Origin of the sequence: Pseudomonas sp. (assembly GCF_048269965.1) — a bacterium.
Lineage (GTDB): Bacteria > Pseudomonadota > Gammaproteobacteria > Pseudomonadales > Pseudomonadaceae > Aquipseudomonas.
The window spans coordinates 1-55,431 of record NZ_JBLWTV010000013.1; the positions used below are offsets into that span (position 1 = coordinate 1).

Below are 55,431 nucleotides of genomic sequence, written 5' to 3' on the forward strand. Positions count from 1 at the left end.
AGGCAACGGGCAACATGATCATCAACCTGTTACCCATGTCCCCCGACAGGTGTTTACCATGTCCCCCGGCTGAACACAGTGCGCAGCAGATCGCCGAGCTGGTGGAGCAGCTGCAGCGCAGTGGCGAGCAGGTACAACGCCTGGAAGCCGAAACCGCTGGTGTCGGCAAGGTGCTCGAAGTGATCACCGGCATCGCCGAGCAGACCAACCTGCTGGCGCTCAACGCAGCCATCGAGGCCGCGCGCGCCGGCGAGGCAGGCCGTGGCTTCGCTGTGGTCGCCGACGAGGTGCGCACCCTGGCCAGTCGTACCCAGCAGTCCACTGGCGAAATCCAGGCGATCATCCAGCGTTTACAGGGTGGTGCGCGCGATGCGGTCCTGGCGATGCAGCGCAGCGCGGCCCTGGCCGACGGCAACCTTCAGCATATCCGTCAGGCCAGCGAGGCACTGCAGACCATCGTCGGTGCGGTGGATGGCATCAATGCCCTGAACGCGCAGATCGCCACCGCCGCAGAACAGCAGAGTCAGGTGGCGCAGGAGATCGACCAGCGGGTAACGCACATCTCCAGCCTGGCCGAGCGCAGCCAGGGCGAGACCGAGAGTGTGGTGCAAGTCAGTGCGCAGATTCAGGGCGAGGTGCAACAGCTCAACAGCCAACTGGGGCGCTTCCGTACCTGAACCCTGGCTGACCAACGCATACAAACGACAGCTGTTGTGACAAGAGGTCGCTTGGCCCGATCGTGGCGAGCCGCGATACTGGCGCCCCCTTGTCGCCCGGAAGTCGTGTCGATGACCCTGAATAAATGCCTGCTGCTCACCTGCGCCTGCCTGACCCTGGCCGCTTGTGGTGGGGTCGATCCCGATTCGCCGTTGGGCAAGCGCCAGGCAGCGTTCAAGGAGATGCTCAAGGTCAGCGAAGACCTCGGTGGGATGCTGCGCGGTCGCATTCCCTACGACGAGTCTGCTTTCATCACTGGCGCCGGTGAGCTGGAGCGCCTGTCGCACGAGCCCTGGCAGCACTTTCCACGGGTACGTGACGACGAGCGCAGCAAGGCCAATCCCGAGGTCTGGCAGCGCCAGGAGCAGTTCCAGTCGATGGCGCGCGATCTGGAGCAGGCCACTGCCGCGCTGGTGCAGGCCGCGACCGCACCGCCGCTACGTCGCTCCGAGCTGGAGCCGGCGATGCAGGCCATCGAGGATAGCTGCGAGGCCTGCCACAAGGCGTTCCGCGCTTACTGATCGGCGCGCGCTTCGGCCTCGGCCTGTTGCAGTTCGGCGCGTGCCTCGGCCAGTTTGGCCTGACGCTTGGCGATCTTCTCCTGATCACCCTTGCCCATGGCTTCGCGCAGATCCATCTCGCGCTCCTGCACTTCCTCCCGGGCTTCCTTGACGCTGGCCAGGCGCTCCTTGTGCAGTGAAGCGTCATCGCAATGGGCATCGACATTGCCCAGTGCTCGTTGCAGTCCATCCAGTTCTCGCGAGTTGCCGCTCTTGTGCGCTGCGTCGATCTTCTCCTGGAGCACCTGGCGTTTGGCGGCGCAGCCGCTGTCGCCTTCGGCGGCCAGAATCGGTGTGGCGTTCAGGTTGGCGGCCAGCAGCAGGCCAAGCAAAGCGGTTTGACGAATCATGGTCTCTCCTCGTGAGGGTCTACTTCGAAGTGACCCTGGTTGTTGCGCGAGGTTCGGCCCGATTGAACCATTGACTGATCTGGGTCAGCCGCGCGGTGGATTTTCCTGTGGCTGGAACCCGACAGTGCCGGCTTGCTGCAGACGCTCGCCCAGGCGTTGAACCTCCGGGTGACTGAAGAACGCCAGCAGGCGCTCAGCACTCTTCGGGCTGACGCCGGGTTGCTGCATCCATTCGGCGTGGTTGCGAGCCAGTAGCGTGGCCCAGTCGTCCTCTGCGCCGAGCTTGAAACCAGGCGGTGCGCCAAGGGCCTGCAGCCATTGCTGCAGAGGGCGGCGTCGGGCCTGGGCGAAGGTCTGCTGCAGCTGTGAGGCGCGTCGTGGGCCGATACCTGGCAGCTGTTGCAGCTGTTCGCTGTCGAGGTCCAGCCAATCGAGCAGACCATCCAGCTTCTGTCCCGCCAATAGCGTGCTCCAGGTGCCGGGTCCTACGCCGGGCAGGTTCAGTCCCTGCTTGCCGGCAAGCCAGTTCAAGCGTGCCTGGAACTGTTGCTGGCATTCGTTGCTGAGTCGCCAGCAACTCAGGGCATGGTATCGATTGGCATCGGGTGCGTGCACTGCTGCGCGCTCCGGGCTGCGCCAGATCACCTGGTCGAGACGCGCAATGGTCAGGCCGGCCAGGCGTATCGCAACCTGATCACCAGGGCGGATGTCCAGTTTCTCCCAGATCTGCAGCGAGCCGAGAGCAATCCGGCTGATCCGCCGCTCGTCGAGATCGACCGGCTGCAGACGCAGGATCGGCGTGATGCGGCCACTGCGGCCGATATTGAACTCCACTGCCTGCACCACGGCCAGTGCCTGGCTGACCGGGTACTTCCAGGCGACCGCCCAGTGCGGCGCTTCTGCCCGCCAGCGCTCTGCGGGTGGCCGCATGCCCTGGCGCAGCACCACGCCGTCGCTGGCGAAGGGTAGCGGCTCATCGAACCAGTGCTGGCGCCAGCGGCGGGCATCCTCGGCGCTGCTGAGCGGCTGGGTGTAGCGCAGGCTGTCGCTGAAGCCCAACGCCTGCAGGGCTTGCAGGCGCTCGGGCATGTTTGCCGGGCCGTCCGGCCAATCCCAGACGAACAGGCCGATGGCATCGGCGTGCTGCTCATCGAGCGTCTGTCGCGCCATCAGTCCTGCTGCCTTGCCTCGGGCGCCTACACCTCCGTCGCGACCTTGCACGTGATTGTCCAGGCGCCAGTAAAGCTCGCCCTGCAGAACGGCATCGATTGGCTGCTGCAGGTGCGTGGCAATGGCCGGAAACTGCCGCACACGGGCTGTCCAGTCCTGGCCGCGGCTCCCGTCGCCACGGCTGATGGCTCGTTGCAGCACGCCGCCTCGGTAGACCAGGGTGACCGCGACGCCGTCGACCTTGGGCTGAACCCACAGATCGCTGCGCTTGTTGACCCATTCGAACACGGCAGCCTCGTTCAGTTTGCGCAGCCCGGTCTGCGGCACCGGATGCACGACTGTTCCGCTGCTACCAGCCAGTGGGTCTGGCAATGCCGTGTGCGCAGTCGCAAAGCACTGATGCCAGGAGTGCAGGCGCTCGCGTGCCTGGTCGTAGATTTCGTCGGCCACCGGCGAGCTGCCGTGATTATGGTAGGCGTCGTCCCACTCGGCGATCTGCTGATTGAGTGCAGCAAGTTCGGACTTGCCCCGACTGGCGGGCCAGTCGGGGCAGGGGGTGGCCTGGGCAAGCAGTGGAAGGAGCAGTAGCAGTAAGGCCGGTTTCATCGCGGAGCTTCCTTGCTCAAGGTATTCACCGAGCCTAGCAGGCTGTATGGGTATTCGCTCAGCCTTTGTAACTAAGTCACGGATATTGTTCGATTTTTTCTTGTTGCCTGGCTGTGTGGGTGATAGATTCGCGCGCCTTTTCTACCCCCAAACAAATGGACTTGCCCGGCGGGGGCGCATGGACAGCCGGGCCTCAACTCTCAGAGGTCTTCACCGATGCGTATTGTTTCCGTTGCCTGTTTCGCCGCTCTGGCTTTCGCCGCTCTGCCTGCTCATGCTGCCGAGGTCGCCGCGATCCAGGCTAAATGTCAGGAGCAGATGGCTGCCAATCAGGACGGTCTGGCTCAGATCAAGCAGTTGGCGGCACTGTCTGGCAACGACAAGGCCAGCGAAACCCTGGCTTCGCTTGATGATGGCTGTGAGCGTCTCAGCGCTGAATCCGACGCTTCCACTGAGGCTGCTGCACCTGATCAGCTGAATGCCACCAAGGATGCACTCAAGGGTCTGAGTTCGATGTTCGGCAAATAAGCCCTCAGGCACGAAAAAGCCCCGCCAGATCGCTCTGGCGGGGCTTTTTCATTTTCAGGGGCTTACAGGCCGGCAGCGGCGCGCAGGTCGGCAGCCTTGTCGGTGCGTTCCCAGGTGAAGGTGGTGAAGCTGTCGTCGCCGACGGTCTTGGACTGCGGCGTGCGGCCGAAGTGGCCGTAAGCTGCGGTTTCCTGATACATCGGGTGCAGCAGGTCGAGCATCTTGGTGATGGCGTAGGGGCGCAGGTCGAACACTTCACGCACCAGTTTGATGATCTTCTCTTCGGCGATCTTGTGGGTGCCGAAGGTGTTGATCGAGATGGAGGTCGGCTGGGCCACGCCGATGGCGTAGGACACCTGGATCTCGCAGCGCTCGGCCAGGCCGGCAGCGACGATGTTCTTGGCCACGTAGCGGCCTGCATAGGCAGCGCTGCGGTCGACCTTGGACGGGTCCTTGCCGGAGAAGGCGCCGCCGCCGTGGCGGGCCATGCCGCCGTAGCTGTCGACGATGATCTTGCGCCCGGTCAGGCCGCAGTCACCCACCGGGCCGCCGATGATGAACTGGCCGGTCGGGTTGATGTGGAACTGGGTGTCCTTGTGCAGCAGCTCGGCCGGCAGCACGTGCTTGACGATCAGCTCCATCACACCTTCGCGCAGGTCGTCGTATTTCACTTCCGGGTTGTGCTGGGTGGACAGCACCACTGCGTCGATGGCAACGACTTTGCCGTTCTCGTAACGGCAGGTGACCTGGGATTTGGCATCCGGGCGCAGCCACGGCAGCAGGCCGGACTTGCGCGCTTCGGCCTGGCGCTCGACCAGGCGATGCGAGAAGCAGATCGGCGCCGGCATCAGTACGTCGGTTTCGTTGCTGGCGTAGCCGAACATCAGGCCCTGGTCGCCAGCGCCCTGATCTTCCGGCTTGGCGCGGTCGACGCCCTGGTTGATGTCCGGAGACTGCTTGCCAATGATGTTGAGCACGCCACAGGTGGCGCCGTCGAAGCCAACATCGCTGCTGGTGTAGCCGATGTCGCAGATGACGTCGCGAACGATCTGTTCCAGATCGACCCAGGCGCTGGTGGTGACTTCACCGGCGACGATGGCCACACCGGTCTTGACCAGGGTTTCCACGGCCACGCGGGCGTGCTTGTCCTGGGCGATGATGGCATCGAGCACCGCATCGGAGATCTGGTCGGCGATCTTGTCCGGATGCCCTTCGGACACGGACTCGGAGGTAAACAGGGAATATTCGCTCATCTATCGGTTCCTTTCTTGCCGGAGGCTGAAGGCGCTGTGCGCATCGGGTTTGGCAAAGTGCCGTAACTGAATCTGAAAGCCGTTTTTCAGGCCTATGTAAAGGCTTTCGCCGGGTGTCAGGCCGGCGGCCGTCGCCCAGCGCGCCAGGTCTTCCTGTTCGAAGCCGAGCCACAGGTCGCCGCAGGCTTCGCGTGCCCAGCTCTGGTCGTGGCTGCACAGCTCGCTGAGCAGCAGGCTGCCGCCGGGCGCGACCAGGCCGGCCAGCTTGCGAAAAGCCTCGGCCGGGGTGGCGAGATGGTGCAGCACCATGTTCAGCACCACGCAGTCGGCGGGCTGCTGTTGATCCTGCAGCGCATCGGCCAGTTTCAGCTCGACGTTGTCCAGGCCCTCGGCGGTGCAGCGCTGGCTGGCCAGTTCGAGCATAGCCGGGCTGTTGTCCAGTGCCGTGACCCGCGCGAAGCGACGCGCCAGATCGGGCAGGAAGGCGCCATCGCCAGGACCGATTTCCAGTGCCGTGGCATCGTCGCTGAAATGCAGGGCATCGAGCAGGGACAGCAGGCTGTCGCGGTACTGCGGCAAGCCGGCGATCAGATCCTGCTGGGCCTGGAAGCTGGTGGCCATGCGCGCGAAGAAGTCGCGGCTGACGGTAGCGCGCTGCTGATGCACGGTGGCGATGCGCGCCTGCACATCGCCGGGCAGCGGCAGTTCGTCGATGTCCTCCAGCAGTGCGGCGTGCAGGCGGCCACTGGGCAGGGCGCGGCGGTAGAAGATCGCATTGCCTTCGCGGCGCGTGGCCACCAGCCCTGCCTGGGCCAGGACCTTGAGGTGGTGGCTCATGCCTGACTGACCAATGGCGAAGATCTGCGCCAGTTCCAGCACGCCAAAGGAATCGTTGCTCAGGGTGCGCAGTACATTCAGGCGCAGCGGATCACCGCCGGCCTTGCACAGGGCGGCGAGCTCATCGCAGGGGTCGAATTCCAACTGGGGTGCGCGCAGGGTCATGGTGGCGCAGTCTAGTCGGTCATTTTTCATACAGCAATACCAATATCAAAAAGTTTTGATATTGGGTCCTGGCTAGCCTGGTGCCTGACTCAATTGCAGAAAAGCTGCCGGGGCCGGGCTCAGGCTGGTGCCAAGTCGCCACAGCACATGCAGTTCGCGCTCGATCTGCATGTCCTGCACCTTCAGGCGCTGCAGCTCGCCGCTGGCCAGTTCGCGTTCGACCACCCGTTGCGACAGCCAGGCGATGCCCTTGCCGTCGGCGAGCAGGCGCTTGAGCGCCTCGGTACTGCCAATGGCCATGCCGGCCTGTGGCTCCAGTCCGTGCTCGCGATAGGCCTGCTCGATGCTGGCGCGAGCACCTGAGCCGGGTTCGCGCATGTACAGCGGGTATGCCTGCAGGTCGCGGGCCTCAAGGTGCTCGGCCCTGGTCAGCGGGTGCCGCGGCGATACCACCGGAAGCAGGGCATCGCGCGCCAGCAGGCGATGCGCGTAGTCGGCCTGTGCAAACGGGCCTTCGACGAAGCCCAGGCTGATGCGGCCTTCGTCCAGTTGCCGGGTCACGACGTCGGTGTTGCTCACGTCCAGGCTGACGAATATCTGTGGATGCAGGGCGCGGAAGCGGGTGAGCAGCGGCGGCAGCAGGTAGGCGCCGAGCGTGGCGCTGGCGCCCAGGTGCAGTTCGCCCTGCTCCAGTTGGGCAAAGTCGCGCAGGTCGCGTTCGGCGGCGCGTTCCAGAGCAAAGATGCGCCGCGCGTAGTCATGCAGGCGCAGGCCGCCTTCGGTCAGTTGCACGCCGCGTGGCTGGCGATCGAACAGGCGCAGGTCGAGGTTGGCTTCGAGGTCGCGAATTTCCCGCGTTACGGCAGGCTGACTGATGTGCAGACGCTCGGCGCCGGCGCTGATGCTGCCGGCTTCTGCAACGGCCAGAAAGACCTTCAGGTGGTGGAGGTTCATGGTCTATGCATAAGTTAAAGGTATGGTTTGGATGCTGAATATGTATTTTTCATATGGCAAGCCAATTCTTACCCTTGCGCCATCATTCATGTCACGGGACCACCCGACTCATGCCGCGCCCCTTCAGTCGTCTACCCGAGCCCCTGGCTTTCATTCGTCATTTCACCCCCAGCTGGTTCGCCGTGACCATGGGCACCGGCGTGCTGGCGTTGGTGATGGCTCGTCTGCCCTGGCAGCTGCCGGGATTGCCGATGCTCGCCGAGGGGCTGTGGTTTGTCGCGGTCGCTCTGTTCGCCCTGTTCAGCGGGCTGTTTCTGCTGCGCCTGGCGCTGTTTCGCGACACCCTCTGGCCGATGTTGCTGCACCCGGTGCAGTCGATGTTCCTTGGCGCCATTCCCATGGGCCTGGCGGTGTTGATCAAAGGGTTGCTGCTGTTCGGCGTGCCGCGCTGGGGTGAGGGCGTCTACGCGCTGGCCCATGCGCTGTGGTGGCTGGACGCGGCGCTGGCGCTGCTCGGCGCCTTGCTGGTGCCCTACCTGATGTTCACCCGTCAGCATCATGCGCTGGAGAAGCTCACGGCGGTCTGGTTGCTACCTATCGTCGCACCCGAGGTCGCCGCCAGCACGGCAGGGGCGCTGGCGCCGCATCTGGCGGCCGAGGCGGCACAGCAGTTGCTGGTGGCCGGTTTCGTGCTCTGGGGGCTGTCGCTGTCGCTGGCATTCTCGCTGATCACCCTGGTGCTGCTGCGCCTGGCCCTGCACAAATTGCCGGATACCGATTTCGCCGCCACCAGTTGGCTGCCGCTGGGGCCGCTGGCCACCGGCTGTCTCGGCCTGCTGAGCATGGGCCAGGCGGCGCCGCTGGCTTTTGCCGGTACGCCGCTGGTCAGCGCCGCCGAGCTGGCGCGGGATCTCGGTCTGATCGGTGGTCTGGCACTGTGGGGGGCGGGGCTGTGGTGGCTGGTGATCGCTACCTTGTTCACCCGTCACTACATTCGCGACAACATGTCGTTCAACCTCGGTTGGTGGGGATTCACCTTTCCGCTGGGCGTATTCGCCCTGGCCACCTTCGAGCTGCAGGCCGTGACCGGTCTGAGCCTGTTCGCCTTCATCGGTTTGCTGCTGGCGGTGCAACTGGCGGCGGTCTGGACCCTGGTGTTCAGTCGCACGCTCGCCGGCGTCTGGCATGGCGAGTTGTTTCAGGCGCCCTGCCTGGGCGGGCCGGGCAGCCCGGCGGTGAGCGTTCTGAGCGAGCAGGCGGGCTGATTTGGTCTCTACGACCATCTGTCATTGCCCCGCGAGGGCTGGCTGGGCGAAAATGGCCACCTTTTTTCGCCCCTTCATTCAGAAGCAGCCCCCGTAGGAGATTCAGCGATGCCCAGCCGTCGTGAGCGAGCCAATGCCATTCGTGCCCTCAGCATGGATGCCGTGCAGAAAGCCAACAGCGGCCACCCCGGTGCCCCCATGGGCATGGCGGACATCGCCGAAGTGCTGTGGCGCGACTACCTCAAGCACAACCCGAGCAACCCGAACTTCGCCGATCGTGACCGCTTCGTGCTGTCCAACGGCCATGGTTCGATGCTGATCTATTCGCTGCTGCACCTGACCGGCTACGACCTCGGCATCGAAGACCTCAAGCAGTTCCGCCAACTGCACAGCCGTACTCCGGGCCACCCGGAATACGGTTACACCCCGGGCGTCGAGACCACCACCGGCCCGCTTGGCCAGGGCATTGCCAACGCCGTCGGCTTCGCCATCGCCGAGAAGGTGCTGGGCGCGCAGTTCAACCGTGAAGGCCACGACATCGTCGACCACAACACCTACGTGTTCCTCGGCGACGGCTGCATGATGGAAGGCATTTCCCACGAAGTCTGCTCGCTGGCCGGCACCCTGGGCCTGGGCAAGCTGATCGCCTTCTACGACGACAACGGCATCTCCATCGACGGTGAAGTCGAGGGCTGGTTCACCGACGACACGCCGAAGCGCTTCGAAGCCTACGGCTGGCAGGTGATTCGCAATGTCGACGGCCACGACGCCGAAGAGATCAAGATGGCCATCGAGACCGCGCGCAAGAGCGTGGACCAGCCGACCCTGATCTGCTGCAAGACCACCATCGGCTTCGGTTCGCCGAACAAGCAGGGCAAGGAAGAGTGCCACGGTGCCCCGCTGGGCAACGACGAAATCGCCCTGACCCGCGCCGCGCTGGGCTGGAACCATGGCCCGTTCGAAATCCCGGCCGAGATCTACGCCGAGTGGGACGCCAAGGAAGCCGGTGCTGCCGCCGAAGCCGCCTGGAACGACAAGTTTGCCGCCTACGCCGCTGCCCACCCCGAGCTGGCCGCCGAGTTCAAGCGCCGCATTGCCGGTGAGCTGCCGGCCGACTTCGCCGAGAAGGCCGCTGCCTACATCAAGGATGTCGCCGAGAAGGGTGAAACCATCGCCAGCCGCAAGGCCAGTCAGAACGCGCTGAATGCCTTCGGCCCTTTGCTGCCGGAGTTCCTCGGCGGCTCGGCCGACCTGGCCGGCTCCAACCTGACCCTGTGGAAGGGCTGCAAGGGCGTATCTGCCGAAGACGCGTCCGGCAACTACATGTTCTACGGCGTGCGCGAGTTCGGCATGAGCGCGATCATGAACGGCGTCGCCCTGCACGGTGGCTTCGTGCCTTACGGTGCGACCTTCCTGATCTTCATGGAATACGCGCGCAATGCCGTGCGCATGTCCGCGCTGATGAAGAAGCGTGTGCTGTACGTGTTCACCCACGACTCCATCGGCCTTGGCGAAGATGGCCCGACCCACCAGCCGATCGAGCAACTGGCCAGCCTGCGTGGCACGCCGAACCTCGATACCTGGCGCCCGGCCGATGCCGTGGAGTCCGCCGTGGCCTGGAAGTACGCCATCGAGCGCGCCGACGGCCCGAGCGCCCTGGTGTTCAGCCGCCAGAATCTGCCGCACCAAGCACGCGACGCCCAGCAACTGGCCGATGTCGCCCGCGGTGGCTACGTACTGAAAGACAGCGGCGGCGAGCCGGAGCTGATCCTGATCGCCACCGGTTCGGAAGTCGGTCTGGCCGTGGCGGCCCATGACAAGCTGACCGCAGCCGGCCGCAAGGTGCGCGTGGTGTCGATGCCGTCCACCAGCGTGTTCGACGCTCAGGACGCCGGCTACAAGCAGGACGTGCTGCCGCTGCAGGTAAGTGCGCGCATCGCCATCGAGGCCTCGCACGCCGACTACTGGTACAAGTACGTGGGCCTGGAAGGTCGCATCATTGGCATGACCAGCTTCGGCGAGTCGGCCCCGGCTCCTGTACTGTTCGAGCACTTCGGTTTCACCGTCGACAACATCGTCGCCACTGCCGAAGAACTGCTGGACGCCTGAGTGAGAACGACGCGGTAAGGTGGGTGACGCTCTTTTCACCCACCGTTACACCGACGGTGGATCGATAAAGCGCGATCCACCCTACGTTCATCCGAGATTTCCTATGTCCAATCGTCCCTATCGTGTCGCCCTCAACGGTTATGGCCGCATCGGCCGTTGCGTGCTGCGCGCGCTGCATGAGCGTGGCAATTCGGCGAGCCTGGAAATCGTCGCGCTGAACGACCTGGCCGATCAGGCCAGCATCGAGTACCTGACGCGCTTCGACTCCACCCACGGGCGTTTTCCCGGCGAGGTGAAGGTCGATGGCGACTGCCTGCACATCAATGGCGATTGCGTGAAGGTGCTGCGCCAGAGCGAGCCCGAGGCCATCGACTGGGCCGCGCTGGGCATCGATCTGCTGCTGGAGTGCTCCGGTCAGTACGTCACCCGTGACCAGGCGCAACGCTTCATCGACGCCGGCGCGCCGCGCGTGCTGCTGTCGCAGCCGATGGCCAGCGAGGCGGATATCGATGCCACCGTGGTCTACGGAGTCAATCAGCAGTGCCTGAGCGGCGCCGAGCGACTGGTATCGAACGCCTCCTGCACCACCAACTGCGGTGTGCCGTTGCTGAAACTTCTCGATGAGGTGGTGGGTCTGGAGTACGTCTCCATTACCACCATCCACTCGGCGATGAACGACCAACCGGTGATCGATGCCTACCACCACGAAGACCTGCGCCGCACGCGCTCGGCCTTTCAGTCGGTGATCCCGGTGTCCACCGGCCTGGCGCGTGGTATCGAGCGTTTGCTGCCGGAGCTGGCCGGGCGTATCCAGGCCAAGGCCATCCGTGTGCCGACGGTCAACGTCTCCTGCCTGGACATTACCCTGCAGACCGCGCGCGATACCTCTGCAGAAGAGATCAACCGCGTGCTGCGTCAGGCGGCACAGAGCGGCCCGCTCAAGGGGCTGCTGGCCTACACCGAACTGCCGCACGCCAGTTGCGACTTCAACCACGACCCGCACTCGGCCATCGTCGACGGCAGCCAGACCCGCGTGTCCGGCCCGCGCCTGGTCAACCTGCTGGCCTGGTTCGACAACGAGTGGGGGTTTGCCAACCGTATGCTCGATGTCGCCGAACATTTTCTCGCTGTATCCACTTCCTCTGTACAACCAGCCTTTGTGAAGGACTGATCCATGACCGTTCTGAAGATGACCGACCTCGACCTCGCTGGTAAGCGTGTGCTGATCCGCGAAGACCTCAACGTCCCGGTGAAAGATGGCGTGGTCAAGAGCGACGCGCGCATCCTCGCCTCCTTGCCGACCATCAAGCTGGCGCTGGAGAAGGGCGCTGCCGTGCTGGTCTGCTCGCACCTGGGCCGCCCGGAAGAGGGCATCTACAGCGAGGAAGACAGCCTGGCACCGGTCGCGGCCTACCTGAGCAAGGCGCTCGGCCGCGACGTGCCGCTGGTCAAGGACTACCTCGGCGGTGTCGAGGTCAAGGCCGGTGAGCTGGTGTTGCTGGAGAACGTACGCTTCAACAAGGGCGAGAAGAAGAACAGCGACGAGCTGGCCCGGCAGTACGCCGCCCTGTGCGACGTGTTCGTGATGGACGCCTTCGGTACCGCTCACCGCGCCCAGGGTTCGACCCATGGCGTGGCCAAGTTCGCCAAGGTCGCCTGCGCCGGCCCGTTGCTGGCTGCCGAGCTGGACGCCCTGGGCAAGGCCCTGGACAAGCCGTCCCGGCCGATGCTGGCCATCGTCGCCGGCTCCAAGGTGTCGACCAAGCTGGACGTGCTCAACTCCCTGGCCGACATCTGCGACTCGCTGATCGTCGGTGGCGGCATCGCCAACACCTTCCTCGCTGCTGCCGGCCTGCCGGTGGGCAAGTCGCTGTACGAGGCCGATCTGGTCGAAACGGCCAAGGCCATTGCGGCCAAGGTCAGCGTCCCACTGCCGGTCGACGTGGTGGTCGCCAAGGCCTTCGCCGAAGACGCCGAAGCCACCATCAAGGCGGTCAAGGACGTCAGCGATGACGACATGATCCTCGACATCGGCCCGCAGACTGCGGCGATGTTCGCCGAAATGCTCAAGGCCTCGCAGACCATTCTGTGGAACGGTCCGGTCGGTGTGTTCGAGTTCGATCAGTTCGGCAACGGCACCAAGGCCCTGGCCCTGGCCATCGCCGAAAGCCCGGCGTTCTCCATCGCTGGCGGTGGCGACACCCTGGCCGCCATCGACAAATACGGCGTGGCGGACAAGATCTCCTACATTTCCACTGGCGGCGGCGCCTTCCTCGAGTTCGTCGAAGGCAAGGTGCTGCCAGCTGTGGAAGTGCTGGAGCAACGCGCACAGTAAACACCGGTCAGGGCGAAGGCGCGTCCTTCACCCGCGACGGATTAAACCCTGACGTGAACGGATGGTCTGTAGAAAACCGGATCATCGAACAAGGAGTCATGTCATGGGCAAGTTAGCCGTCTTGAGTGTCATGGGTATGTTGCTGGCGGGTTGCGCCGGCGGTGGTCGAGAAGCGGCCTGCGAGGTGTTCAGCCCGGCGCAGATCGAAACCCCGACCACTCAGGATGATCAGCGTGTCGAGCAAAGCAGTGGCCAGCCCGCGGGTTCGACACCGGAACAGCGTTGCTGACGAGGAGAGGCAATGAGCGGAATCAGACTGGCGGGGCTTGCTGCCGGCGCCTTGTTGCTGGCGGCCTGCAGCAGCCAGCCGGAAGCACCGGATCAATGGAATCGCTGGGTATGCGACAGCCAGACCGAAGTGCTGTGGCGCTTCGCCAACGGCAGCGTCGAGCAGGTGGATGTACGCCTGGGCGGTGGCGACATCGTCTATCGTCTGACTCAGGAGCCGGCAGGATCTGGCGCGCTGTACAGTGACGGGCGTCTGTCCTTCCACACCAAGGGTGAGGAGGGCCTGGTCTACTGGACCGCGACCGATGACCTGATAGGCCGTGGCTGCAAGGCCCCATAACACCTTCGGCGACGCCGAGACAAGAGCTGCGGGCATGCCCCAGCTTCAGGAAACTTGAACAACGCCTGCCCCTGCGGCAGGCTTGCACGATTAACGACCTCCAAACCGGGAGACAGAAACACCATGGCACTTATCAGCATGCGCCAGATGCTCGACCACGCCGCCGAATTCGGCTACGGCGTGCCGGCCTTCAACGTCAACAACCTCGAGCAGATGCGCGCCATCATGGAAGCCGCCGACAAGACCGATTCGCCGGTCATCGTCCAGGCCTCCGCTGGTGCCCGCAAGTACGCAGGCGCGCCCTTCCTGCGCCACCTGATCCTGGCTGCCATCGAGGAATTCCCGCACATTCCGGTGTGCATGCACCAGGATCACGGCACCAGCCCTGACGTCTGCCAGCGCTCGATCCAGCTGGGTTTTTCCTCGGTGATGATGGACGGCTCGCTGAAGGAAGACGGCAAGACCCCGGCCGACTACGACTACAACGTGCGCGTGACCCAGCAGACCGTGGCGTTCGCCCACGCCTGTGGCGTTTCCGTAGAAGGCGAGTTGGGTTGCCTGGGTAGCCTGGAAACCGGCATGGCCGGTGAAGAAGACGGCGTCGGCGCCGAGGGCGTGCTGGATCACAGTCAACTGCTGACCGACCCTGAAGAAGCCGCTGCCTTCGTCAAGGCCACCCAGGTCGATGCCCTGGCCATCGCCATCGGCACCAGTCACGGCGCCTACAAGTTCACCAAGCCGCCAACCGGCGACGTGCTTTCCATCGAACGCATCAAGGAAATCCACAAGCGCATCCCCAACACCCACTTGGTGATGCACGGTTCCTCGTCCGTTCCGCAGGAATGGCTGAAGGTGATCAACGAGTTCGGCGGCGACATCAAGGAAACCTACGGCGTGCCGGTCGAGGAAATCGTCGAAGGCATCAAGCACGGCGTGCGCAAGGTCAACATCGACACCGACCTGCGTCTGGCTTCCACCGGAGCGATGCGCCGCATGATGGCCGAGCACCCGAGCGAGTTCGACCCGCGCAAGTTCTTCGCCAAGACCATCGTCGCCATGCGCGACATCTGCATCGCCCGCTACGAAGCCTTCGGCACCGCCGGCAACGCCTCCAAGATCAAGCCGATCTCCCTGGAAGGCATGTACCAGCGCTACGCCAGCGGCGAGCTGAACGCCAAGGTCAACTGAGCCGCTGCGGGCTCAATGCCCGCGTGGCTCGGCCGAAAGCCGCGACTGCGCAAGCGTCGCGGCTTTTTCATGCCTGGCGTTCGGGCCTCAGGGTGCTGCGCTGAGCAGGGCGCGGTGCTCGATAAGCAGCTTGTCGAAGCGGGCTGCTCCCGCCTCGGTCTCGTAGCCGGTGTTGTCCTGGGTGTAAACACCGGCCTTGAAATACAGCGGCTTGCGAGCCCAGCTCGAGTCAAGTCGGGTGCTCCATTTGCTGGCATTGAGATTGATCACCAGCGTGCCTTTGGGTGTCAGGTGAACCACATAGGTGAAGCGCTGGTTCAGGGCAATGCCAGTAGCCAGGGTAACGATCTGAATCTCGGCTTCTGGGCTCAGGCGTACCTTGGCGACGAGATTGCCGCTTTGCGCATAGGCCTTGTACTGATACTCCAGCTTGAGCAACGGCATCGAGCTCTTGTAGGCGTGGATCTGGCCGATGACGATCTTGCCCGTGGAGGGAACCTGGCTGACCTGCAGTCCGGCGTGCAGGAAATGGTCTGCCTCCGGGTAGGTCCAGTTGCGCAGGCTGCCGTCGGCATAGGTCTCGCGCAGCTCGCTGCGTGGGTATTTGGCGCTTTCGGTGGTCGTGCCGTTGACCGGCGACCAGAAGAAGATGGCGCCATCTCTGGACTGGAAATAGTGATCCTGATAACCGCCGGCCAGCACAGGGGTTTCAATGGTGGTAGCGGGAACGCCGACTGGAATGCTGAGGTTCCACATAGCGAGTTCGATCATGTTCAAAGTTCCTGAAAGACGGAAACTTCAGTCGGTGCACATCTCGTCCAGGAGTCAGTAACGGCTTACTTGGCGTTCCAGCGGGTGACGCGAGCTAGAAGGTGGCAGAGCTGCCTGCCTCGAGTGCAGGTGCAGCTCAGGGCACGCTCTATAGCGGCATGATGCGGCAATGCCTGAGCACCATTCGTCGTGTTGTTGGCGTCAATAAATGAGCGCTCTTTGCTCCAGATGACCTCGCCCGCTTTGGGCGCGCAGTGGCGATTGCCTGGGCGGTTCGCTGCGCAGGTAAAACCCTGTAAAACTCCCGGAGCAAAGTCATAGGCGGGGTACGCCATAATTCGTGCACTGTCTCCGGGAACCTGCCGCCCATGTCCAGCAAGCCACGTCTGTTGCTCGCTTTCCTTCTTGCCGTGTTGCTGGCTTCGCTGCTCGCCTCGATCTTCCAGACCCAGAGCAATCTCGCCGCGCTGCAGGCGCTCGGCGCACCGATGCCGCTGGATGTGCGCGTCGGCACCACCTGCCTCGATCTGCTCGGCTTCGCCCCGACCTTCGCTCTGCTCAGTGCCCTGGGTTTTCTCATCGCCCTGCCGCTCGCGGCCTGGCTGGCGCGGCGCATGCCGCCGCTGCGTTGGCTGATTTTCGTGCTGGCCGGCGCTGCAGCCATCTGGACGGCACTGGCACTGGCCAATGCGCTGGCGCCGATGCCGACCCTGATCGCTGCCGACCGCAGCCCGTTCGGCACGCTCGGACTGATGGCCTGCGGCAGTGTCGGTGCGCTGCTGTTCGGCCAGCTCGGCCGACGCGTGCGCTACCGGACGCAGCCGACTTCCTCCGACTCTCTGTGACAAGGCGTTGCCCATGTTGAGAAGCACCCGCGCGCTGATGCTCGGCGCCCTGTTCGTCAGCACGCCGCTGCTGGCCCAGGACTACCGTGTCGAAATCTTCAGCGAAGGCCTGGAGAACCCCTGGGCCGTGGCTTTCCTGCCGGACGGGCGCATGCTGGTTACCGAACGTGCCGGACGGCTGCGCATCATCGAAGTCGACGGCAGTGTCGATCCCGAGCCGGTGGCGGGCCTGCCCGAGGCCTTCATCGCTGCCCAGGCCGGGTTGATGGAAGTGGCGCTGGACCCCGACTACAGCGACAACCGCTGGCTGTACCTGACCTATGCCCACGGCTCGCTGGAGGCCAACAACACGCGTCTGGCCCGTGCCCGCCTGGTGGATGACGAGCTGCACGACTTCGAAGTGCTGTTCACCGCCCAGCCGCTCAAGGCTGGCGCCGCGCATTACGGCGGGCGTATCGCCTTTCTCGCCGACAAGACCCTGGTGCTGACCCTGGGCGATGGCTTCGACTGGCGCGAGCAGGCGCAGAACCCGGCCAACCACCTGGGCAAGATCGTGCGCCTGAACCGCGACGGCAGCGTGCCGCAGGACAACCCGCTGGTGGGGCAGGAAGGCGCTGCGCCGGAGATCTACAGCCTCGGTCACCGTAACGTCCAGGGCATCTTCCACGACGCCGAGCACAACCGCCTGTATAGCCACGAGCACGGCCCGCGCGGGGGCGACGAGCTCAACCTGATCGAGGCCGGCAACAACTACGGCTGGCCGCTGGCTACCTTCGGCATCGATTACACCGGTGCGCGCGTGAGCCCCTACACCGAGCTGCCGGGGTTGACCTCGCCATTGCTGCACTGGACGCCCTCGGTGGCGCCGTCGAGCCTGACCCTGTATCGCGGCGAACTGTTCCCCGACTGGCAGGGCGACCTGTTCGCCGCCACCCTGGCCGAGCGCAGCGTACGACGCATTCGCGTGCGCGACGGCATGCTGGCCGGTGAGGAAATCCTCTTCGAGGAGCTGGGCGAGCGCATTCGTGATGTGCGCAGCGGGCCGGATGGCGCGCTTTATCTGCTCACCGACAACCCACAGGGGCGCCTGCTGCGTGTGGTGCCCAGCGAATAGCGCGGCATCCGTTACACTGGCGGTCCTGATGAAAATGGGATCGTAGCGTTGAAGTATCTACAGGGTTATCCGGTTGCCTTGCAGCAGCAGGTTCGCCAACTGATCGCCGATGACCGCCTGGGCGACTACCTGGCGCAGCGTTATCCGGGCCGGCATGAGGTGCAGAGCGACAAGGCGCTGTACGGCTACGTGATGGCGCTCAAGCAGGAGCACCTGAAGAACGCACCGGCCATCGACAAGGTGCTCTACGACAATCGTCTTGACCTCACCCACCGCGCCCTCGGCCTGCACACGGCGATCTCGCGGGTGCAGGGTGGCAAGCTCAAGGCGAAGAAGGAGATTCGCGTCGCCTCGCTGTTTCGCGACGCGGCGCCGGCCTTCTTGCAGATGATCGTGGTGCATGAGCTCGCGCACCTGAAGGAGGCCGATCACAACAAGGCCTTCTACAAGCTGTGCGATCACATGTTGCCGGGCTATGCGCAGATCGAATTCGACCTGCGCATGTACCTGACCTGGCGCGAAATGACCGGCACCGGCTGAGTCGTAGGGTGCGCCATGCGCACCGGTGGAAGACTCCGGTGTATCAGCTGTGCAGGCGCAGGTTGAGCTGATCGACTACCTCGGCCCAGTCGGCGTCTTCGAGAATTTCCTCGCGCAGCAAGGCTGCCTGCGCCGGGCTCCAGAACGGCGCATCGGCCAGCGAGCAAGTGGCTGGCAGCGGCGAATGGGTACTGATGAAGGCGCTGATGCTGGCGGCATCGTCAGGTAGGCCGAGCTGCTTGAACAGGGCTGGCAGGCTGTGGGTCGGGTTTTCCATGGTATGGGCTCTCGCAAGGCGTGGTGTTCATCGCTCATTACCAACCCTAGCCCAGATAGTTCCGTTTACGCGGCTGTCAGCACCTCGAAAACCTGTTGGCGGCTCCCTACTGGCAGGCTTATCTCGTCGCCGGGCTTCTTGCCGAGCAGCAACCGCCCGAGCGGTGCGGTATGGCCGAGCACCTGAATGCTCTGGCCGGCCAGTTGCAGTTTCATGCTGGCGCCCGGTGGGCCAAGGAACAGCCATTGTTCGTGGCCATCCTCGGTCGCAAGCTGTACCAGCGCGCCGAGCTGGATGCCCTGCTCGACATCGAAGGGGCGCGGGCGCAACTGGCGCCAGGTGATCAGGGTCTGGCGCAGTTCTTCGACGCGACGCGCCTGACCGCTGGCCAGGTAGGCGGCCTCCAGGCCCAGGGTGTCGTACTTGTTCTCGGCGACATTCTCTTCGTGGGTGGCCGCTTCGTGGGCGCTGAGGGCGGCGAGGCTGGCCTGCTCGAGGTCGGTCTGCAGATGGCTGAGCACGTCTTGCAGCAGCAGATTCTTGTCCATGGTGCGTTTTCGGATTCGGGTTGGTGAAAGGGACGGCGGCCCCTCTTCAAAGCTATTGGGTGGCCAGTTGCACGCGGTTGCGACCTTCAGCCTTGGCGCGGTACATGGCGGCATCGGCCAGGCGGATCAGCTGGGTGGCATCATCGGCGCCGCAGCTCAGGGCGATGCCGATGCTGGCGCCGACGCGTACGGCACGATCTTCCAGGTACATCGGCGTGTCCAGCCCTTCCAGCAGGCGCTGGGCCAGTTCGTGCGCATGTTCGGCTGATTGCACGCTCTCGCAGATCACCACGAACTCGTCACCGCCGAGGCGGGCAGGCAGATCGCTATCGCGCACGTACTGCCGCAGGCGCTGCGCGACTTCGGCCAGTACCAGGTCGCCATAGCCATGGCCGTGCTGATCGTTGATCGGCTTGAAACCGTCCAGGTCGATCAGCATCACGGCGAGCAGTTCGTTGCGCCGCAGGCTGCGCGCCAGTGCCTGTTCCAGGTGTTGCTGCAGGGCGGTGCGGTTGGCCAGGCCGGTCAGCGGGTCCTGCAGGGCCAGCTCACTGAGGCGCTGATTGGCCTGTTCCAGGGCCTGGGTGCGTTCGGTGACGCGCTTGGCGAGGATCTGTTCGTTGAGCTGCAGCGCGGCCTCGCGCTGGCGCTTGAGTTCGTTGAAGCGTGCGGCCAGGGCAAAGGACAACAGGATCATCTCCAGCCCCGAGCCGATCTGCATGGCGTACAGGGTAAGGAAGTTCGACGGGATCAGGGCGAAGTTGCGCAACGCCAGCAGCACCGCGCCGGTCAGCAGCATCAGCCAGGCCAGGGCGAACAGGCGAGCGCCGGGCACCCGGTAGCCAACGCAGACGAAGCTGGTGAGCAGTAGTGTCAGGGTGGCGATCAGGCCGGTCAGCGACATCAGCTGCAGCGCGCGCTGCAGCGGCAGCAGCACACTGGCCAAGACGGCCACGCCGATGGCGATGGACAGCATCAGCAGGCCCTTGTCCCAGCGCGGCAGCCACTGGCGGGTATCGAGAAAGCTGCGCGCAAACACCACCGACAGCAGCGCCGCCGACGTCAGGCTGACCGGCAGCATGCGGTTGCTCCAGGGCGCAGCTTCGGACCACAGATACTGCGCGCCAAGACCATTGAGCGACAGCACGCTGAGGGCGAAGGCGAACATGAACAGCACGTAGTTGAGGAAAGGCCGTTCGCGCAGGGCGAGAAACAGCAGCAGGTTGTACAGCCCCAGTGCGATCAGCACGCCGAAGTAGATGGCATGCACCAGATAACCATTCTGACTGTGCTGCTCGAAATCGCGCGCAGGCATCAGGGTGCCGCTGAGGGTCATGCTACCGCGCGAGTCGACGCGCAGGTACAGCGTGCGTTGCTCGCCGGGCTGCAGGGCGATCTCGAATACCGGGTTGCGATGGCCGACGCTGCGCTGCGCGTAGGGCACGGTGTCGCCGCTGCGCGACTCGCGCACGCCATCGGCGCCGGTGTCGTACAGGCGTACCTCGTCCAGTGAGGCGTAATTCAGCTCCAGGCGCCAGACGCGCCTTTGCTGGGCATCCGATTGCAGCGCCAGGCGCAGCCAGATCACCCCCGGCACGTAGCCGAAGCTGAGGTCACGGCGGTTCAAGGAGGGCTGGAAAGGGGCGTCGACAGCGCGAACGTCGTCCAGGCTCAGCGCGCTCTGGGGATCGGCGAGAAAGTCGACCCGTCCATAGAGATCCTGTGCTGCGCTGCTGTCGTCCAGGCGCGTGCTGGCGAGAGTGACCTGGCACGCCAACAGCAGGCTGCACACCAGCAGCAGACCCGGCAGCGAGGCCAGGTAGGTGAGGGTGGTGTGTCGGTTGGCTGGCATGGGCAAGGCCTGGGAACTAGGCGTCGTCAGATAGTGGCAGAAAGCCCCGTGAGCCTGCTAGTGGCGATCCTTCTGCAGATGCGCGGCCAGCGTGCGCAGGGGCGCGAGTTGGCGGCAGATCAGCGCCAGTTGCGTCTGCACCAGGCGTTGGCGCTCGTCGACGTCGTCGGCGATCTGCTCCAGGCTCTGCGCCAGTGCCTGTTCCTCGTCGCTGTGAATGGCCAACGGTTGCTCGCCGCGCAGGCCGGTGGCGATGTCATCGAGGCTGCTCGCCAGCGCTTCGGCCTGTTCCAGCAATTGTGCCTGGGCCGTCTGCGGCAACTGCTCGCCACGATGGGCGCCGAGCCCGGAGAGGTAGCTGAGCAGGGTGTGCGACAGCACCAGAAAGCGAAAACCAAGGTCGGCGTCCTTACGGAAATGCCCTGGTTCCATCAGCATGTTGCCGAGTGTGGTGGACAGCGCTGCATCGGCGTTGTGCGCGTTGCGTCGAGCCAGGCGGTAGCCGAGGTCGTCACGCTTGCCGTGTGCGTACTGGGCGATGATCTGTCGCAGGTAGGCGCTGTTGCAGCTCAGCGTGCTCGCCAACATGCGCCCCAAGCGCCGGCCCTGCCAGTCCGGCAGGATCAGGAACACCGCCAGCCCGGCCAGCATGCCGCCGAGCAAGGTGTCGACCAGGCGCGGCAGGAACAGGCCGTAGCCATCGCCGATCTGGTTGAAGCAGAACAGCACCAGCAGGGTGATCGCCGCCGTGGCCAGGGTGTAGCGCGTGCTGCGTGTGGCGAAGAAGGCGACGCCGGCGACCACGGCGAACAGGGCCTGGATGCGTGGGTCGGGGAACAGATCGATCAATGCCCAGCCTAACCCCAGGCCAATCAGGGTGCCGACGATTCGCTGCACCAGCTTTAGACGCGTGGCGCCGTAGTTCGGCTGGCAGACGAACAGGGTGGTCAGCAGAATCCAGTAGCCCTGGGTCGGATGAATCAGGTGCAGCAGGCCATAGCCGGCAGCCAGAGCAATGGACAGGCGCAGCGCGTGGCGAAACAGCAGCGAGGTGGGTGTCAGTTGCTGGCCGATACGTTCGATGACCTCGCGCAACGAATGCGGTTCGCGATCCAGCAGGCTGCTGTCCTGCTCATCGGCCAGGGCGTCGGGGTTGCTGGCATTGCCGAGCAGCAGGTCGAGACTGGCGAGGTTGCCGGCCAGTGCGCCGAGCGAGCGCAGCAGGCGGCGCCAGGCCGGGTTGCTCTGCAGGTGCAGGTGGTCGAGGGAGGCATGCAGGTCTTCCAGCGCCTGGCTGCACAGCTCGCGGTATTCGAACGGCTGGCGCAACTCGATGGCACTGCCCAGGCGCTGGCAGGCTTCGCCATGCAGACGCAGCAGGCGCTGGCAGCGAAACAGCACATCGCTGTGGAAGAAGGCTTCGGCCAGTTCGTTGTAAGGGTAGTGCGACGAACTGGCGCGCTCGTGGATGTCCTGGGCAAGGAAGTACAGCTTCAGATAACGATTGACCTTGGGGCCTGGGCGACCGCCTCCGACCCGGTGCAGGATAATCTCCTTGGCCGCGTTGAGTGCGGAGACTACGCGGCCATTCTGCTGGGCCAACTCCAGACGGCGTTGCTCCACATCCAGCTGGCGCACGGGTTCGAACAGCGCTGCCTTGAGCTTGAGGTACTTGCCCAGTTCGCGAAACAGTCGGGCCAGGGCGAGCTGCACCGGCTGATGGGCGAACAGGCCATGCCAGATCACCGACAGCAGGCCGTACCAGGCGGCACCAGCCACCAGCAGCAGCGGCTCCAGCCACAGGCCGGCGACGCCGCCGCGCTGCTCGACGCCGATCATGCTGTACACCGCGAGGATCAGCGTGCCGGAACCCAGGGTGGCGAAGCGTTCACCGAGTGCGCCGAGCATGGTCAGACAAAAGGCGGAAAAGGCCAGGGCGATGACGAACAACCAGGGATAGGGAAAGAGGAATTCCACCGCATAGGCCGCCGCGCTGAAGCAGGCCAGGGTGACCAGCACTGCGCCGAGGCGGCCTTGCCAGCTGTCGTCGGTCTCGGTCAGGGCGCTGGCGATGATGCCGAGAAACAGTGGGATCAGCCCATGCATCCAGCCCTGCCACCCGCATAGCGCCAGGGCTCCGGCCAGGGCGATGAATACCCGCAGGCTGGCGCTGAACTTGTCCAGTGCCCAGAGGCGGCGCAGTGATTGACGAAGGCGAGGGCGGGGCATAGGGAGTCTGGTCGGAAACGATCTGAGCAGCCTACCGGAACTGGTTGGCCGTTGGGTATCTGTCTGCCGGCGATCTGTTCGGCGTGACCCCTTTCGTGAGTTCTTCGCGCTTATCGCGGATAAATCCGCTCCTACAGGTAGCAACTGCTGGCGCAACCGTACATCCCCTGTAGCACATCCGCCGGTCCTGTCGCGGGAGCCGCTGGAGGCGTGAACTATGCTCAACAGAGGCCCTCCGCCACCTGTTCGTATCAACGCGGGGCCTGGGAGTCGAACGTGTTACCTGGCTGCTTGCGTCTGTGTCTGTGTGCCCTGATCCTCTGCGCTTCGGTGGCGGCGAGTGCGGCGCCGGGCGCGGTGGTGCAGCTGCAGGTGGATGGGGTGATCGGCCCGGCCAGTGCCGACTACCTGGTGCGCGGCTTGGCCAAGGCGGTGGACGAGGGTGCGCAACTGGTTGTGATCGAAATCGACACGCCGGGCGGCCTGGATACCTCCATGCGCGCCATCATCAAGGCGATTCTCGCCAGCCCGATTCCGGTGGCCAGCTATGTCGCCCCCGGTGGCGCGCGGGCGGCCAGCGCCGGCACCTATATCCTCTACGCCAGTCATGTCGCCGCCATGGCGCCGGGCACCAATCTCGGCGCCGCTACGCCGGTGGCCATTGGCATGCCGGGGGCGCCGAGCAAACCGGCGGGCGAGGACAAGGAGGGCGCGCAGAATAAGGGTGAAGCCGACAAGATGCCGGCCGATGCCATGACCGCCAAGCAGGTCAACGATGCGGCCGCCTACATTCGCGGTCTGGCGAATATGCGCGGACGCAATGCCGAGTGGGCCGAGCAGGCGGTGCGCGAAGCCGTCAGTCTGTCCGCCGAGGAGGCGCTGGAGCAGAAGGTGATCGACTATCTGGCCAGGGACCTGAGCGACCTGCTGCGCCAGCTGGACGGCAAGTCCCTGCAAGCCGCAGGCGTCGAAGTCACCCTGGCCACCGCCGGTGCGCCGCTGATCAGCCATGCGCCGGACTGGCGCACCCGGCTGCTGGCGGTGATCACCAACCCCAGCGTGGCGCTGATCCTGATGATGATCGGTGTCTACGGCCTGTTCTTCGAGTTTTCCAATCCCGGCAGCGGCGTCGGCGGTGTGCTCGGCGGCATCAGCCTGGTGCTCGCGCTCTACGCCCTGCAGCTGTTGCCGGTGAACTACGCCGGGGTCGCGTTGATCCTGCTCGGTATTGCCTTCATCAGCGCCGAGGCCTTCTTGCCCAGCTTCGGCGTGCTCGGCATCGGCGGGGTGGTGGCGTTCGTCTTCGGCGGGCTGATCCTGATCGACACCGACGTGCCGGGCTTCGGCATCCCGCTGGCGCTGATCTTCACCCTCGCGCTGGTCAGTGCCGCGCTGATCCTGGCCATAGTCGGTATGGCACTTCGGGCCAGGCGGCGTCAGCAGGTAGCCGGTGACAGCGCTCTGGTCGGTAGCCTGGTGGCCATAACCGCAGTGCGCGACGACGATCCGCGCGCCGGTTGGGTGGCGCTGCAGGGCGAACGTTGGCAGGTGCAGGGCGCTGTTCCATTACGGCTTGGGCAGCAGGTACGAGTCACGGCGCGCGATGGCGTGCATCTGCAGGTCAGCGCGGTGGATGAATCACCGCCCCAAGGAGGTCACTGATGGGTTTCGAACTGAGTTTTCTGTCGTTGGTAATCATCGTCCTGGCACTGCTCGTCTCATCGTTTCGCATCCTGCGCGAATACGAGCGTGGCGTGGTGTTCCAGCTCGGCCGTTTCTGGCGGGTCAAGGGGCCGGGCCTGGTGCTGGTCATCCCCGGGCTGCAACAGATGGTACGGGTCGACCTGCGCACCATCGTGCTGGACGTTCCGACCCAGGACGTGATCTCCCGCGACAACGTCTCGGTCAAGGTCAACGCGGTGGTCTACTTCCGCGTGCTCGACGCGCAGAAGGCGATCATCCAGGTCGAGGATTACCACGTCGCCACCAGCCAGCTGGCGCAGACCACCTTGCGCGCTGTGCTCGGCAAGCACGAGCTGGACGAGATGCTCGCCGAGCGCGAGCGGCTCAACCTCGACATCCAGCAGGTGCTCGACGCGCAGACCGACGCCTGGGGCATCAAGGTGGCCAACGTCGAGATCAAGCACGTCGACCTCGACGAGTCGATGATCCGCGCCATCGCCAAGCAGGCCGAGGCCGAGCGCGAACGGCGGGCCAAGGTGATTCACGCCGAAGGCGAGCTGCAGGCCTCGGAAAAACTCATGCAGGCCGCCGAGATGCTCGGCCGCCAGTCAGGCGCCATGCAACTGCGCTACATGCAGACGCTGAGCAATATCGCCAGTGACAAGAGCTCGACCATCGTCTTTCCGCTACCGGTGGAGTTGTTGCGCGGCATCGTCGATCTGAAGGAGCCTAAGGCTTGAATTTAGAACCGATCGGTTCTAAATTGCGTGCATGACGACACGTGGACGCCCCAAGACCTTCTGCCCGGACCGGGCCCTGGAAAACGCCATGCAGCTGTTCTGGCAACGCGGTTATGAAGCCGCGTCGCTGCAGGACCTGCAGGCGGCCACCGGGCTGTCCAAGAGCAGCCTTTATCAGACTTACCCGAGCAAGCAGGCCTGGTTCGTCGCTGCCTTCAGCCGCTACGTAGCGCAGCGTCGTGCCTTGTTGCTGGAACAGCTTGCTGCCAGCACCTCGCCGCTCGCTTTCATCCGCGAGCGACTGCTCAGTGTGCTCGAAGACGACGGCCCTGACGGCGTGCCGCGTGGCTGCATGCTGGTCAATGTCGCCAATGAATTTTCCCTGTCGGAGCCGGCGCTGGTGCCGGTTCTGCAACAGGCCACGGCGGGTATCTGCCAGGTCTTCGAGCAGGCGCTCGAACGCGCCGTGGCTTGTGGCGAGCTGAGGAGCGCTCAGGACCTCGCGGCTCGCGCCAGTTATCTGCAATGTGTGATGAGCGGGCTGCGTACCCAGGTGAAATCTGCGGTGCCGGCGGATTCGATCCGCGCCACCGTGGCAGTGGTGATGGCCAGCCTGGATTGCGCCTGAGCCGTCCTGTGCTGGGTTTTGTTCGCTTGGTTTTTGGACTGATTGGTTTTGAATGGGGGTGGTATGCGGGAATTGTTCGAGTTATGCGGTGCCGATCCTGAGCTGGTGTTCTCGCCCTACTGCTGGCGCGTACGTCTGGCGCTGGCGCACAAGGGGCTGGACTGGCAGAGCCGACCGACACGTTTCACCGACAAGGAGTTGATCGCTTTTTCCGGGCAGAAGCTGGTTCCGGTGCTGACCGATGAGGGTGAAACGGTGCATGACAGCCTGGCGATCTTCGCTTACCTGGATCAGCGTTATCCGCAGCAGCCCTTGCTCGGTGACGCGCTGGCTGCCGAGCGCGCCCGCCTGGTCGAGCGCCTGAGCTTTCATATGGTGCGTGTGCCGCTGTTGAAGATGCTGATCCCGCGCGTCTGGCAGGTGATCGACCCGGCTGACCGCGAATATTTCCGCAGCAGCCGGGAGAAGGCGCTGGGCATGAGTCTGGAGGCGTTCGCCGATCCGCAGGGCGGTGAGCGGTTGTTCCGTGAAGGTGTGGCGCCGCTGGAGATGTGGCTGCGCGAACAACCCTTCCTCGAAGGCCAGGCTCCTGGAGGCTGTGACTACCTGCTGGCCGGCATGCTGCTCTGGGCCTGGTGCCTGGGCGCGCAACCCTGGGCCGACGATTCGGCGCTGGGCGCCTGGTTCGCGCGCATCCTGCAGACGTATGAAGCGACTCACGGCCCGGTCAAGCGGGCCGCGATCCACGTGGAGGAAAACCAATGATAGACCTGTACTACTGGACCACGCCCAACGGCCACAAGGTCAGCATCTTTCTCGAGGAAGCCGGGCTGGACTACCGCATCGTTCCGGTGCATATCGGCAAGGGCGAGCAGTTCGCACCCGAGTTTCTCAAGATCGCACCGAACAACCGCATTCCCGCTATCGTCGATCGAGCGCCGGCCGATGGTGGCGAGCCCATCGCCCTGTTCGAGTCCGGGGCGATTCTCGAATACCTGGCCGACAAGAGCGGGCAGTTCCTGCCGCGCGAGACACGCGCGCGTTTCACCGTGCTGCAGTGGCTGTACTGGCAGATGGGCGGCGTTGGCCCGATGGCGGGGCAGAACCACCACTTCGTGCGCTACGCGCCAGAGCCGATTCCTTACGCCATCGACCGCTATGTGAAGGAAACCGCGCGCCTCTACGGCGTGCTCGACCATCAACTGGCCGGTCGTGACTACGTGGCGGGGGAATACTCCATCGCCGACATGGCCATCTACCCCTGGGCCAAGCTGTGGAAGATGCAGCAACAGAAACTGGAGGATTTCCCCAACATGGCCGCCTGGCTCGAACGCATCGATGCACGCCCTGCCGTGCAGCGTGCCTATGCGCTGGTAGAACAGGTGAACGCCGATCCGCAGGCTCTGCTCACCGCAGAGGCACGGCGGCTGCTGTTCGGGCAGTGACGGACGGACGAAATTTCTCGTGGATTTTCCTGTGAGCTGGCTCACGCTTTCCTAGACTGCAACTGTTGGCCCGCAATGGTTGGAGATGGTTATGCGAATCGGCGTACCCAAGGAAATCAAGAACCACGAGTACCGAGTCGGCCTCACGCCGCAGTCGGTGGCCGAGCTGACGGCACTCGGCCATGAGGTCTGGATCGAAACCGATGCCGGTGCCGCTGTCGGTTTCGCCGACGAGGATTACCTCGAGGCGGGCGCGCAGATCGCCCGTAATTCGTCCGAGGTATTCCAGCAGGGGCAGTTGATCGTCAAGGTCAAGGAGCCTCTGGCGGTGGAGCGCGCCAGGTTGCGCGCCCACCACACGCTGTTCACCTACCTGCACCTGGCGCCGGATCGCGCACAGACCGAAGAGTTGATGGCCGGCGGTGCCACCTGCATCGCCTATGAGACGGTGACCGATGCACAGGGCCGGCTACCGTTGCTGGCGCCGATGTCGGAAGTGGCCGGGCGCATGTCGATCCAGGCCGGCGCCGGCTGCCTGGAAAAAGCCCGCGGCGGGCGTGGCGTATTGCTGGGTGGCGTACCAGGCGTGGCGCCGGGAAAGGTGGTGATTCTCGGTGGCGGCGTGGTCGGCAGTCATGCCCTGGCGATGGCGGTCGGCCTGGGCGCCGATGTCACGGTGCTGGACAAGAGCGTCGACGCGCTGCGCCGGCTCGATGCCCAGTACGGCAATCGCATCACCACGCTCTACTCCACTCGCGCGGCGGTGCGTGAGCAGGTGTTGGCGGCTGACCTGGTGATTGGCGGGGTGCTGATTCCCGGGGCTGCCGCGCCCAGGCTGATCACAGCGGAGATGGTGCGGCAGATGAAGGCCGGCGCGGTGTTGGTGGATGTCGCCATCGACCAGGGTGGGTGCGCCGAGACCTCCCGCGCCACGACCCATGCCGAGCCCACCTATGTGGTCGATGATGTGGTGCACTATTGCGTGGCCAACATGCCCGGCGCGGTGGCACGCACCTCGACCCTGGCACTGAACAACGCCACCCTGCCGTTCGTCGTGGCGCTCGCCCAGAAGGGTACTCGCCGCGCCTTGCAAGACGACCCGCATCTGCTGAATGGGCTCAACGTGGCCAGGGGGGCAATCACCTGCGGCAGCGTGGCCGAGGCCCATGGCCTGCCTTTTCAATCGGCCGCCGGGGTGCTGGAGCATCTGTCATGAGGGCCGCCCGGGTTGCGCGCTACGGAGGAAAAGACCATGTCCAGCCGTCGTCATCTCCTCTTCGCCGCCGGCGGCGCGTTGCTGGCCAGCCCGGCACTGGCGCTGGCCGAGCGCCTGCTGACGCCACGGCAGACGCTCGGCCCCTTCTACCCCGACCAACTACCGCTGGATGACGACAACGACCTGGTGCGAGTCGAAGGCCAGGCCGCAGAGGCACGCGGAATTCGCGTGCAACTGCATGGCTCGATCCTCGATGCGGGCGGTCGACCACTGGCGGGGGCGCGGGTGGAAATCTGGCAAGTGGATGCCAACGGTATCTACCTGCACAGTCGCGGCGGTGACCGCCAGAGGCTCGATCCCGGGTTCCAGGGTTATGGCCGTTTCACCACCGCGGCCGATGGGCGCTACCGCTTTCGTACCATCCGCCCGGTGCCCTATCCCGGCCGCACGCCGCATATCCATCTGGCGGTGACCCTGCCCGGCCTGCCGCGTTTCTCCACCCAGTGCTATGTCCAAGGCGAACCGCTCAATCAGCGCGATGGCCTGCTCAACGCGATCCGCGACCCACGCTTGCGCGAACTGCTGGTCGTGCCCTTCGTGCCGGTGAGCGGGCAGACCGACGAACAGGTTGCCCGCTTCGACGTGGTGCTCGGCATCACCCCGAGCGCTTGAATGGATGATTACAACGGCCAGATCCACAGCAGCATGGGCACACTGATCAGCACCACGAGGATCTCCAGTGGCAGGCCCAGGCGCCAGTAGTCGCCAAAGCGGAAACCACCGGGGCTGAGGATCAGGGTGTTGTTCTGGTGGCCAATGGGCGTGAGGAACGAGCAGGAGGCGCCGATAGCCACGGCCATCAGCAGCGAGTCCGGGCTGACGCCGAGCTGGCTGGCGGCGCTCAGCGCGATGGGGCACATCACAGCTGCAGTCGCCGCGTTGTTCATGAAATCCGACAGGGTCATGGTCACCACCAGCAACAGGGTCAGGGTGATGATGGCGTTGCCCTGTGCCAGGTTCTCCATCAGCAGGCGTGCCAGCAGATCGGCTGCGCCCGTGGCGGACATCGCACCGGCTACCGGCATCAAGGCCCCGAGCAACACGATCACCGGCCAGTCGATGGACTCGTAGACGGCGCGCAGCGGCACCAGACGCAGCAGCATGTAGGCCAGGACACCGCTGGCGAAGGCAATCGCAGCCGAGAGCAGGCCGAAGGCGGCGGCAGCGATGGCCAGCAGCATGATGCCGAGCGCGAGATTGGCCTGACGCGGATCGGGAATGTTGATGGCGCGTGCGGCCAATGGCACGCAGTCATAGTCGCTGGCGAACTCGCCGATATCCTCGGCGCTGCCCTGCATCAGCAACACGTCACCGCCCTGGATCAGGGTCGAGCGCAGGCGCTTGATCGAGCGATGGCTCTGTCTGGAGATCGCCAGCAGGTTGATGGAATAGCGGCTGCGCAAACGCGTGCTGCTGGCAGAACGACCGATCAGTGACGAGTCGGGTTTGACCAGCAGCTCCTGCATGGCGCGGTCTTCGCCGTTGCTGGCCTTCTTTTCTGTATCTGCGTCCTGGTCCTGCCGCTGCTCGGCTTCCTCGGCTTCGCGCTCGGCCTCCAGCAACAGGTCCAGCTGGCCGAGCACTTCGCCCAGTTCTTCAGGGTCGGCCTCGATCACCAGTACGTCGTCGGCCTGCAGCACGCGCCGAGGGTTGGGCGCAGTCAGGCGCAGCTTGTTGCGCACCATGGCCACCACCTGGGCGTCGGCCTCGTCGAGCAACTGTTCGATCTCGCGCAGGGTCTTGCCCTGGGCCTTGCCGCCTTCCTTGACTCGCGCCTCGGTCAGGTAATGGCCGGTGTCGAAGCTGGCGGCGTTACCGACTTCGCGCTTGGGCACCAGGCGCCAGCCGAGCAGGGTGATGAACAGCACGCCGGCCACTGCCACGGCGACACCGACCGGGCTGAAATCGAACATGGCGAAGGGACCGCTGCCATTCTGCGCGCGAAAGCTGGAGACGATCAGGTTCGGCGGTGTACCGATCAGCGTGGTCATGCCGCCGAGGATGGTGCCGAAGGCCAGCGGCATCAGCACGCGCCCCGGCGGCAGTTCCAGGCGTGCAGAAATCTGCAGGGCGATGGGCATCAGCAGGGCGAGGGCGCCGACGTTGTTCATGAATGCCGAGAGCAGCGCGCCCAGGCCGGTCAATGCGGCGATCGACAGCAGCACGCCAGCGCCGCTGGGCAGCAGTCGTTGGGCCAGTCGACTGACCGCCCCCGTGCGCTGCAAACCATGGCTGAGTACCAGCACGCAGGCGACGGTGATCACCGCCGGGTGACCGAAGCCTGCAAAGGCTTCGCGCTCGGGCACCAGGCCAACGATCACGCACGCCAACAGCGCGCCCAGCGCTACCACGTCATGGCGCCAGCGGCCCCAGATGAACAACCCCATGCTGGCAACGAGAATGACGAAAATCAGGCCTTGTTCGAGCGTCATGAGGCGGTGCCGTCCCTGTTATGTGCAGACTTCTGGTCTGCTGTTCATAGCAGAGTCTGCGCCGCGTCGGCAGTTCCCGCTGCGCCGTCGAATGGGGCGCAATAGTCCAGCCTCAGACGTATTGCGCGGCGGCGTAGCCCGACGCCCAGGCCCACTGGAAGTTGAAGCCGCCCAGGTGGCCGGTGACGTCGAGCACTTCGCCGATGAAATACAGCCCCGGTACCTTGAGCGACTCCAGTGTCTTGGATGACACCTCGTCGGTATTCACCCCGCCCAGGGTCACTTCTGCCGTGCGGTAGCCTTCGGTGCCTGCCGGTACCAGCTGCCAGTCGGACAGGCGCTCGGCAATCGTCTTGAGTTCGCCGGGCGTGTACTGTTTGAGCGGTTTGTTGCTGAACCAGCTGTCGACCAGCAGGGTCGCCATCTTCTTGGTGAACAGCTCGGCCAGCAGGGTTTTCAGCTCGCTGTTGCCACGCTCGCGCTGCTGGGTGGCCAGCCATTCGGGCAGATCGATATGCGGCAGCAGGTCGATATGCACGGTATCGCCCGGCTGCCAGTAGGACGAGATCTGCAGGATCGCCGGGCCGGACAGGCCACGGTGGGTGAAGAGGATGTTCTCGACGAAACTCTGGCCATTGCAGCTCACCCGGCAGTCCTCCACCGAGGTGCCGGAAAGCTCCGTGCACAGCGTCTTGAGCTGCGGGTCGGTGAGGGTGAAAGGCACCAGCCCGGCGCGGGTAGGTAGCAAATCGTGGCCGAATTGCCTGGCCACCTGATAACCGAAGCCGGTGGCGCCGAGGGTCGGGATCGACAGCCCGCCGCTGGCGATCACCAGTGACTGGCAGGCCACTTCGCCGAGGTCGCTTTGCAGAAGGAAACCACCTTCGGTCTTCTCGATACTGTGTACCGCCGTATTCAGGCGAATCTGTGCGCCAGCCTCGGCACATTCGGCCAGCAGCAGTTCGAGGATGTCGCTGGACTTGTTGTCGCAGAACAGCTGGCCGAGCTTCTTCTCGTGGTAGGGCACACCGTGCTTGGCCACCAGGCCGATGAAGTCCCACTGGGTGAAGCGCGCCAGGGCGGACTTGCAGAAGTGTGGGTTGCCGGAGAGGAAGTTGTTCGGCTCGCAGTACAGGTTGGTGAAGTTGCAGCGGCCACCACCGGACATGAGGATTTTCTTGCCGGCCTTGTTGGCATGGTCGAGCACCAGCACGCGGCGGCCACGGGCTGCGGCAGTGGCAGCACACATCAGCCCGGCGGCGCCTGCGCCGATGATCAGTACGTCGGTTTGCAACACGAAATGTCCTCAGGTGAATCGATGACGCAGCCAGCGCTGCGTGAAAACCGCTGAAGTTTACCCGAAGCCGCTCTGCGCCGACTTTTCTGTCGCCGTGTGGCTGGCAAGCGTGTAACGCCCGATCGACTGTCTCAGATATGAGACAGTGACGAGTGGCGTTGTGCCTGCTATCACTAGAACAGATCATCTCGGATGGACCGCCACCCATGCTCGCAGTGCGTGCCTGGCTATTGCTCTTGCTGCTGTCGCCGGTATTGGCCTCGGCCGAGCTGTTGCGCCTGGTGGCCGACCCCTGGCCGCCGTTCAATGATCAGAGGCTGCCCGGCAAAGGTCTGGCCAGTGATCTGGTGGAGCAGGCGCTCGCCCGTGCCGGCTACACCACCCGCTATGTGGAGGTGCCCTGGGAGCGTGCGGTGCTGGGGCTCAAACGTGGCGATTACGATGTGCTGATCAACGCCTGGTACAGCGCCGACCGCACCGAGTACGGCTATTTCTCCCGGCCCTATCTGGTCAACCGCATCCGCTTCATGCGGCGCAAGGGGAGCGACATCCAGTTCGAGACCCTGGCCGATCTCTACCCGCACAGCATCGCGGTGGTCAGGGGCTATGCCTATTCCAGGGAATTCGACAGCGATCCGCAGCTGCTCAAGGTTGGTGTCGGCAGTTTCGAGATCGCCGCGCGGATGCTGCATGCCGGGCGCGTCCAGCTGGCGCTGGAGGACGAGCTGGTCGCGCGCCACCTGCTGGGGCGCACGCTGAGCGCCATCCGCGATGAACTGGAGTTTCTGCCGCTGCCCCTGAGCGAGAACGGCCTGCATCTCCTGATACGCCGCAGCCATGCGCAGCATCGCGACATTGCCAGGCGTTTCGATGCGGCGATCCAGGCCATGAGCGACGACGGCAGTTATGCCGCGACGCTGCAGCGCCACAGCCCCTGATCAGGCCAGTATGGTACGGGCACGCCCCTGTTGCTTGGCCCGGTACAGGCGAATGTCGGCCTCATGCAGCAGGCTTTCCAGATCCTCGGGTTCACCCTGATAGAGGCCCGCGCTGAACGATAGCGCGGGCGCGCCAGCGGCATAGTGCAGGCTGGCGCACTGTCGGCGCAGTTTATCCAGAGCCTGGGCCACATGATCCGCGCCATGCAGGGTCAGCAGGGCAAATTCCTCGCCGCCCAGACGGCCCAGCAGCATGTCGGGGAAGGCATTGCTCATCGCCCGGGCGAACACCACCAGGGCGCTGTCGCCACTGGCATGGCCGAAGCCATCGTTGATCTGCTTGAAGTGGTCGAGATCGAGCATGGCCACGCTGACCTCGCGACTTTCCCGTTGCGCCTTCTGCAGTATCTGCATGCCTTGTTCGTAGAAGGCGCGGCGGTTGTTCAGGCCGGTCAGGGCATCGAACTGCGCGGCCTTTTTCAGTGCGCGCAACAGGTCGCGTCGCTCCAGGGTCGACATTACCCGGCAGTTCAGCTCTTCAGGGCAGAAGGGTTTGCGCAGGAAGTCGTCGGCACCGTGCTTGATGAACTGCGCACTGAGCGAGCCCTTGGGGTCGGCGGACACGCCGATGATGATCAGGTCATTGAGGCGCAGTTTCTGGCGCAGCAGCTTGACCAGCTCGAAACCGCTGACGCCGGGCATGGCATGGTCGAGCACCAGCAGGTCGATATCCGGGTGCTCGCCCAACTGGCGCAGGGTCTCCCTGCCGTCGCTGGCCTCGATGATCTGATAGTGGTGCGGCTCGAGGATATGACGGATGTAGTGGCGCTGCGCCGTGGAGTCGTCGGCGATGAGAATCTTGATATGGCTGTTGTGGTCGAGTCGGTGCAGAAGACGAAAGGCGTACTCGTAGGAGTGCTGGCTCTCCTTGAGCACGTAGTCGACCACGCCTTTCATCAGCAATTCGTCGCGGCGCTGTTCGTTGTAGCTGCCACTGAGCACGATGCATGGCAGGTGATAGCGCATCACCAGATCGACGCTCTCGCCATCCGGCGCATCCGGCAGGTGCAGATCGACGATGGCAGCGAAGAACAGTGCCGCCGAGGTCTCCAGCATGACCTCCGCTTCTGCCAGTGACGCGCAGAAGATCGGCTCCAGATCGGTTTCCTGACGAAACAGATGCTCGAGGATCTTCAGTACCAGTGGGCTGTCTTCAATGACCAGAATATTGCGCATGGGTGACTCCGGCCCAGGCCGTTTGACTCGTTATATCAGCCTTACAATAGACGCACACGCAGCGTTCTGCCCTTGATCTTGCCTTCGGTGAGGCGCTTGAGCGCCTGGCGGGCGACGTCGCGTTCGACTGCGACATAGGCCTGGTAGTCGAACAGGGCGATCTTGCCGACCTGGCTACCGGGCAACCCGGCGTCGCCGGTCAGGGCTCCGAGGATATCGCCGGGGCGTAGCTTGTCCTTGCGTCCGGCGCCGATGCAGATGGTGTGCATCGGCGGCAGCAGCGGCTCACCCGTCGCCTTGGCGGCGGGCAGCGGGTACCAGGCCAGTTCCTTGCCCTGCAGGGTTTCGATGGCCTGGGCACGACCGGCTTCAGCGGGCGCCACCAGGCTCAGTGCCAGACCTTTCTCGCCAGCGCGACCACTGCGGCCGATGCGGTGGATATGCACCTCGGCATCACGCGACAGCTCGACGTTGATCACCATTTCCAGCCCGGCGATATCCAGGCCGCGCGCCGCGACGTCGGTGGCCACCAGCACGCTGAGGCTGCGATTGGCGAACAGGGCGAGAATCTGATCGCGATCGCGTTGTTCCAGGTCGCCATGCAGGGCGGCGGCGGAAATCTTCTCGGCCTCCAGCTGTGCGGCCAGCTCGTCGCACTGTTGGCGCGTGGCGCAGAAGGCCACGGTCGGTTGCTTGCGGAAATGCCGCAGCAGGGTGCTGACCGCCTCCAGGCGCTGGCCCGGCGCTATTTCGTAGAAGCGCTGTTCGATCTGCCCGTCGTCGTGCTGTGCCTCCACTTCGACCCGCTCCGGGCTACGCAAAAAGCGTGCGGCAAGCTGCTCGATGGCGGGCGGGTAGGTGGCGGAGAACAGCAGGGTCTGGCGCCGCGCTGGGGTCTGTTCGATGATTTCGCTGATGCTGTCGATGAAACCCATGTCGAGCATGCGGTCGGCTTCGTCGAGCACCAGGGTGTTGAGCCCATCGACTTTCAGTGTGCCCTTGCGCAGGTGCTCCTGCACGCGTCCCGGCGTGCCGACGATCACGTGCGCACCGTGCTCGAGCGAGCCGATCTGCGGGCCGAAGGGTACGCCGCCGCAGAGGGTGAGCACCTTGATGTTGTCGGCAGCACGGGCCAGGCGGCGGATTTCCTTGGCCACCTGATCGGCCAGTTCGCGCGTTGGGCACAGCACCATGGCCTGGCAGCCGAAGTAACGCGGGTTGAGCGGGTGCAGCAGGCCGATGCCGAAGGCTGCGGTCTTGCCGCTGCCGGTCTTGGCCTGGGCGATCAGGTCGCGGCCCTTGAGAATCAGCGGCAGGCTGGCAGCCTGAATGGGCGTCATCTCGGCATAGCCGATGGCGGCGAGGTTGGCCTGCATGGCGGCAGAAATGGGCAGGCTGGCGAAGGCAGTAGCGGTCACGGCAAGACTCGGGGGTGGAGAAACAGGTCGGCAGTGTAGCAGGCCCGCTCATTCGTCCGCTGAAACCTCGATATTGCGCCCGCTACGGCCGTCTTTGGTGTCCAGTTGCAGGAAGATCGCCGCCGCCAGCATCGACAGCAGGCCAACGCACAGGTAGGTCGCCTGGAATGCCTGCAGTATATGGTCACTGCCACCCAGTTCACGGCTGAAGCCGCTGAGCAGCGCCGCTGCCGAGGCAACGCCAAGGCCCATCGCCAGTTGCACCACCACCGACAGCAGGCTGTTGCCGCTGCTGGCGTCGCGGTTGTCCAGGTCGATCAGCGTCACGGTGTTCATCGCGGTGAACTGCAGGGAATTGCAGGCGCCGATCAGGCTCAGCTGGATGATCAGCTGCAAGGTCGAGGTGTGTGCATCGACCAGGGCCAGGCTGGCGATCAGGGCGCCGAGCAGCAGGGTGTTACTGGTGAGGATATTGCGGTAGCCGAGGCGTTCGATCAGCGGTCTGGCCAGGGGTTTGGCCGCCATGGCCGCCAGCGCCAGGGGAATCAGGCTCATGCCGGCCTGAGCCGGCGAATAGCCCATCGCCAGTTGCAGCAGCAGCGGCGTGAGGAAGGGCAGCGCGCCGCTGCCGAGGCGGGCGAACAGGTTGCCGATGATGCCCACGGCGAAACTGCGGGTGTGGAACAGCGAGGGTGAGAACAGCGGCTGTTCGATACGTCCGGCACGCAGCCAGTAGGCGGCCAGGCAGGCCATGCCGCCGAGCAACAGCAGCACCACGCGCATGGTCGGCAGGTGCAGGTCGCCGAGCCCTTCCAGCGCCACGGTGATCAGCAGCATCGCCGCGCCGAACAGCAGGAAGCCGGCGGTATCGAAGCGGCTGCGCTCAGGGCCGCGCAGGTCGGGCATGTGACGCCATACTGCCCAGCAACCGAGCAGCCCCACCGGCAGGTTGATCAGGAAGATCCAGTGCCAGCTGGCCACCTCCACCAGCCAGCCGCCGAGGCTCGGGCCGATCAGTGGGCCGAGCAGGCCGGGCAGGGTGATGAAGCTCATGATTCGCACCAGCTCCGAACGCGGATAGGCGCGCAGCACCACCAGGCGTCCGACCGGCATCATCAGGGCACCGCCCAGGCCCTGGATGACCCGTGCACCGATCAGCATGTTCAGCGACTCCGACAGTGCGCAGAGCAGCGAGCCGAGGCTGAACAGGGCAATGGCGCCGAAGAAGATGCGCCGCGTGCCGAAGCGGTCGGCTATCCAGCCCGAGGCCGGGATCAGCAGGGCCACGGTGAGCATGTAGGCGATCACCACCGACTGCATGCGCAGCGGGTCTTCGTCGAGGTCGCCAGCCATGGCCGGCAGTGCGGTGTTGAGGATGGTGCCATCCAGCGTCTGCATGAAGAAGGCGATGGCGACGATCCAGGGCAGCAGGCGGGCGGTTTTGGGGTCGAGCAGGGTGGGGTTGGTCATGCTGTTCTCATGGTCTGTGCGCTTCACTCTAGGCCGCTGACCGAGCCCGGGCAACTGCGGGCTGCCGATGTGCAAGCAGGTGCCAGAGGTGATGCTACGCTGGGGTGACTGGCACATCGCCCCGCAAGGGCTAAGGACGGCGTCATGCGCTGGTTATCTCTGTGGCTTTCGCTGGCCTGCCAGCCGCTGCTGGCGGCCGAGTGGTTTCCCTATCCGGTACGTGCCGATGGCCGCATGCTGGATTACCGACCATTGCCGGTGGCCAGCCAGCCCTGGCGTATCTGCGCGCTGCTGCCCCATGGCAAGGACCGCTACTGGTGGGGCGTGGCCTGGGGGCTGGATCAGGAGGCCAGACGTCTTGGCGTGCGGCTGGGCATCTACGAAGCCGGTGGTTACGAGCATGCCGATGTACAGCTCGAGCAGTTCGAGCATTGCGTGGCCGGTGGCGCCGACGCGTTCGTCGTGGCCAGCATCAACACCTATGACCTGTGCAGCGCGGCCGAGGTGCAGAGCAAGGCCGGTCGGCCGGTGATCGATCTGGTCAATCGTCTGGAATGCCCGGGGCTCAGCGCGCATTCGCGGGTCGACTTCGCCGACATGACGCGTGCCACGCTCAAGTATCTGGTGCGTATCAGCGGCGGTCGGCCGATTCAGGTCGGCTGGCTACCCGGACCGGCCGATGCCGGCTGGGTGCAGGATGCCGAGCGCGGTCTGCGCGATGCCTTGCCTGCAACCCGGGTGAACCTGATCCATGGCGGCTATGGGCCGGTGGATCGCAGTCGGCAGGCGCAGTTGGCGCGCGAGCTGTTCAAGCAGCATCCGCATCTCGATTACCTGATTGCCAATGCCGAGGCCGCGGCCTTCTCCGCGCAACTGGTGCGCAATATCGGCTCCGAGACACAGGTGCTGTCGCTGTACGCCACCGAGCGGGTGCTGGAGCAGATTCGCGAGGGCCAGGTACTGGCTGCGCCCACCGATTCACCGGTGATTCAGGCGCGCATCGCACTGGATCTGGCCGTACGTGGTCTGCAGGGAGAAAAACTGCCGCAGCTGGTGAGCCCGCAGATCGAGATGCTCGACGCCGGCTCACTGGAGCGTTTCGATCTCGGCCGGCTGATGCCGCCCGAGGGGCACTGGATGATCCGCCAGGAATTACCCGACTAACCTGTCTTCCTGCCTGCGCAGCGGCGTACCCCGCACCGGGCGTTCGCCCGCGACGAAGTAGGGCGCGTTGCTGCGCGGCAGTGGCTGGCGCCCGCGAATGCGGTCGGCAATCTTCTCGGCGATCATGATGGTGGTGGCGTTGAGGTTGCCGGTGATGATCTCCGGCATGATCGACGCATCCACCACGCGCAAGCCCTGCAGACCATGCACGCGGCCCTGACCATCGACCACCGCCATGTCGTCCTCGCCCATCTTGCACGAGCACGACGGGTGGAAGGCGGTTTCGGCATGCTCGCGAATGAAGGCATCCAGCTCGGCGTCGCTCCGTACATGCGCGCCAGGGCTGATTTCACGGCCACGGTAAGGATCGAGCGCCGGCTGCGCCATGATCTCGCGGGTAAGGCGTATGCCGTCGCGAAACTCCTGCCAGTCCTGATCGGCGCTCATGTAGTTGAAGAGGATGCTCGGGTGCTGGCGCGGGTCCCTGGACTTGAGCTGGATGCGCCCACGGCTGGGCGAGCGCATCGAGCCGACGTGAGCCTGGAAACCGTGCTCGTTCACCGCGTTGCTGCCGTTGTAGTTGATCGCCACCGGCAGAAAATGGAACTGGATGTTGGGCCAGGCGAACTCCGGGCGCGTGCGGATGAAACCGCCGGCCTCGAACTGGTTGCTGGCGCCGATGCCGTTGCCGGCGAACAGCCATTGCGCGCCGATGCCCGGCTGGTTGAGCAGCTTGAGCGCCGGGTACAGCGACACCGGTTCGGTGCAGGCGTACTGCAGGTACATCTCCAGGTGATCCTGCAGGTTCTGGCCGACGCCGGGCAGTTCATGTACCAGCGGGATATCCAGCTCGCGCAGCAGCGCGGCGGGGCCGACGCCTGAGCGTTGCAGAATCTGCGGCGAGGCGATGGCGCCGGCGCACAGCAGCACTTCACGACGGGCACGGGCTTCGGTGGCGTCGTTCGAGTGGCCGATCAGGTAGCTGACGCCGCTGGCACGCTTGCCGTCGAACAGGATGCGGTCGGTGGTGGCATGGGTGACGATGGTCAGGTTGGGCCGCGCCCGAGCCTGGTCCAGGTAGCCGCGCGCAGTGCTGGCACGGCGACCTTCCGGGGTCACGGTGCGATCCATCGGGCCGAAGCCTTCCTGCTGATAGCCGTTGAGATCGTCGGTGCGCGGATAGCCCGCCTGCACGCCGGCCTCGACCATGGCGTGGAACAACGGGTTGTTGCCGGCCTTGGGCGTGGTCACGCTGACCGGGCCGTCGCCGCCGTGGTAATCGTTGGGACCGATGTCGCGGCTTTCTGCCTTGCGAAAATACGGCAGGCAGTCGAGATAGCTCCAGTCTTGCAGCCCCTTGGCCGTGGCCCAGTTGTCGAAGTCCAGCGCATTGCCACGGATGTAGCACATGCCGTTGATCAGCGATGAGCCGCCCAGGCCCTTGCCGCGTCCGCATTCCATGCGGCGGTTGTTCATGTACGGCTCGGGGTCGGTCTCGTAGGCCCAGTTGTAGCGCCGGCCCTGCAGCGGGAAGGCCAGGGCGGCGGGCATCTGGGTACGGAAGTCGAGGCGATAGTCCGGCCCGCCGGCTTCGAGCAGCAGCACGCTGACGTCGGCGTCTTCGGTCAGTCGGGTGGCCAGGACGTTACCGGCCGAACCGGCGCCGATGATGATGTAGTCGAATTCCTGGGTCATGGCTCCTCCTGTTGCCCGGCTGTGATCCGGGAACACGCGGTGATTGTTCCCGGATTGCATCCGGGCTACGGGGCGGCGGCTTGTTGGTGGGAGCGGATTTATCCGCGATGTCTTTCGCGGCTGAAGCGGTGCGCCGCCCGACCGCCCCCACGCGGTGGTGGGGTTCAGAACACCGAGGTGTAATCGCCCATTTCCAGCTGCACCGATTTGATACGGGTGTAGTGGCCAAGGGTGACCAGGCCGTTCTCGCGGCCGACACCGGACTGCTTGTAGCCGCCCACCGGCATTTCGGCCGGCGACTCGCCCCAGGTGTTGATCCAGCAGATGCCGGCTTCCAGCTTGTGGATCACCCGGTGTGCGCGATTGAGGTCGCGGGTCACCACGCCGGCAGCCAGGCCGTAGTCGGTGTCGTTGGCGCGGCGGATCACTTCCTCTTCGTTGTGGTAGATGAGAATGCTCATCACCGGGCCGAAGATTTCCTCGCGTACGATGCTCATGTCGTCCCGGCAGTCGGTGAATACGGTGGGGGCGACGTAGGCGCCCTTGGCATAGTCGCCATCGATGACGCGCGAACCGCCGATCAGCAGGCGTGCGCCTTCGTTGCGGCCCTGCTCGATGTAGCCGAGCACGCTTTCCATGTGCGCGTAACTCACCAGCGGGCCGAAGTTGGTGGTGTCGCTGAGCGGATCGCCCAGGCGGATGCGTTTTACCCGCTCCAGCACCTTGGCCTCGAAACGCGCCTGCAGCATGCGCGGCACGAACACGCGGGTGCCGTTGGTGCACACCTGGCCGGAGCTGTAGAAGTTGGCCATCACCGCGATGTCGGCGGCGCGGTCCAGGTCGGCGTCCTCGAATACGATCAAGGGCGACTTGCCGCCCAGTTCCATGGTCACTTCCTTGAGGCTGGAACTGGAGGCGCTGGCCATCACCTTCTTGCCGATGACGGTGCCGCCGGTGAAGGAAATCTTCTCGATGCCCGGGTGCTCGGTCAGCCATTGGCCGACCTCGCGGCCGCTGCCGGTGAGCACGTTGAACACGCCGGCGGGCAGGCCGGCCTCGGTGTAGATCTCGGCCAGTTTCAGCGCGCTCAGCGAGGTGACTTCGCTGGGCTTGAAGATCATCGCGTTGCCAGCGGCGAGGGCCGGGGCGGATTTCCACAGGGCGATCTGGATCGGGTAGTTCCACGCGCCGATGCCGGCGACCACGCCCAGCGGCTCGCGGCGGGTGTAGATGAAGGAAGTCTCGCGCAGCGGGATCTGCTCGCCCTCGATGGCCGGGATCAGGCCGGCGTAGTACTCCAGCACGTCGGCACCGGTGACGATGTCGACGTAGCGGGTTTCGGACAGCGGCTTGCCGGTGTCGAGGGTTTCCAGCTCGGCCAGTTCATCGTTGCGCGCACGCAGAATATCCACGGCCTTGCGCAGGATGCGCGAGCGCTGCATGGCCGTCATCGCCGCCCACACCTTCTGCCCTTCGGCTGCGCTGGCCACGGCGCGGTCGACATCCGTCTGGCTGGCGCGCTGCACCTTGGCCAACACCTCGCCGGTGGCCGGGTTGATGCTGTCGAAGGTTTCTCCACTGCTGGCGGCGACGTACTGGCCACCGATGTAGAGCTGCTGTTCGGCGAAACGGGGCATGGGCTGTCCTCTGCACTTGGCAATCTGCTTGGAGAACAGCCTATTTTATTTAAATTGAACGATCAATCAATAAAAACGACCCGGCGTGACCAAAAGCGACATGGCGGGCGCCACTTGTCCTTGGCGCCGCTTCGGCTGTGTGCAATTTCCGTTCGGGACGTTTGGGGATGCTGGTGCGCACGGCCAAGGTGGCCTCGCGACACCCTACGAGGCGTTGCCCGCAGCCCGTAGATTGGCCTGGGTGGGCTGTAGGGTGGGCTTCAGCCCACCAAACTCAAAAATGGACCGTCGCCCCCGATGTGCCTTCGCGACAGGCTAGCGGGCTTTGTTCAACTGCAGGTCGAGATAGTCGTAGGCGATGCGCCGTGCCTGCTCGGTGTCGAAGGCTTCGCCGGAAAGCGCGCCGCGCAGCCACAGGCCATCGATCAGCGAAGCCAGGCCGCGAGCTGCGAAACGGGCCTGATCCTGCGGCAGCGCGCGATGGAACTGGCCGCACAGATTGGAGTACAGGCGGTGATCATTGACCCGCTGCAAGCGGCGCAGGGCAGGCTGGTGCATGCTGCTGGCCCAGAACGCCAGCCAGGTTTTCATTGCCGGGCCGCTGACCTGGCTTTCATCGAAGTTGCCATCGATCATCGCCTTCAGATGCGCGCGCGGGCTGTCTTCGCGCAAGGCGCGACGGCGTGCTCCCACTGCATCGCTGAGCGCCTGCATCAGATGGCGCATGGTGGCTTCGAGCAGACCGTTCTTGTCGTTGAAGTAGTGGCTGATGATGCCATTGGAGACCCCGGCCAGGCGGGCGATATAGGCGATGCTGGCATCGGCCATGCCGACCTGGTCGACGGCTTCCAGGGTGGCGGCAATCAACTGCGAACGACGAATGGGCTGCATGCCGACCTTGGGCATGGGGATCTCCAGCGGGGAAGTTGTGCCGGAGTCTAGGCGGATTTTGATCGTTCGATCAATTACCTGGGCAGGGTGCGCCATGCGCACCGGCTTGTCGCTGATGGAGCCCGGTGCGCACGGCGCACCCCAGGGTAAGCGACAAAGCGGGCCGAAGCCCGCTTTGTGATGTGACTGCAGGAAGGCTTACTTCAGCCACTGCGCAACGCGATCCGGGTTCTTGGCGATCCAGTCCTTGGCGGCCTGGTCCGGCTTGGCGCCTTCGCGGATGGCCAGCATCACCGCGCCGACTTCTTCACCGCTCCAGGAAATCTTGCTGAGGAAGGCGGCAGCGTCGGCGGCCTTGCCCTTCAGTTCCGGGTTGGCCACGGTATCGACGCGCTCGTCGTCACCAAAGACTTTCTTCGGGTCTTCGAGGAAGCGCAGTTTCCACTTGGCGAACATCCAGTGCGGAATCCAGCCGGTGACCACGATCGGCTTCTGCGCCTTCTCGGCGCGGGTCAGGGCGGTGGCCATGGCCGGACCGGAACTTGGCATCAGCTTGATGCTGGCCAGGTTGTATTCCTTGATGGCGTCTTCGGTGCGGCGCATCACGCCGGCACCGGCGTCGATGCCGGTGATCTTGCCGTCGAAGTCCTTGGCGTACTTCTCCAGGTCTTCGATGCTCTTGGCTTGTACGTAGTCCGGCACGATCAGGCCGATCTTGGCGCCGGAATAGTTGGTGCCGAGGATTTCCACCTTGTCCTTGAGCTTCTCGAAGTATTCGCCATGGGTGGCCGGCAGCCAGGCGGAGAGGGTGGCATCGAGGTCGCCACGGGCTACGCCCTGCCACATGATGGCGGGTTCTACCGGCTTCAGTTCGACCGTGTAGCCGAGTTTGCTTTGCAGGATTTCACCGGCGACATGGGTGACGGCGACGCTGTCGTCCCAGCCGTTGACGTAGCCGATCTTCAGGGTAGGTTTGTCGGCGGCGAGGGCGCTGCCCATGCCAATGGCCAGGGCGGCAGCGCCGAGGCAGAGGTGCTTGATTACGCGCATGTTTGTTGTGCTCCATCAGTGAGTGGCAGTTGCAAGATCGTTGACTGGCTCGTTCTCATTGCGGGCCTTGCGAATCCGTGTTGCGCAGCAGATTGCCGGTTCGCGGGCAAAGTCTCCCCGTCACGGCCAGAAATCAGCCGCTAGTGGTTTACGAGGAGGTTTCCGGGCTCGAACCCTGAGGTTCGAGCCCGAATCAGGTCGTGGCTTGTTACAGCCCCACGTGTTTCTTCACGGCGGCAACGCCGTCCTGGCCGTCAAAGGTGGTGACGCCGCTCAGCCACTGGTCGAGGATCGCCGGATTGGCCTTGATCCACTCCTTGGCGACGGTCTGCGGGTTTTCCTTCTCCAGGACCTTTTCCATCAACTGGCTTTCGATATCGACGGTGAACTGCAGGTTGTTCAGCAGCTTGCCGACATTCCCGCAGCGCGCCTCGTAATCCGGCGGTACCACGGTGTAGACCTTGGCCGCGCCGTAGTCGGGGCCGAACACATCGTCACCGCCGGAGAGGTAGGTGATGTCGTGCTGGGTGTTCATCGGGTGCGGCGCCCAGCCGAGGAAGACCACCGGCTCTTTCTTCTTGATCGCGCGCGATACCTGCACCAGCATGCCGGCTTCGCTGGACTCGACCATGCGGAAGCCACCGAGGTCGAACTGGTTGTTCTTGATCATGCCGTCGATCAGCAGATTGCCGTCGTTACCCGGCTCGATGCCATAAATCTTGCCGCCCAGCTGATCCTTGAACTTGGCGATGTCCTGGAAGCTCTTCAGGCCGGCTTCGGCCGCGTAGGTCGGCACGGCCAGGGTGTACTTGGCCCCTTCGAGGTTGGCCTTGGGCAATACCTTGACACCGTCGTTCTTGAGGAAGGGCTCGATCACCGAGTCCATCGACGGCGCCCAGTAGCCAAGGAACACATCGACCTGGCCGCTCTTCACGCCGGTGAAGGCGATGGGGACCGAAGCCATGATCTTGCGCGGCTGATAGCCCAGACCTTCGACCAGGGTCATGGCCACACCCGTGGTGGCGGCGATGTCGGCCCAGCCAATCTCGGCGAAGCGCACCTGCTTGCAGCTCGCCGGCTCAGCGGCCATGGCGCCCTGCATCAGTGCGCAGGACAGCAGGCCGATGGCGGCGGTGGTCTTGATCATTTTCATCTGCGGTTCCCTGTGAAGTGAAAAAATGTTTACTGGCGCTGCAGCTTGCCGCTGAACCAGGCAAAGATGCCGCCGCGGGCGGCCTGCTTGGTGCCGAAGCTTTCAGTGATGCGGTCGAGAATGATCGCCAGCAGCACCACGGCCATGCCGCTTTCGAAGCCTAGCCCGATGTCCAGGCGCTGGATACTCGCCAGCACATCGTTACCCAGGCCACCGGCGCCGACCATCGAGGCGATGATCACCATCGACAGGGCCATCATGATGGTCTGGTTGACCCCGGCCATGATCGACGGCATGGCGTTGGGCAGTTGTACCTTGAACAGCAACTGGCGGCTGGTGCAGCCGAAGGACTGGCCGGCTTCGACGATTTCCTTGTTCACCTGGCGAATGCCCAGGCTGGTCAGGCGTACCGCCGGCGGCATGGCGAAGATCACCGTGGCGATGATGCCGGGCACGCGGCCGAGGCCGAAGAGCATGGCTGCCGGAATCAGGTAGACGAAGGCCGGCATGGTCTGCATGAAGTCGAGGATCGGCCGGATGATGGTCGCCACGCGCTCGCTCCTGGCGGCCCAGATGCCCAGCGGAATACCCAGCAGCAGGCTGATCAGCGTCGAGGAGAAAGTCAGCCCCAGGGTTACCACGGTCTGTTCCCAGAACCCGGTCATGACGATGAGGATGAACGCCACGGCGGTGAATACCGCGAAACGTGCGCCGATGCGCCACAGGCCGAGGGCGACGAAGATGGCGATCAGCAGCCAGGCCGGCGGCAGCATCAGCAAGGCTTCGATGCCTTCGGAGAAACCGCTGACCACTTTGCCGATGCTGTCGAAGGCACCGCTGTAGTTGTCCAGCAGGTGCTGGACGACGTCGTTGACCCAGCTACCCAGGTCGAGTTTCTTGTCACTCATGGGATTCCCCCTGCAGTCGGGTCAGCAGACGGCCCTTGCTGATGGCGCCGCAGTAGTGGCCTTCGGCGTCCACCACCGGAATTGGACCTTCGTTGTCCACCAGGCGCGTGATGACGTGTTCCAGCGGCATGTCTTCGGGTACCGGCACCACCTGCTTGAGCGCATCCGCCTCGAGAGGCCTGGGTTCGTCGCCGTCGACCATCAGGGCGATCTTTTCCAGGCTGATGGAGCCCTGGAAGTTGTTCTGCTCGTCGACGATGAAGGCGTAGTGCTTGTCCAGCGCCTGCAAGTCCTTGCAGATCACTGCCGCATCCGGCGCCTTGCCGTTGTAGACGTAGGTCGGCACGCTGTCGGCCTTGAGCTGGCCGGCGGTGAGGTAGCGGCTGGTGTCGACGGTGTCGAAGAAGTTGCGCACGTACTCGTTGGCCGGGTTCTCGATCAGTTCCTGCGGGGTGCCGACCTGGATCAGCTTGCCGCCTTCCATGATGCCGATGCGGGTACCGATGCGCATGGCTTCTTCGATGTCGTGGGAGACGAAGATGATGGTGCGCCGGTGGGTCTTCTGCAGCTCCAGCAGCACGTCCTGCATCTCGCGGCGCTTGAGCGGGTCGAGGGCGGAGAAGGCCTCGTCCATGATGATCATCGACGGGTTCACCGTCAGCGCGCGAGCCAGGCCGACGCGCTGCTGCATGCCACCGGAGAGCTCGTGCGGGTACTTGTGGGCGAAGGTGTCCAGGCCGACCTGCTTGAGCACTTCCATGGCGCGCCTCTCGCGCTCCTTGCGGCCGGTGCCGGCCACTTCCAGACCGAAGGCGGCGTTGTCCAGCACGCTGCGCGAAGGCATCAGGGCGAAGGACTGGAAGACCATGCTCATGTCGCGCCGGCGCAGGTCGATCAGTTGCGATTGCGGCAGCTTGGCCACGTTCTGGCCATCGATGTAGACATCACCGGCGCTGGGTTCGACCAGGCGGTTGATCAGGCGGATCAGGGTGGACTTGCCAGAGCCGGACAGGCCCATGAGAACGAATATCTCGCCCTCTTCGACACTGAACGACACATCGCTGACGCCGATCACGGCGCCTTTCTCGGCCAGAATCCTCTCCTTGCTCCAGCCTTCCTTGAGCAGGTCGATGGCTTCTTGTGGGTTGGAGCCGAACACCTTGTACAGGTGTTCGACCACGATCTTTCCAGACTGCATGGGACGTTTCCCCTTCAATCGGCATCCAGTTCACGCTGGCACGGCTGGGCACGCATCATCGAAGCGTAGATCAGCTGTGTCAGGCCTCTGATACCTGTGTGGGTGTTTGCTGAGTTTCGAGGTTGGCGAACGTTTCGCGGCGGGCGTCGAACGTGGCGCTCGGGCACGCTGCAGCGCGCGCGGCTGGTGGCAGAAACTGCCCGCTGCGGCGTTGCAACCTGTTGCTGAGTGACCACTGTCTTGCCGTGCTGCAAACCGCTTTCCAAACCCTCTGGCAGTGTTTCGAAGCCCATTCCCTTGGGGGTTCATGCGTCGTCCTGGCGCATGCGTACATCCGAAATTTCTTGTTGGACTGGCGCCCTATCGATGGTGGGCCAGCGCTTGTATGTTCTTCGGTCCGGGGCGGTGGGCCCCAGTCTGCCGTTCCCCTCGGGAGGCGGCAGCGACGTCATCGGCTGGCTCAACGATATAGTCTTGGGCTCTGCGCAATTATCGGTTTGCGACCCTGACGTGTTGGGCGGCGACATGGCCCGTCACGCCGTGTGTTTTCCCATGTTCTCGCCGTTTTTCGGGCTCCTGAAAGCACTGCGTCATGCCGTTTCGAACAGCGCTCGGTGCGAGCATCGAGAAGCGCTTCCGGTAACGTGCTTTAAAAACCTTAACAGACTTTTTTGCCCCTTGGCCAAGCCTGAAAGCCGCGCCGGCGCTGGTTTTCAGCTCTTCGGTCATGGCGCAGGCTGCGTAGCGCGGGGGCTGTGGCGATGTTGAAAAAAATTTACAGGAAGAGGCAGTGGCGTGCTGAAAATCGTTGGGAAAGCGAAAAGTGGCGAAATGTGACCGATCGGTCACGCCTGGTTCGGCACGCGCGCCTGAAGCTGCTTCTCGATGAGCTGAGGGAAGGCCCTTTCGAGCTATGGAGTGATTTCTTTTTTCTGCCATTTTTATTGATTTTTCTCGGCTATTTCGTCGAATTTATCAGTCATTTCTTGTCAGTGATATGTCGAAAACCTTGCTGATGGGGCCGCCTTGATAGTGGCTCACACCATCGAGCCAGGCCGCAATCATCTGCGGGTTGTCTTCGATCCACTGCTTGGCCACGCGGCGGCGGTTCGTGTTGCCTTCCAGCACGGCGCTCATCAACTGGTTTTCTGCGCTGATGGTGAAGGTCATATTGCGGAAAAGCCGAGCCAGGTTGGGACACTGCTGGCTCAAGCCGCCGCGTGCCACCGTGTTGACCTGTGCCGCTCCGTAATTGGGACCGAAATAATCATCGCCACCGGCTAGATAGTTCATCTTCAGACGCTCGTTCATCGGGTGCGGTTCCCAGCCGAGAAACACCGCCCATTTGCCCAAGCGTTGAGCCCGCTCGACGTGATTGAGCATGCCGCTCTCGCTGGACTCGACCAGGCTGAAACCCGCGAGACCGAAGATGTTGTCGCGAATCATACCCTTGACCATCTCGTTGCCTTCGTTGCCAGGTTCGATGCCGAAGATCTGCCCGCCGAGTTCGTCCTTGAAACGATGGATGTCGGCGAAATCCTTCAGTCCGCCTTCGTAGCCTGGCGCCAGTACCGCCAGGGTGTAACGCACCGTCGGCAGGTTGGTGTGCAGTTTCTCGATCCTGCCGCTGTCCAGATGAGGTTGCACCAGTTCACTCTGGGCTGGCATCCAGTTGCCCAGGAACACGTCCAGTTGGCCTTCGGATAATCCACGGTAAGTGTCGGGCAACGACATGCGGCGGATCTGCGTGCGATAGCCCATCTCGCTCAGTATCAGGCGAGCAACGGCGGTGGTCATGGTGATGTCGGTCCAGCCAACGTCGCTCAGGCGCACCAGCTCGCAGCGCTCGGCTTCTGCAGCGTGCAAGGCGGTGGAGGAGGTGAGGGCAATCACGAGCAGCCAGTGAGCAAATCTGTTCATGGGGCTTGTCTCTGTTCGGGCGGCTGGAGCCGCTGGAAGATTCCTTGAGCGGGCGATTGGCTATTTCACAGCAAGAGGTGGGCCGCCATCTGGGTGAGAAGCGACACTGGCATGTCGAGAAAAGACTTCGGTACGCACGGCTCGCCGTGGCGCGATTGGATAGGTGTGAGTCGGTTGGGTGTCCGGGCGTGCTGACGAAAGCTGGATTATCACGAACCCGTTGCAGATTCGTCAGGATGCACCTCTGCATGGGCGGCTGGCTGCTGACACCCCGGCGAGCGTTGACCGTTGCTGGTGCAGCGATTCTGGCAGAGACCTGCGCTTCGCGAGATTTTGGTGCGACGCTTGCGGGCATCGATTGCATCAGAAGTGACCAATGGGTCGATGCTGTTACCGTCCGTCCGTTACTGGCAGCCAGAGACGCCGTAGCAGGCCACTCAATCCGTGCTACCGAAATGCTCAAAGCCTTGCGGCAAGAGGCTTTGAGAGCATTTCGCAATCTTGGAAAACAGGGTCAGGAAGCCCGTCTGGCGCGCCATTCATTGACGGTTCGTTTTTTATTGAACGCCTGATCAATTTAGGCATGGCCTTTGCGTAGAGATGCATAGCCGCCCGGTTTTCAAACCTGGCCAGGATAAAACAGAGGCCCACTTCAATTGGGCTCACACCGTGCTTAGCGTGAGAGGGTTCCATCAATGTCGCAGTTCAGCCAAGGGGCGCAACCCCAGAACCGTGTCGCCCAGTCCATCGGCTTCCTGCTCCTGGACAACTTCACCCTGATTTCCCTCGCTTCGGCGGTAGAGCCCCTGCGCATGGCCAACCAGCTTTCCGGCAAGGAACTGTTTCGCTGGCATACCCTGACTCACGATGGCCTGCCGGTCTGCGCCAGCGATGGTTTGAAGATCACTCCGGACGCCACCATGCAAAGTGCTCCGGCGTTGGATGCGGTGATCGTCTGTGGTGGCGTGGATATTCAGCACAGCGTCAAGCGTGAACATGTCAGTTGGCTGCAACTACAGGCACGCCAGGGGCGCTTGCTCGGTGCGGTGTGCACCGGCAGCTGGGCGCTGGCCAAGGCCGGTCTGCTCGATGGCTACGACTGCAGCGTGCATTGGGAGTGCCTGGCCTCGATGCAGGAAGCCTTCCCGCGTGCGGCCATCACCACCCGGCTGTTCTCCATCGACCGCAATCGCCACACCTCCTCCGGTGGTACCGCACCGATGGACATGATGCTGCACCTGATTGGCCAGCAGCACGGTCGCGAACTGGCCGCCGGCATCTCCGAAATGTTCATCTACGAGCGCATCCGCAACGAGCAGGATCACCAGCGTGTGCCGCTCAAGCACATGCTCGGCAGCAACCAGCCGAAGCTGCAGGAAATCGTCGCGCTGATGGAGGCCAACCTGGAGGAGCCTATCGACCTTGACGAGTTGGCCTGCTTCGTCGATATCTCCCGTCGTCAGCTCGAGCGCCTGTTCCAGAAGTACCTGCACTGCTCGCCGTCGCGCTACTACCTGAAGCTGCGCCTGATCCGCGCGCGGCAGCTGCTCAAGCAGACCAGCATGTCGATCATCGAAGTGGCCTCGGTCTGTGGTTTCGTCTCCACCCCGCATTTTTCCAAGTGCTACCGCGAGTACTTCGGCATTCCGCCGCGCGATGAACGTGCCGGTCAGCAGGGCAACAACCTGGTGATGCTGCTGCCGATTCCCGAGCATCAGGTCAATTCCAGCGCGGTGCTGGCGCTCAACCGTGCCCAGGGTGAATCGACCTTCGCCAGTGTGCGCATCTGAGTCGAGCCGCAATGAAAACGGGGCGCCAGTGGCGCCCCTTTTCGTTTTGAGTGGTGGTCTTTGTTAACTGTTTCGGTGGGCTGAAGCCCACCCTACCTGGTGCGGCCCGGCCGCGTTCCGTTTCAGCTCTGTGGTCGGGTCTGTAGGGTGGGCTTTAGCCCACCTGACCCGATTTCGGATTGACCTTATCCATGTATGCTTTTGGGCGGTCTGAAGCGGATCGCCGCCCGGCCCACCCTAACGCTCGAACCTGGTAGGAGGGGCTTTAGCCGCGATCGCCTCGGGTCGATCAGGCCGGCTTCGGCACCAGCGCCGGCAGCAGATGCCGGCTGATGGCTTCGCGCACGTTGGGCAGCAGGGTGGCGCTGCCGCCGAGCAGTTCTTCCACCAGATGACGCAGGGCCACGGCGCGCTCGGCGCTGAGGCCGCTGACGGCCAGCTCGCAAGCCTGCTCGGGCGTTACGCCTGCTGGAATGCTCAGGCCCAGCGCGATCAGGCGCTCACGGAAGTCTTCCTGGTCGATCAGATCGGCATGCATCATGGTCGTGGCTCCTTGTGGAAAAGCAGGCGCTGCGCAGTGGGTCTTCAACCCCCGGTTAGCGCAGGACGCCTTCTTCGATCAATAGCTTGAAGATAGCCTCTGCTCCTTCCTGTGGCGAGACATCCTTGAGCACCTGACCGCCGCCGCCACTGGCTTTGGCCGTAGCAGCCTTCATCCGTTCGGCGCCAGTTTTGGCCTTGATCACCTTGAGACGTTTGGGCCGTGGTTTGGCTGGCTGCAGGCTGGCCTCGGCCAGTAACGGATCGTCTATCACTGTGACCTCATGCGCTTCGATCTGCCCGCGCCGTGCCGGGCCGAAGGCACTCTGGCGGGCGACCGGGGCGGCGTTGTCGACGCTGGCCACGCAGGGCAGGCGCACCTTGAGGCGACGCCGCTGGCCGCGCGGGAGCGCCTGCAGCACCTGGGCCACGCCATTCTCGACTTTCTCCACTTCGGCCAGGCCGACGACCATCGGCCAGCCCAGGCGCTCGGCCAGCAGGAACGGCAGCATGCCGGAGCCTTCGCCAGTTTCCGCCTGGCTGCCGGTGAGTACCAGCTGGGTGCGGCTGCCTTGCAGGTAATCGACCAGCAGTGGCAGGGCGTCGGCGCCTTCAGGCTGTTCCAGCACGTCGAGCTGTTCCAGGCCCATGCCCAGATAGCCGCGCAGGGCTTCGGCCTGTGGATCGCCGGCGTGCAGCAGTTGCAGGTTCTGTCCGGCCAGGTTTGGTCCGGCCAGGTTGGGTCCGCTCAGGCGCAGGCCCAGCTCCACCGCGCGGGCGTCCTGATCGGCGCGCCGTGGCCGGCCCGAGGTCGGATGGGCACCGACCGAGACCAGGGCAACGATATTCAGATCAGTCATGGTGACAACCTCGAACCGTGAGAGCGGCTTTGGCCGCAATCTGGCCGCGTGTGCAATCTGTCGCGGCTGAAGCCCCTCCCACGAGGGTATGAAGATTAGGCAGCATCACGTTTGCCCTCCTGACGCCAGGCGGCGACGCGTGCTATCAGGGCCTGGAGGATCGCCGCCGAGTCGCCGATCACCGACAGGTCGGCGCGTTTGATCATGTCGCAGCCGGGGTCCATGTTCACCGCCACCACCTTGTCGCAGGCACCGATGCCCTGCAGGTGCTGGATGGCACCGGAAATACCGACGGCCAGGTAGACCCGCGCGGTGACCCAGGTGCCGGTGGCGCCGACCTGGCGGTTGCGCGGCATGAAGCCGTCGTCCACCGCCACGCGCGAAGCGCCTTCGGTGGCGCCGAGGGCGATAGCGGCCTGGTGGAACAGATTCCAGTCTTTCACGCCGTTGCCGCCGGAGAGCATGAACTCGGCTTCGGCCATGGGAATCTGTGCCGGGTCCACGGCCACCGAACCGAGATCCTCGATGCGCGGCAGGCTGTGGGCGATCTTTTCGCTCAGCTCCAACGGTCGTGCTTCATGACGGGTTTCGCTGACTGGCTCGGCGCATTCGGCGGCGGCCAGGAGCACGCGTGGCAGCGCGCGCTGGATGTCCTGCTGGCCGCTGCCGGCACGACCGATGGCCTGTTCACCAGCGACTTGCCAGACGCGCGTGGCCGGGCGTTCACCGAGCTTGGCGGCCAGGCGCCGACCCAGCTCGCCGCCACCGGTGCGAGTGTCGGGCAGCAACCAGTGGCGCGGCGCCAGTTGGCTTTCCACGGCGCTGAGTGCCAGCACGCGAGCCTCCGGGGCATAGCCATCGAAGGCATTGCCCTGGATGCGCAGCAGGCGGTCGACGCCGGCTGTATCGAAGGCGCTTTCCTTGTCCTCGCCGAACAGCACGGCCACCACCGCACCGCTGTCACCGGCCAGCGTGCGGGCCAGGCCGAGCAGGTCCTTGTCGTGGCTGGACAGACGCCCGCCGACCATGTCGGGCACCACGCAGATGTGGAAGGCTGGTTGTTCGAGGGTATGCAGCGGCAGTTGCACTTCGATGTTGGTGCTGTTGCGCCTGGAGCTGGTGCCCTGTTGGGCGCCACTGCGGTCGATGCGCTTGAGCCCGGCCGGGCCGATAAAGCCGGCGGCGATGGCGTGCGGGTTCTTGCGCAGGACGCCGTTGGGGCCCATCCAGGTGGTTTCGGCCTTCTGCATCGATGCATGCAGCGGGTGCAGGCGGTTGCGGGCGATCCACTCGGCGCGAGGGTCGCGGCGGATGATGTCGCTCATAAGGTGATCTCCTGGGCTGCACGGACAACCCCCTCTCCCCTTGGGAGAGGGTTGGGGTGAGGGTGGGATGGGCGGCTCGGGTTCAGACCCTCACCCCCAGCCCCTCTCCCGGAGGGAGAGGGGAGCGCCAGTCGCTTCATCACTGCACCTCCGCTACTTCGCGCTTGGCGGCGGGGGGCTTGGCCGCCACTTCGGTGGCGTCGATCAGTACCTCGGCCACCAGCTCGGCGATGTCCTTGATCTCCGGGCGCGGCGCGACCACGCCTTCGAGCATCGCGGTGCATTGCGGGCAACCGACAGCCACCAGTTCTGCGCCCGTTTCCTTGATGTCGATCATGCGCATGTCGGGGATGCGCTGCTTGCCGGGAATGTCGGTGATCGGCGCGCCGCCGCCGCCGCCGCAGCAGCGCGAGCGAAAGCCCGAGCGCTCCATTTCCCTGACCTCGATGCCAATGGCCTTGAGCACGGCGCGCGGCGCCTCGTACTCGCCGTTGTAGCGGCCGAGGTAGCAGGGGTCGTGGTAGGTCACGCGGGTGGCCTTGCTCTGGCCGAGATGCAGCGAGCCCTTGCGCAGCAGTTCGTCGATGAAGGTGCTGTGGTGCAGTACCTGATAGGTGCCGCCGAGTGCGCCGTATTCGTTCTTCAGTACGTGGAAGCTGTGCGGGTCGCAGCTGACGATGCGCGTGAAACGGTACCTGGCCATCGTCGCGATGTTGCGTTTGGCCAGGTGCTGGAAGGTCGCTTCGTCGCCCAGGCGGCGGGCTACGTCGCCGCTGTCGCGTTCTTCCAGGCCGAGCACGGCGAAGTCGACGTCGGCAGCCTTGAGGATCTTCACGAAGGCACGCAGGGTGCGCTGGTTGCGCATGTCGAAGGCGCCATCACCGACCCAGAACAGCACGTCTGTTTCGCCTTTGTCGGCGAGCAACGGCAGGTTCAGGTCGGCGGCCCAGTTCAGGCGACCGCCCGGATTGAAACCGCCCGGGTTGTCGGTGGCGATGAGGTTGTCCAGCACCTCGGCGCCCTTGTTCGGCGTGGCACCTTTTTCCAGGGTCAGATGACGGCGCATATCGACGATGGCGTCGACGTGCTCGATCATCATCGGGCATTCCTCGACGCAGGCGCGACAGGTGGTGCACGACCACAGGGTCTCGGCATCCACCAGCGCCTTGCCTTGCAGCGACACGATAGGCTGGTGCGGGCCGCCGCTGTGTTCGCCCAGTGGTATGCCAGGGTACGGGCTGCCAGCGAACTTGGCGTCGTTGCCACCGGCGAGGCCGATGACCATGTCCTGAATCAGCTTCTTCGGGTTCAGCGGCTGGCCGGCGGCGAAGGCCGGGCACATGGCTTCGCACTTGCCGCACTGCACGCAGGCGTCGAAGCCGAGCAACTGGTTCCAGGTGAAGTCGGTGGGTTTTTCCACGCCCAGCGGGGCTTTCGGGTCGTCCAGATCCAGGGCTTTCAGGCCGGTGCAACGACCGCCACCGAAACGTTCACTGCGGCGGTGCCAGGCCAGGTGCAGGGCGCCGGCAAAGGCGTGCTTCATTGGCCCGCCCCAGGTCATGCCGAGGAACAGTTCGGACACGCCCCAGGCCACGCCGACGGCGAGGATGACGGCCAGAATCCAGCCACCGGCGTTCTCGGGGAGGATACCGGCCACCGGCAGCGTGGCGATAAAGAAGCTGGCGGCGAACATCAGCAGGCTTTTCGGCAGGCGCATCCACGGGCCTTTCGACAGGCGCGACGGCGGGTCGAGGCGGCGCTTGGCGACGAACAGGGCACCGACGAACATCAGCACCGTGGCGCCCAGCAGGGCGAAGCCGAGGATACGGTTATGCAGGCCGAAACCGTGCACGACGATGGCCAGCACCGCCGCCAGAACGAAGCCACCGGCAGTGG

51 protein-coding genes and 1 pseudogene (1 of these 52 only partly in view) are annotated in these 55,431 nt (G+C 64.3%); 24 read left to right on the forward strand and 28 right to left on the reverse strand.

The features are described 5' to 3' along the window. Positions 1-104: 104 nt before the first annotated feature. Positions 105-677: pseudogene (locus ACN0X6_RS15585) on the forward strand (methyl-accepting chemotaxis protein); the annotation flags it as partial. A 111-nt stretch (positions 678-788) separates the two neighbouring features. Beyond that, a complete protein-coding gene (locus ACN0X6_RS15590) occupies positions 789-1,238 on the forward strand; it encodes a c-type cytochrome (protein ID WP_417705240.1) in 450 nt (149 codons plus the stop codon). Here ACN0X6_RS15590 and ACN0X6_RS15595 read toward each other — a convergent pair. After that, positions 1,232-1,627 (reverse strand): DUF1090 domain-containing protein, encoded by a 396-nt coding sequence (locus ACN0X6_RS15595; protein WP_417705242.1) that lies wholly within the window; start codon positions 1,625-1,627, stop codon positions 1,232-1,234. The two genes, ACN0X6_RS15590 and ACN0X6_RS15595, sit on opposite strands and share 7 nt — an antisense overlap. An 84-nt stretch (positions 1,628-1,711) precedes the next feature. Beyond that, positions 1,712-3,403 (reverse strand): NAD-dependent DNA ligase LigB, encoded by a 1,692-nt coding sequence (ligB, locus tag ACN0X6_RS15600; protein ID WP_417705244.1) that lies wholly within the window; start codon positions 3,401-3,403, stop codon positions 1,712-1,714. A gap of 216 nt (positions 3,404-3,619) precedes the next feature. Between ligB and ACN0X6_RS15605 the strand changes: the two genes are divergently transcribed. Beyond that, a complete protein-coding gene (locus tag ACN0X6_RS15605; RefSeq protein WP_417705246.1) occupies positions 3,620-3,931 on the forward strand; it encodes a hypothetical protein in 312 nt (103 codons plus the stop codon). Positions 3,932-3,993: 62 nt separating this feature from the next. Here the strand turns inward: ACN0X6_RS15605 and metK are convergent, their stop codons facing one another. The 3 genes from metK to ACN0X6_RS15620 form a co-directional block, all read right to left on the reverse strand. Beyond that, the gene (gene metK / locus ACN0X6_RS15610) at positions 3,994-5,184 is read right to left on the reverse strand and encodes a methionine adenosyltransferase (protein WP_417705248.1); all 1,191 of its coding nucleotides are present in this window, start codon (positions 5,182-5,184) and stop codon (positions 3,994-3,996) included. After that, positions 5,185-6,186, reverse strand: a complete 1,002-nt coding sequence (locus ACN0X6_RS15615) for an ArsR/SmtB family transcription factor (protein ID WP_417705250.1) — start codon at positions 6,184-6,186, stop codon at positions 5,185-5,187. It abuts the gene before it with no gap. A gap of 72 nt (positions 6,187-6,258) precedes the next feature. After that, positions 6,259-7,140, reverse strand: a complete 882-nt coding sequence (locus tag ACN0X6_RS15620; RefSeq protein WP_417705252.1) for a LysR family transcriptional regulator — start codon at positions 7,138-7,140, stop codon at positions 6,259-6,261. A 110-nt stretch (positions 7,141-7,250) separates the two neighbouring features. Between ACN0X6_RS15620 and ACN0X6_RS15625 the strand changes: the two genes are divergently transcribed. The 7 genes from ACN0X6_RS15625 (at position 7,251) to fba (ending at position 14,665) form a co-directional block, all read left to right on the forward strand. Next, positions 7,251-8,405, forward strand: a complete 1,155-nt coding sequence (locus tag ACN0X6_RS15625; RefSeq protein ID WP_417705254.1) for a TDT family transporter — start codon at positions 7,251-7,253, stop codon at positions 8,403-8,405. A 108-nt stretch (positions 8,406-8,513) separates the two neighbouring features. Further along, on the forward strand, positions 8,514-10,514 hold the full coding sequence (gene tkt, locus ACN0X6_RS15630; protein WP_417705255.1) for a transketolase: 2,001 nt from the start codon (positions 8,514-8,516) through the stop codon (positions 10,512-10,514). A 103-nt stretch (positions 10,515-10,617) separates the two neighbouring features. Continuing rightward, entirely contained in the window at positions 10,618-11,685 is a 1,068-nt protein-coding gene (gene epd, locus ACN0X6_RS15635) for an erythrose-4-phosphate dehydrogenase (RefSeq protein WP_417705257.1), read from the forward strand. Between the two features lie 3 nt (positions 11,686-11,688). After that, positions 11,689-12,849 carry a phosphoglycerate kinase gene (locus ACN0X6_RS15640; RefSeq protein WP_417705259.1) on the forward strand — a complete coding sequence of 387 codons (1,161 nt, stop codon included), beginning with the start codon at positions 11,689-11,691 and terminating at the stop codon, positions 12,847-12,849. A 103-nt stretch (positions 12,850-12,952) separates the two neighbouring features. Continuing rightward, positions 12,953-13,138 (forward strand): hypothetical protein, encoded by a 186-nt coding sequence (locus ACN0X6_RS15645; RefSeq protein WP_417705261.1) that lies wholly within the window; start codon positions 12,953-12,955, stop codon positions 13,136-13,138. 12 nt (positions 13,139-13,150) lie between these two features. Further along, positions 13,151-13,477, forward strand: a complete 327-nt coding sequence (locus ACN0X6_RS15650) for an MliC family protein (protein ID WP_417705262.1) — start codon at positions 13,151-13,153, stop codon at positions 13,475-13,477. Positions 13,478-13,600: 123 nt separating this feature from the next. Next, positions 13,601-14,665: a class II fructose-bisphosphate aldolase gene (gene fba, locus ACN0X6_RS15655; RefSeq protein WP_417705264.1), complete on the forward strand. Its 1,065-nt coding sequence runs from the start codon at positions 13,601-13,603 to the stop codon at positions 14,663-14,665. An 87-nt stretch (positions 14,666-14,752) separates the two neighbouring features. Here the strand turns inward: fba and ACN0X6_RS15660 are convergent, their stop codons facing one another. Then, positions 14,753-15,436: a polysaccharide lyase family 7 protein gene (locus ACN0X6_RS15660; RefSeq protein ID WP_417705266.1), complete on the reverse strand. Its 684-nt coding sequence runs from the start codon at positions 15,434-15,436 to the stop codon at positions 14,753-14,755. A 368-nt stretch (positions 15,437-15,804) separates the two neighbouring features. On the opposite strand from ACN0X6_RS15660, the gene ACN0X6_RS15665 reads away from it, so the two are divergent. The 3 genes from ACN0X6_RS15665 to ACN0X6_RS15675 are packed head-to-tail and all read left to right on the forward strand — an operon-like array spanning position 15,805 to position 17,935. Beyond that, positions 15,805-16,281 carry a hypothetical protein gene (locus ACN0X6_RS15665; protein ID WP_417705268.1) on the forward strand — a complete coding sequence of 159 codons (477 nt, stop codon included), beginning with the start codon at positions 15,805-15,807 and terminating at the stop codon, positions 16,279-16,281. Positions 16,282-16,294: 13 nt separating this feature from the next. Next, positions 16,295-17,395, forward strand: a complete 1,101-nt coding sequence (locus tag ACN0X6_RS15670; protein WP_417705269.1) for a PQQ-dependent sugar dehydrogenase — start codon at positions 16,295-16,297, stop codon at positions 17,393-17,395. A 39-nt stretch (positions 17,396-17,434) separates the two neighbouring features. Continuing rightward, a complete protein-coding gene (locus ACN0X6_RS15675; RefSeq protein WP_417705450.1) occupies positions 17,435-17,935 on the forward strand; it encodes a YgjP-like metallopeptidase domain-containing protein in 501 nt (166 codons plus the stop codon). Between the two features lie 43 nt (positions 17,936-17,978). On the opposite strand, the gene ACN0X6_RS15680 is transcribed toward ACN0X6_RS15675, so the two are convergent. The 4 genes from ACN0X6_RS15680 to yccS form a co-directional block, all read right to left on the reverse strand. Continuing rightward, positions 17,979-18,212: a DUF2789 domain-containing protein gene (locus tag ACN0X6_RS15680; RefSeq protein ID WP_196475507.1), complete on the reverse strand. Its 234-nt coding sequence runs from the start codon at positions 18,210-18,212 to the stop codon at positions 17,979-17,981. A 65-nt stretch (positions 18,213-18,277) separates the two neighbouring features. Then, complete coding sequence (locus tag ACN0X6_RS15685) at positions 18,278-18,760, reverse strand: GreA/GreB family elongation factor (RefSeq protein WP_417705271.1); 483 nt, start codon at positions 18,758-18,760, stop codon at positions 18,278-18,280. Between the two features lie 52 nt (positions 18,761-18,812). Then, a complete protein-coding gene (locus ACN0X6_RS15690; RefSeq protein WP_417705273.1) occupies positions 18,813-20,612 on the reverse strand; it encodes a 7TM diverse intracellular signaling domain-containing protein in 1,800 nt (599 codons plus the stop codon). A 57-nt stretch (positions 20,613-20,669) separates the two neighbouring features. Continuing rightward, positions 20,670-22,841 (reverse strand): YccS family putative transporter, encoded by a 2,172-nt coding sequence (gene yccS, locus ACN0X6_RS15695; protein WP_417705274.1) that lies wholly within the window; start codon positions 22,839-22,841, stop codon positions 20,670-20,672. A gap of 276 nt (positions 22,842-23,117) precedes the next feature. Here yccS and ACN0X6_RS15700 point away from each other — a divergent pair, with 276 nt between their 5' ends. The 7 genes from ACN0X6_RS15700 to ACN0X6_RS15730 all read left to right on the forward strand — a co-directional run bounded on the left by ACN0X6_RS15700 (position 23,118) and on the right by ACN0X6_RS15730 (position 29,225). After that, a complete protein-coding gene (locus ACN0X6_RS15700) occupies positions 23,118-24,503 on the forward strand; it encodes an NfeD family protein (protein WP_417705276.1) in 1,386 nt (461 codons plus the stop codon). Beyond that, on the forward strand, positions 24,503-25,264 hold the full coding sequence (locus ACN0X6_RS15705; RefSeq protein WP_160019036.1) for a slipin family protein: 762 nt from the start codon (positions 24,503-24,505) through the stop codon (positions 25,262-25,264). Before ACN0X6_RS15700 ends, ACN0X6_RS15705 begins: the two co-directional genes overlap by 1 nt. Before the next feature lie 31 nt (positions 25,265-25,295). After that, positions 25,296-25,892: a TetR/AcrR family transcriptional regulator gene (locus ACN0X6_RS15710; protein WP_417705278.1), complete on the forward strand. Its 597-nt coding sequence runs from the start codon at positions 25,296-25,298 to the stop codon at positions 25,890-25,892. A gap of 63 nt (positions 25,893-25,955) precedes the next feature. Then, the gene (locus tag ACN0X6_RS15715; RefSeq protein ID WP_417705280.1) at positions 25,956-26,657 is read left to right on the forward strand and encodes a glutathione S-transferase N-terminal domain-containing protein; all 702 of its coding nucleotides are present in this window, start codon (positions 25,956-25,958) and stop codon (positions 26,655-26,657) included. Further along, positions 26,654-27,337, forward strand: coding sequence for a glutathione S-transferase N-terminal domain-containing protein (locus tag ACN0X6_RS15720; protein ID WP_417705282.1), 684 nt, complete (start codon positions 26,654-26,656; stop codon positions 27,335-27,337). The genes ACN0X6_RS15715 and ACN0X6_RS15720 overlap by 4 nt, the downstream gene beginning before the upstream one ends. A 91-nt stretch (positions 27,338-27,428) precedes the next feature. After that, on the forward strand, positions 27,429-28,553 hold the full coding sequence (gene ald / locus ACN0X6_RS15725) for an alanine dehydrogenase (RefSeq protein ID WP_417705284.1): 1,125 nt from the start codon (positions 27,429-27,431) through the stop codon (positions 28,551-28,553). 36 nt (positions 28,554-28,589) lie between these two features. Next, complete coding sequence (locus tag ACN0X6_RS15730; RefSeq protein ID WP_417705285.1) at positions 28,590-29,225, forward strand: intradiol ring-cleavage dioxygenase; 636 nt, start codon at positions 28,590-28,592, stop codon at positions 29,223-29,225. An 8-nt stretch (positions 29,226-29,233) separates the two neighbouring features. Here ACN0X6_RS15730 and ACN0X6_RS15735 read toward each other — a convergent pair whose 3' ends face one another. Continuing rightward, complete coding sequence (locus ACN0X6_RS15735; RefSeq protein ID WP_417705287.1) at positions 29,234-31,045, reverse strand: SLC13 family permease; 1,812 nt, start codon at positions 31,043-31,045, stop codon at positions 29,234-29,236. A gap of 112 nt (positions 31,046-31,157) precedes the next feature. Continuing rightward, positions 31,158-32,342, reverse strand: a complete 1,185-nt coding sequence (locus ACN0X6_RS15740) for an NAD(P)/FAD-dependent oxidoreductase (RefSeq protein ID WP_417705288.1) — start codon at positions 32,340-32,342, stop codon at positions 31,158-31,160. Positions 32,343-32,548: 206 nt separating this feature from the next. Between ACN0X6_RS15740 and ACN0X6_RS15745 the strand changes: the two genes are divergently transcribed. After that, on the forward strand, positions 32,549-33,280 hold the full coding sequence (locus ACN0X6_RS15745; RefSeq protein ID WP_417705290.1) for a substrate-binding periplasmic protein: 732 nt from the start codon (positions 32,549-32,551) through the stop codon (positions 33,278-33,280). On the opposite strand, the gene ACN0X6_RS15750 is transcribed toward ACN0X6_RS15745, so the two are convergent. The 3 genes from ACN0X6_RS15750 to mdtD are packed head-to-tail and all read right to left on the reverse strand — an operon-like array spanning position 33,281 to position 37,404. Further along, positions 33,281-34,516: a diguanylate cyclase domain-containing protein gene (locus ACN0X6_RS15750; protein WP_417705292.1), complete on the reverse strand. Its 1,236-nt coding sequence runs from the start codon at positions 34,514-34,516 to the stop codon at positions 33,281-33,283. It abuts the gene before it with no gap. 41 nt (positions 34,517-34,557) lie between these two features. Continuing rightward, positions 34,558-35,934, reverse strand: a complete 1,377-nt coding sequence (gene dbpA, locus ACN0X6_RS15755) for an ATP-dependent RNA helicase DbpA (RefSeq protein ID WP_417705294.1) — start codon at positions 35,932-35,934, stop codon at positions 34,558-34,560. A gap of 48 nt (positions 35,935-35,982) precedes the next feature. Further along, positions 35,983-37,404, reverse strand: coding sequence for a multidrug transporter subunit MdtD (gene mdtD / locus ACN0X6_RS15760; protein WP_417705296.1), 1,422 nt, complete (start codon positions 37,402-37,404; stop codon positions 35,983-35,985). Between the two features lie 144 nt (positions 37,405-37,548). On the opposite strand from mdtD, the gene torT reads away from it, so the two are divergent. Next, complete coding sequence (gene torT / locus ACN0X6_RS15765) at positions 37,549-38,568, forward strand: TMAO reductase system periplasmic protein TorT (protein ID WP_417705298.1); 1,020 nt, start codon at positions 37,549-37,551, stop codon at positions 38,566-38,568. Here torT and betA read toward each other — a convergent pair. The 9 genes from betA to ACN0X6_RS15810 all read right to left on the reverse strand — a co-directional run bounded on the left by betA (position 38,557) and on the right by ACN0X6_RS15810 (position 49,020). Continuing rightward, positions 38,557-40,263: a choline dehydrogenase gene (betA, locus tag ACN0X6_RS15770; protein WP_417705300.1), complete on the reverse strand. Its 1,707-nt coding sequence runs from the start codon at positions 40,261-40,263 to the stop codon at positions 38,557-38,559. The genes torT and betA overlap by 12 nt on opposite strands. Before the next feature lie 164 nt (positions 40,264-40,427). Next, positions 40,428-41,900, reverse strand: a complete 1,473-nt coding sequence (gene betB / locus ACN0X6_RS15775) for a betaine-aldehyde dehydrogenase (protein ID WP_417705302.1) — start codon at positions 41,898-41,900, stop codon at positions 40,428-40,430. A gap of 315 nt (positions 41,901-42,215) precedes the next feature. Continuing rightward, positions 42,216-42,806 carry a transcriptional regulator BetI gene (betI, locus tag ACN0X6_RS15780; protein ID WP_417705304.1) on the reverse strand — a complete coding sequence of 197 codons (591 nt, stop codon included), beginning with the start codon at positions 42,804-42,806 and terminating at the stop codon, positions 42,216-42,218. Positions 42,807-42,989: 183 nt separating this feature from the next. Beyond that, the gene (locus tag ACN0X6_RS15785) at positions 42,990-43,841 is read right to left on the reverse strand and encodes a glycine betaine ABC transporter substrate-binding protein (protein ID WP_196475526.1); all 852 of its coding nucleotides are present in this window, start codon (positions 43,839-43,841) and stop codon (positions 42,990-42,992) included. Between the two features lie 208 nt (positions 43,842-44,049). After that, on the reverse strand, positions 44,050-44,994 hold the full coding sequence (locus ACN0X6_RS15790) for a choline ABC transporter substrate-binding protein (protein ID WP_417705306.1): 945 nt from the start codon (positions 44,992-44,994) through the stop codon (positions 44,050-44,052). Between the two features lie 29 nt (positions 44,995-45,023). Further along, entirely contained in the window at positions 45,024-45,902 is an 879-nt protein-coding gene (locus ACN0X6_RS15795; RefSeq protein WP_417705308.1) for an ABC transporter permease, read from the reverse strand. Then, the gene (locus tag ACN0X6_RS15800) at positions 45,895-47,100 is read right to left on the reverse strand and encodes a quaternary amine ABC transporter ATP-binding protein (protein ID WP_417705310.1); all 1,206 of its coding nucleotides are present in this window, start codon (positions 47,098-47,100) and stop codon (positions 45,895-45,897) included. Before ACN0X6_RS15800 ends, ACN0X6_RS15795 begins: the two co-directional genes overlap by 8 nt. Before the next feature lie 489 nt (positions 47,101-47,589). Next, positions 47,590-47,829: a hypothetical protein gene (locus ACN0X6_RS15805; protein ID WP_417705312.1), complete on the reverse strand. Its 240-nt coding sequence runs from the start codon at positions 47,827-47,829 to the stop codon at positions 47,590-47,592. 246 nt (positions 47,830-48,075) lie between these two features. Continuing rightward, on the reverse strand, positions 48,076-49,020 hold the full coding sequence (locus ACN0X6_RS15810; protein ID WP_417705314.1) for an ABC transporter substrate-binding protein: 945 nt from the start codon (positions 49,018-49,020) through the stop codon (positions 48,076-48,078). A gap of 248 nt (positions 49,021-49,268) precedes the next feature. Between ACN0X6_RS15810 and ACN0X6_RS15815 the strand changes: the two genes are divergently transcribed. Further along, positions 49,269-49,592, forward strand: coding sequence for a hypothetical protein (locus ACN0X6_RS15815; RefSeq protein ID WP_417705316.1), 324 nt, complete (start codon positions 49,269-49,271; stop codon positions 49,590-49,592). A gap of 123 nt (positions 49,593-49,715) precedes the next feature. After that, entirely contained in the window at positions 49,716-50,810 is a 1,095-nt protein-coding gene (locus ACN0X6_RS15820; protein ID WP_100547499.1) for a GlxA family transcriptional regulator, read from the forward strand. Positions 50,811-51,099: 289 nt separating this feature from the next. On the opposite strand, the gene ACN0X6_RS15825 is transcribed toward ACN0X6_RS15820, so the two are convergent. From ACN0X6_RS15825 to dgcB, 4 genes are all read right to left on the reverse strand, one after another. Then, on the reverse strand, positions 51,100-51,351 hold the full coding sequence (locus ACN0X6_RS15825) for a hypothetical protein (RefSeq protein ID WP_074676471.1): 252 nt from the start codon (positions 51,349-51,351) through the stop codon (positions 51,100-51,102). 55 nt (positions 51,352-51,406) lie between these two features. Next, a complete protein-coding gene (locus ACN0X6_RS15830) occupies positions 51,407-52,210 on the reverse strand; it encodes an electron transfer flavoprotein subunit beta (RefSeq protein WP_417705319.1) in 804 nt (267 codons plus the stop codon). A 95-nt stretch (positions 52,211-52,305) separates the two neighbouring features. Then, entirely contained in the window at positions 52,306-53,535 is a 1,230-nt protein-coding gene (locus tag ACN0X6_RS15835) for an electron transfer flavoprotein subunit alpha/FixB family protein (RefSeq protein ID WP_417705321.1), read from the reverse strand. Between the two features lie 139 nt (positions 53,536-53,674). Beyond that, on the reverse strand, positions 53,675-55,431 hold the 3' portion of the coding sequence (dgcB, locus tag ACN0X6_RS15840) for a dimethylglycine demethylation protein DgcB (protein WP_417705323.1). It continues 205 nt past the right edge of the window; the window shows 1,757 of its 1,962 coding nt (coding positions 206-1,962); its start codon lies off the right edge, out of view; the stop codon is at positions 53,675-53,677.

Excerpts from the sequence above, each read along its gene's own strand:
- ACN0X6_RS15730 (WP_417705285.1), top strand. The coding sequence starts at position 28,590 with ATGTCCAGCCGTCGTCATCTCCTCTTCGCCGCCGGCGGCGCGTTGCTG.
- ACN0X6_RS15595 (WP_417705242.1), bottom strand. The coding sequence starts at position 1,627 with ATGATTCGTCAAACCGCTTTGCTTGGCCTGCTGCTGGCCGCCAACCTG.
- ACN0X6_RS15590 (WP_417705240.1), top strand. The coding sequence starts at position 789 with ATGACCCTGAATAAATGCCTGCTGCTCACCTGCGCCTGCCTGACCCTG.
- mdtD (WP_417705296.1), bottom strand. The coding sequence starts at position 37,404 with ATGACCAACCCCACCCTGCTCGACCCCAAAACCGCCCGCCTGCTGCCC.
- ACN0X6_RS15805 (WP_417705312.1), bottom strand. The coding sequence starts at position 47,829 with ATGACCGAAGAGCTGAAAACCAGCGCCGGCGCGGCTTTCAGGCTTGGC.
- ACN0X6_RS15800 (WP_417705310.1), bottom strand. The coding sequence starts at position 47,100 with ATGCAGTCTGGAAAGATCGTGGTCGAACACCTGTACAAGGTGTTCGGC.
- ACN0X6_RS15605 (WP_417705246.1), top strand. The coding sequence starts at position 3,620 with ATGCGTATTGTTTCCGTTGCCTGTTTCGCCGCTCTGGCTTTCGCCGCT.
- ACN0X6_RS15650 (WP_417705262.1), top strand. The coding sequence starts at position 13,151 with ATGAGCGGAATCAGACTGGCGGGGCTTGCTGCCGGCGCCTTGTTGCTG.
- ACN0X6_RS15620 (WP_417705252.1), bottom strand. The coding sequence starts at position 7,140 with ATGAACCTCCACCACCTGAAGGTCTTTCTGGCCGTTGCAGAAGCCGGC.
- ACN0X6_RS15815 (WP_417705316.1), top strand. The coding sequence starts at position 49,269 with ATGGGCGGCTGGCTGCTGACACCCCGGCGAGCGTTGACCGTTGCTGGT.
- ACN0X6_RS15820 (WP_100547499.1), top strand. The coding sequence starts at position 49,716 with ATGTCGCAGTTCAGCCAAGGGGCGCAACCCCAGAACCGTGTCGCCCAG.
- tkt (WP_417705255.1), top strand. The coding sequence starts at position 8,514 with ATGCCCAGCCGTCGTGAGCGAGCCAATGCCATTCGTGCCCTCAGCATG.
- ACN0X6_RS15785 (WP_196475526.1), bottom strand. The coding sequence starts at position 43,841 with ATGCGCGTAATCAAGCACCTCTGCCTCGGCGCTGCCGCCCTGGCCATT.
- ACN0X6_RS15830 (WP_417705319.1), bottom strand. The coding sequence starts at position 52,210 with ATGACTGATCTGAATATCGTTGCCCTGGTCTCGGTCGGTGCCCATCCG.
- yccS (WP_417705274.1), bottom strand. The coding sequence starts at position 22,841 with ATGCCCCGCCCTCGCCTTCGTCAATCACTGCGCCGCCTCTGGGCACTG.
- ACN0X6_RS15810 (WP_417705314.1), bottom strand. The coding sequence starts at position 49,020 with ATGAACAGATTTGCTCACTGGCTGCTCGTGATTGCCCTCACCTCCTCC.
- ACN0X6_RS15690 (WP_417705273.1), bottom strand. The coding sequence starts at position 20,612 with ATGCCAGCCAACCGACACACCACCCTCACCTACCTGGCCTCGCTGCCG.
- ACN0X6_RS15795 (WP_417705308.1), bottom strand. The coding sequence starts at position 45,902 with ATGAGTGACAAGAAACTCGACCTGGGTAGCTGGGTCAACGACGTCGTC.
- metK (WP_417705248.1), bottom strand. The coding sequence starts at position 5,184 with ATGAGCGAATATTCCCTGTTTACCTCCGAGTCCGTGTCCGAAGGGCAT.
- ACN0X6_RS15715 (WP_417705280.1), top strand. The coding sequence starts at position 25,956 with ATGCGGGAATTGTTCGAGTTATGCGGTGCCGATCCTGAGCTGGTGTTC.
- ACN0X6_RS15660 (WP_417705266.1), bottom strand. The coding sequence starts at position 15,436 with ATGATCGAACTCGCTATGTGGAACCTCAGCATTCCAGTCGGCGTTCCC.
- betI (WP_417705304.1), bottom strand. The coding sequence starts at position 42,806 with ATGCCCAAGGTCGGCATGCAGCCCATTCGTCGTTCGCAGTTGATTGCC.
- ACN0X6_RS15625 (WP_417705254.1), top strand. The coding sequence starts at position 7,251 with ATGCCGCGCCCCTTCAGTCGTCTACCCGAGCCCCTGGCTTTCATTCGT.
- ACN0X6_RS15750 (WP_417705292.1), bottom strand. The coding sequence starts at position 34,516 with ATGCGCAATATTCTGGTCATTGAAGACAGCCCACTGGTACTGAAGATC.
- ACN0X6_RS15680 (WP_196475507.1), bottom strand. The coding sequence starts at position 18,212 with ATGGAAAACCCGACCCACAGCCTGCCAGCCCTGTTCAAGCAGCTCGGC.
- ACN0X6_RS15745 (WP_417705290.1), top strand. The coding sequence starts at position 32,549 with ATGCTCGCAGTGCGTGCCTGGCTATTGCTCTTGCTGCTGTCGCCGGTA.
- epd (WP_417705257.1), top strand. The coding sequence starts at position 10,618 with ATGTCCAATCGTCCCTATCGTGTCGCCCTCAACGGTTATGGCCGCATC.
- ACN0X6_RS15720 (WP_417705282.1), top strand. The coding sequence starts at position 26,654 with ATGATAGACCTGTACTACTGGACCACGCCCAACGGCCACAAGGTCAGC.
- betA (WP_417705300.1), bottom strand. The coding sequence starts at position 40,263 with ATGACCCAGGAATTCGACTACATCATCATCGGCGCCGGTTCGGCCGGT.
- ACN0X6_RS15685 (WP_417705271.1), bottom strand. The coding sequence starts at position 18,760 with ATGGACAAGAATCTGCTGCTGCAAGACGTGCTCAGCCATCTGCAGACC.
- ACN0X6_RS15670 (WP_417705269.1), top strand. The coding sequence starts at position 16,295 with ATGTTGAGAAGCACCCGCGCGCTGATGCTCGGCGCCCTGTTCGTCAGC.
- ald (WP_417705284.1), top strand. The coding sequence starts at position 27,429 with ATGCGAATCGGCGTACCCAAGGAAATCAAGAACCACGAGTACCGAGTC.
- torT (WP_417705298.1), top strand. The coding sequence starts at position 37,549 with ATGCGCTGGTTATCTCTGTGGCTTTCGCTGGCCTGCCAGCCGCTGCTG.
- ACN0X6_RS15835 (WP_417705321.1), bottom strand. The coding sequence starts at position 53,535 with ATGAGCGACATCATCCGCCGCGACCCTCGCGCCGAGTGGATCGCCCGC.
- ACN0X6_RS15735 (WP_417705287.1), bottom strand. The coding sequence starts at position 31,045 with ATGACGCTCGAACAAGGCCTGATTTTCGTCATTCTCGTTGCCAGCATG.
- ACN0X6_RS15790 (WP_417705306.1), bottom strand. The coding sequence starts at position 44,994 with ATGAAAATGATCAAGACCACCGCCGCCATCGGCCTGCTGTCCTGCGCA.
- betB (WP_417705302.1), bottom strand. The coding sequence starts at position 41,900 with ATGCCCCGTTTCGCCGAACAGCAGCTCTACATCGGTGGCCAGTACGTC.
- ACN0X6_RS15640 (WP_417705259.1), top strand. The coding sequence starts at position 11,689 with ATGACCGTTCTGAAGATGACCGACCTCGACCTCGCTGGTAAGCGTGTG.
- ACN0X6_RS15710 (WP_417705278.1), top strand. The coding sequence starts at position 25,296 with ATGACGACACGTGGACGCCCCAAGACCTTCTGCCCGGACCGGGCCCTG.
- ACN0X6_RS15665 (WP_417705268.1), top strand. The coding sequence starts at position 15,805 with ATGTCCAGCAAGCCACGTCTGTTGCTCGCTTTCCTTCTTGCCGTGTTG.
- ACN0X6_RS15615 (WP_417705250.1), bottom strand. The coding sequence starts at position 6,186 with ATGACCCTGCGCGCACCCCAGTTGGAATTCGACCCCTGCGATGAGCTC.
- ACN0X6_RS15645 (WP_417705261.1), top strand. The coding sequence starts at position 12,953 with ATGGGCAAGTTAGCCGTCTTGAGTGTCATGGGTATGTTGCTGGCGGGT.
- ACN0X6_RS15825 (WP_074676471.1), bottom strand. The coding sequence starts at position 51,351 with ATGATGCATGCCGATCTGATCGACCAGGAAGACTTCCGTGAGCGCCTG.
- fba (WP_417705264.1), top strand. The coding sequence starts at position 13,601 with ATGGCACTTATCAGCATGCGCCAGATGCTCGACCACGCCGCCGAATTC.
- ACN0X6_RS15705 (WP_160019036.1), top strand. The coding sequence starts at position 24,503 with ATGGGTTTCGAACTGAGTTTTCTGTCGTTGGTAATCATCGTCCTGGCA.
- ligB (WP_417705244.1), bottom strand. The coding sequence starts at position 3,403 with ATGAAACCGGCCTTACTGCTACTGCTCCTTCCACTGCTTGCCCAGGCC.